Genomic DNA, 57,671 nt, shown 5'->3' with positions numbered 1-57,671 from the left:
CCCTCCAGGCCGGATTGGCCTTTTCCAATGCCAGTCTCGGTGCTGTCCATGCCATGTCCCATTCCATGGGCGGCCTTCTGGATTTACCGCATGGCGAATGTAATAGCATTCTGCTTGAACACATTATCCGCATTAATTTTGAAACCGTACCTGACCGCTATCGGGATATCGCCAGACAATTGGGTCTGCTGGTCGATAATGTCAGCGATCATTTACTACTTGAAATGATCACAACCCGGATCGCTTCGATGCGGGAAAACCTAAATATTCCTGCCAGTATTATGGTGCCCAATCTCAAAGAAAGCACCCTCGACTATCTGGTGGAAAACGCTCTCAATGATCCCTGTATGGTGACCAATCCCAGAGTCTTGACAAAAGAAGAGGTGAGAATGATTTATGGACGAGTATTGGAATCACAAAAATAAAAAAGCGATCACCCGGGAAACGATAATCGGCCTGGGTGAAAACTCATTTAAAAAGAATTACTACTCTGAACTACAAACTAAACTGCTGGATCTGGAACGAATCAACAGCCGAACCCGGGCTTTAATCGCCACCATCCCCGATATCCTACTGATCAGCAATGACGAAGGACAGATTACACCCCTTAATCCTTCATTAAAAACCGGATCATATGCCCTTCTGGAAATCATGCGCAATCCGATTCTGATGGCTGATTTAAAACAGGTGATTGACCTGGTTATGCGAACCCGGGTTTTATCGGATTATTATTTTTCGATAACCTTTAAAGATTCTCTTCATTATTTTGAAGTCCGGGTTCAGATTTCCAGCTTTGACGAAGTTTTAATTATGATCCGGGATATGACCGAACGGGTCATCATGGAAAAGAAACTCCGGGATCTGGTGGATAAAGATACCCTGACTCATATCGCCAACCGCCGTTTTTTTGAAGCTGAATTGGAACAGCTCAACAACCGGGACATCAAAAATTTAACCATTTTATTACTGGATATTGATGGCCTTAAATTTGTCAATGATACGCTGGGCCATTTGCTGGGAGACCAGGTGATTGTCTCGGCCAGTCAGGTCATTGGCCGATGTTTTCAACCATTGGGAATTGTATCCCGAATTGGTGGTGATGAATTCGGGGTAATTGTCAAAAATCAACCGTCGGATACCATCGAATCCGCCCTGGAAAAAATGAATGGCCATTTAAAATGCTTAAACGAACTACCTGATGCAACCTTTAAAATATCTCTTTCCTACGGTTATTCCTATCACCCATGCGGCCTGGTTAATACCAACTTTCTGTTTCAGGAAGCCGACAATAATATGTATCAGAACAAACTTCTAAAAGAATCCAGTACCCGCAACAATCTGGTTAAAACGTTAATGAAGGCCCTGGAAGCCAAAGATTATGTCACCGAAGGCCACACCAGTCGCATGGATACCCTGGCCACTCTTATTGGACAAGCGCTGCGTTTACCCCAGAATGTCATGGATCGGATTCAGTTGCTGACCAAATTCCATGATATCGGCAAAGTCGGTATTCCCGACAGCATCTTAAAAAAGCCTGGTGCTTTAACCCCAGATGAATGGAAGGTAATGAAAACCCATTGCGCCATCGGCGAACGAATTGCCAATGAATCCTCGGAACTAAAAGAAATATCCCATCTAATTTTAAAACATCAGGAGAAATGGGATGGTAGCGGTTACCCCCTGGGTCTCGCCGGTGAAGACATTCCGATTGAATGTCGGGTTTTATCAATTGTCGATTCCTACGACGCCATGACCAATGACCGCCCCTACCGGGGTGCCCTTTCCCCTGAAACAGCCATCCATGAAATTATCTCCTGTGCCGGGTCCCAATTTGATCCCGGCATGGTAAAAATTTTCTGTAAAGTTATCGAGCAATATTTAAAGCCTCAGCACTAATTCATTGCTGAGGCCTCTTTATACCCTTAGCGGGTTATTTTCGTTGTATAGGTATGCTCGTCACGTATCACTTTTTCCAGTGCGGCAACAACATCCGGATCATAGTGGGTACCGACATTCCGCTTCATTTCTTCCAGTGCATCATCAATGCTGATCGCTGGTCGATAATCCGTTTCCGCTGTCATGTCATCAAATCGTTCTCCGACTGCGATAATCCGGGCCAGTTTGGGTATTTCTTTACCGATGAGCCCCTGAGGATAGCCGCTTCCATCCCAACGTTCATGATGTCCCAAAACAATGTTGGCCAAATCGACGGTATGATCAAAGGCATTGAGAATCCGAAAGCCAACCACCGGATGCATTTTCATCTCTTTATAGGTGTCATCAATCACATACTCATTTTTTTTGGCGACCTCTTTATCCAACGCCACTTTTCCAATATCATGAAGATAAGCGGCCTTTGATACCTTGTTAACCTCAGCTTCAGACAAATTCATTTTGCGGGCAATTTTTTTGCATATCTCACTGGTTCTCCGGGCATGTTCAGCTTCGGCTGGTAATTCACCATACAGCTTATCAAGAATATTATTAAAGGTATCTTCCTTCTTTTTTCCCCGATTTATGGTTTTTTTCATATACATGTTGTCTTCAGCACTGGCAATAATGACTTCAATATTTTCTTCCGGCTCATATTTTGTCGCGACGCCCAGAGACACATTTCCCTGGATCGACTTAATTTTTTCTTTGCTGAAATTATCTTTAATTCGATCCGAAAGCCTTTGGGCATCTTTTTTTTCGGTTTGCGGCAGCAGAATGGCAAATTCGTCTCCGCCCCAGCGGGCGATAATATCATCGGCCCGACAGACCTTTTTAAATATTTCTGAAACCCTCTTGATCAATTCGTCGCCAGCTTCATGGCCAAAAATATCATTCGTCAGTTTTAACCCGTCGACATCGCCAATAATAACTGATAGAGGCAAATTTCTTTCGGTATTAAGACGAACCAGTTCTTCTTCAAAAAAGCGTCGATTATATAAACCCGTGAGGGCATCATGAAAACTATTATACTCAATGGCCGCTCTTTTTTCTTTCTTTTCGGTAATATCTCTGAAGATAACAATGGCACCATCAATATGCCCCTCTTCATCACTGATGGGGGCAACGCTGTCTTCAAGATGATATTTTCTTCCATCTCGGGAAACCAGCAGCACATGCGTGTCGAATTCTTTCATGGTGTTGTCTCGAAACGCTTCCGCAATATGATCCGGCACGAGATCTGTCTGATTTTCGTCTTCCAGGACGAAAACCAGAGAATAGTGTTTCCCCAGTGCTTCTCTGGCCAACCATCCGGTCATTTCCTCCGCTGTGTTATTAAGCATTTCAATTTTGCCCATGGGATCAACAATCATCACACCATCACTGATTGACATCAATGTTTTTAGATATTTTTCCCGATTCTTCTCCGATGCCGAGCGGATATAGGCACCAACACCAAATTTGCCGTTAAGCAGATCCACTGGAAATTTGGTGGTTTTGAAAATCTTACCCCGCCATAACATCTCATCGGTCACAAAGGTTTTGGTCGCCAACACCTTTTTATCGGTTTCTCGCTCCTTGATCGCCATCTTCTCTTCCATGATCTCGAAATCGCCCTGGCCAATAATGTCTTCTGAGTCGATCCCATAAAACTCTTCCATCGCCAGATTGATAAAAATATAGTTTAATTGATCATCTTTAAGGGACACCGGAATTTCCTCAGACTCGATGAAGGTCTGAACCAGCTCATTAAACCGACGTATCTCCCGTTCTTTTTTTCGTTTCCTGCCTTTTTTAAGAATAGAATACAGCCCCAGACCAAATAAAAAAAGAATAATCAGGATGACTGCAATATTTAATACTGTTAAATTCATATTTTTCCTTCTTCAATCATCAGGTCAACGTTTATCCCTGGTGATCTCTTCCTGTTATCTCTAATTTTATGCATACGTTGCCATACTGATCTTCTCTGTTTCCGTTATGTTTCATACAAATCGGTCTGTCCCGGATTTTTACGGTTATTTTACTTGCGCAGTAAGGTTTATCTGTTTTACATTATGATTGGTTTAAAGCACTTGTATTCTTAATTACTTTTTGACAGTTACGTTTCAATTTTTGATTGAATCCAGTCAAATCTAGTATGCCATTTTTAGGTAATGATCGTCAATAGAATTAATAAAAATCAAGAAACATTACACTGATTTATCGATTTTTAACAACAAAAACTGCCAAATAAAAACTGAAACCTCAATCAATTGGCAGTCAATACTGATATTCTTAAATTCTTTACACGTCCAATTCTTCCACCATCCGATAACCGACGCCAACCTGGGTGACAATGTACTGGGGCTCGGCTGGATTTTCTTCGATTTTTCGGCGAATGTTGGCCATATTCACCCGCAGCGCCTGAATCTCATTGGTATAGGGACCCCAAACTTCTTTGATGATATAGTCATGGGTCAACACTTTACCGATATTTTTTGACAATAGTACAATTATTTTATATTCAATCGGTGTCAAATGAACTGACTTCTCCCCCACCGTCACCAAGCGCTTATCATAATCAATAGCCAGCTCGCCAATACGCAGACTGGTGCTTTCTAACGCATTTTCACTTCGATTTTTAGGACTGTGCCGAATGCCAGTGCGGATTCTTGCCAGTAACTCGGCAGTGCCGAAGGGTTTGGTGATATAGTCATCGGCTCCCAAATCCAGGGCTTCGACTTTTTCCCGTTCATGTCCCCGGGCCGATACCACCACAACAGGAATCGTTGACCATTCCCGAATGGTTTTTAGCACCTCCATACCATCGATGTCCGGCAAACCCAAATCCAGTAAAATAAGATCCGGCGAATAAGATGCTGTCATGGAAATCGCTTCTTTCCCTGTGACCGCCTTGATCATTTTATAATCATTTGCTTTTAATATAGCCGCAATGAAGTTGGAAATCCCCGCTTCATCCTCAACAATCAAGATGACTGACTTATTTTCCATTTTCTCACATCTCCTGTAATGGTAACGTGAAGCGGAAAACTGCACCACCCTGTGCTTTGTTTTCCGCATCTATTTTGCCCTGATGGGCCTTGATGATGGAACGGCAAATGGATAAACCTATCCCCATTCCCCGTGATGAATCCGCGTTTCGTTTGCCATCCGGTACATAGGTCTCAAAGAGATAAGGGAAATCCTGCTCAGTGATACCGTTTCCCTGGTCGCTTACTTCAAAGACCGCCTCATTGCCGGTTTTTTTGACTTCAACCGCAATGACCGAATCTTCTGGCGAGTACTTGATCGCATTTTCCAACAGGTTAATGATCACCTGTTCAATCAGGGTACCATCCATTGGAACGATTAACAACACCTCCGGTACCTTGACCGTAATTTTGCGGCTGGCAAATCGTTTGCGAATTCGACTGATCGCTTCAGCTACAATTTCTTCGGCCGCCTCCGGTGTTTTGGTCACATTCATCGGACCCTCATTGATTCGGGTAACCGACAGCAAATTCTCAACCATCCGAATCAGCCACTGGGAATCCTCTTTAATATTATTGATTAAGGTTTCCTGGGTCTCCTGATCCATGATGCTACCGCTTTCCAAAATCGCTGAGCTTGCTCCTAAAATTCCGGTCAGCGGGGTTCTCAGATCATGGGATATACCCCGAAGCAAATTGCTTCGCATTTTTTCCTTTTCAGATTCAACCAGTATCCGCCTTTGCTCATTGGAAAGATAGTGACGTTCCAGAGCCATCTCAACCTGCGAAGCAATCATCCTCAAAAACAGACGATTGTTCTGGTTAAGAACACCGTTTGCGCAAGACAAGCCGATAACCCCCAACACCTTACTCCGAGCAATAATCGGCATATAAAAAGCCCCGGCTCCCATCAGGGTATCGGTTCCGGCTCCAGCACATTTCTTATTCATAAAGACCCAATGAGCTACTGCCCGCTCGCTTTCTGACTTAAGAAAAGCAGCATCGTCCTCAAGTTCAGATTGTAAAAAAGTATCGGAATCATGATCCTCTGGATCCTGACTGTAGAAAATCGCCGACCGACCAAAAATCTTGACCATATAGGCATTGATCAACCCAATTGTTTCTTCAAAATCCCGGGATGCCAGCAATTTTTTATTGATCTCATAGAGCACCTCGGTGCGGTGTTCCCGCTCCACTGCCAGACGAGCCTGGGTTTTGATCCGAACCGTCAGGGTACTGGTAATCAGCGCGACCAACAGCATAATCACAAAGGTAATTGGATACCCTTCCTGAATAGCGTGCAGAGTATAATAGGGGACCGTAAAAAAATAATTAAATACCAGTACCGTCAGGCAAGAGGCCAAAACCCCATAGAGATAGCCGACCGTGACCCGCGAAATGATCAGAACCGACAAAATATAAACCATTATAATATTCTGATCACTAATATTCAGCGCTTGAAGCATTAACGAAATTAAGGTCGCTGCCACAATGATCAGCAGGGTTTTTACGCTATCCTGCCAGGATAAGAACAGGTTCCGGCTAATCCGCAATCGCCGACGCTGATATAAGGCGTTTTTTTTGATCCCCGGGTTGCCAGGAATGATATGAATTTCAATACTTGGCAGCATAGCAATCAGTTTTTCTTCAAGGCTGGCTTTAAAATAACTGATCAGCGATTTTTTGTTTCGGCTTTTGCCAATAACAATATTGGTAATTCCAGACAGCTTGGCGTATTCGGCAATTACTGTGGCTATATCATGTCCATTGAGGGTGACAATCTCAGCCCCCAGCCGTTCGGCCAGAGCCAGATGATCACGAACCCTATTTTTTTCGCCATCGGTCATCGCATCACTATCCATATCTTCCACATAAACCGCTGTCCAGGGTGCCTGAAAGGCTTCGGCCGTGCGATCAGTCCAGCGAATACAACGGGCTGATGAGGGTGACGCACTGATACAGACCATCAGCCTGATATTGGCCATTTTTTTTGATAGTCGGGGCTCATTCTGATTATCAGAACTGATCCGATTGGCGACTTTTCGCATCGCAATTTCCCGGAGCAGCCGGAGATTTTCCCGGGTGAAAAAATTATCCAGTGCTTTCTGGGTTCGTTCCGGCCGGTAGATTTTGCCACTTTCAAAGCGCCTTAACAATTCATCCGGTTCAATATCAATCAGCCTGATCTTATCAGCCTGATTAAAAACATAATCAGGAATGGTTTCTTTGACGCCGACGTGGGTGATTTTTTGAACCACATCGTTGAGGCTCTCCAAATGTTGTACATTGACCGTTGTAAAAACATCAATTCCAGCATTGAGGAGCTCTTCAATATCCTGGTATCTTTTTTTATTGCGCATTCCTGGTGCATTAGTATGAGCTAGTTCATCGACCAGAATCAATTCCGGTTTTCGTTCCAGGGCAGCATCCAGATCAAACTCTTTTAGTTGAAGCTTGCGGTATTCCACCATTTTGGGTGCCAAGATCGGCAGCCCATTCATGATTTGAATGGTTTCCGGGCGGGTGTGTTCTTCCACATAACCGACCAGAACATCGACGCCACAACGCAGCTGCTCTTGGGCATCATCGATCATTGCATAGGTTTTTCCAACCCCGGCTGCGTAACCGAAAAATATTTCCAAGCGCCCTTTCTTATTTTGTTCTTTGATAAACAAATCTTCTAAAATATCATCCGGATTGGGACGGGTATCACTGAAATCCACCATCTGTTCTCCCACCTTCATCGCATTATTTTACTGGATGCGCCCATCCAGGGCCAGATTTACTTTCAAGACATTGACTGCATCTTCTCCCCAGAGGTCCAGCAGTTTCCCGGTTGTATAGCGGTCAATAATTTCACGGACGGCTACTGCCGGCATATTGCGCGCCTGAGCAATCCGTTCAACCTGATACTCTGCCGCTTCCGGGGAGATATTGGGATCGACCCCACTGCCCGACGCCGTTACCAGATCACTGGGAATCTTAGCAGTATTTTCAGGATCAAGGGCCTGCCACCAGGCCACCCGTTCCTGTATCAACGCCTTTTGGTCTTCACTGACCGGTGATAATTGCGAAGTTCCCTGTGGTCTGCCGATCAGATATTGGGGCTTAGTAAAGGTCTGACCGATCAGGGCTGAGCCCACATCAATCGTCGTTCCATTTTCCTGGGTTATAGTAATGATACTACCATTTGCCTGATTTGGAAATGCCATTTGTGCAATACTTGTTACAATAACCGGGTAAACCACCCCACAAATCAGAACGAGTACCAGAAAACTGACCAATACTGGCCGTAATTTTGACACCATCGATGCACTTTTGATTTTTTCCATTTTCTTTCACCTCAACTAAGACCCAGGACGGTTAACACCATATCCAGTAATTTGATCGCCACAAATGGAGCCATTAAACCGCCTAAACCGTAAATCAGCAGATTTCGCTGCAGTAGCTTTCCCGCTGCCATTTCCCGATACTTGACCCCCTTTAAAGCCAAGGGAATCAAAGCGACAATAATCAGGGCGTTATAGATGATCGCCGAAAAAATCGCACTTCTGGCGCTGGTCAGTCCCATTATGTTGAGCCCCATCAATTGCGGATAAATACTGAAAAACAAAACCGGAATGATGGCAAAATATTTGGCTACATCATTGGCCACACTAAAGGTTGTCAGCGCCCCTCTGGTCATCAGCAATTGTTTGCCGATACGGACAATGTCGATTAGTTTGGTGGGGCTGGAATCCAGATCGACCATATTGCCAGCCTCTTTGGCCGCCTGGGTTCCGGTGTTCATAGCCACCGCCACATCGGCCTGGGCCAGCGCCGGAGCATCATTGGTGCCGTCGCCAGTCATCGCAACCAGATGTCCCTTGGCCTGATAGTCCCGGATCAGAGTCAGTTTCGCCTCCGGAGTTGCTTCAGCCAGAAAGTCGTCCACCCCCGCCTCAGCGGCAATGGCCGCCGCCGTCATCGGATTATCGCCAGTAATCATAATCGTTTTAATTCCCATTTTGCGCAAATCTTCAAAGCGTTCCTTAACCCCATTTTTGACAATATCCTTAAGATAGATCACGCCGAGAATCTGATTATTTCTGGCCACCACCAGCGGAGTTCCTCCGTCATTGGCGACCTTTTTGACCAACACATCGCATTCTTCGGGATAGTTGCCACCATTAGCCAAAACAAATACTTTAACCGCTGAGGCCGCCCCTTTGCGAATCTGCTGACCCTGAAAGTCAATCCCACTCATTCTGGTTTTTGCGGTGAATGGCACAAAGCTGGCTCCTAGGGCTTTGATGTCCCGGCCCCGCAAATCAAACCGTTCCTTGGCCAGCACCACAATACTCCGCCCTTCCGCCGTTTCATCAGCCAGCGAAGACAATTGCGCTGCATCAGCCAGTTCCTTTTCGGAAACCCCGGTAATTGGGATAAAGACACTGGCCTGACGATTTCCCAGCGTAATGGTGCCGGTTTTATCCAGCAATAGCACATCCACATCGCCAGCTGCCTCAATGGCTCTGCCGCTCATGGCCAGCACATTGGCCTGATTAAGCCGACTCATACCGGCAATCCCGATGGATGAAAGCAGCGCTCCAATCGTTGTGGGTGCCAGACAGACCAGCAGCGCAATGACATTGGTAACCGAAATCCCGTTGCCAATACCAGCCTGTTTACTGGCAAAATAGGAAAAGGGCAGCAAGGTGGCGCTCACCACCAGAAAGATAATCGTCAATGCGACCAGCAGAATCTGCAGCGCAACTTCATTAGGGGTTTTTTTTCGCGATGCCCCTTCAACCATGGCGATCATTTTATCCAGAAAGCTTTCACCTGCCGCTGCCGTCACCCGAATCACCAACCAGTCTGATAACAACGTGGTGCCCCCGGTGACGGCACTGCGATCTCCTCCGGATTCGCGGATCACCGGTGCCGATTCGCCGGTAATGGCACTTTCATCCACTGATGCCGCCCCTTCAATCACATCACCATCCATGGGAATCTGCTCGCCTGACTTGACATAAACAATATCGCCCTTGACCAAGCGACTTGCTGGAACCTCGCTGTATACCGCCAAATCATTTGGGGATTTCAACTTGTGCGCAGTCACATCTTTGCGGGCCCGGCGCAGACTGTCAGCCTGGGCCCGGCCATGACCTTCAGCAATGGCTTCAGCAAAATTCGCAAATAAAACCGTAAACCAGAGAATTAAGGCAATGGCCAGGGTATAACCGGCCCCTTCATCAATAATCTGGGCAAAGCTCAAAAAATAAAGAGCGGTGGTCATGATCGCCCCAACAAAAACCACAAACATCACCGGATTTTTTAACTGCACCCGGGGTGACAATTTAACAAATGATTGTCGGATGGCATCAATCAAAATATTTTTTTTCAAACCATTGTTTTCCACATCATTCAACTCCCGTCAGCCTTATGTTATCGCTGTAAAATAATCAGCAATCGGTCCCAGAGCCAGTGCCGGTAAAAAACTCAGCGCCCCAATTAACAGTACAATCGCAATCAGTAAACCGATAAACAGGGTATTACTGGTCGACAGGGTGCCCTCGGTTTTGGCAACCAGCTTCTTATTCGCCAGATTTCCAGCCAGGAAAATCACTGCCACCAATGGCACGAAGCGCACAATCAACATGATCAATCCACCAAGCACATTGGTAAACACAGTGTTGGCCGTAAACCCGCCAAAAGCACTGCCATTGTTATTGCCCATTGAGCTGAAGGCATACAGTATTTCTGAAAACCCATGGGGGCCCGTGTTAGTCAACCAGTCACTGGCCGGGGGCATTACCACCGCCGCTGCGGTTCCCAGCAGTGTGAAAACCGGCGGTACCAGGACAATTAAACAGACCATCTTCATATCAAAAGGTTCAACCTTTTTGCCCAGATATTCCGGCGTCCTACCAACCATCAGTCCGGCAATAAAAACGGTCAGGATCACAAAACCAAGCATTCCATACAAACCACTGCCCACGCCGCCGAAAACAACCTCGCCGCTTTGCATTAAAAACATCAGAATCAAACCGGCCAGTGGAGTAAAGCTGTCGTGCATGGCATTCACCGAGCCATTGGACGCCGCCGTGGTGGCAGTTCCCCACAACGCCGAGGTTCCAACCCCGTGAATGATTTCTTTGCCTTCCATATTACCAGAATCCAGCATGCCTGAAATCAGTGGTGCCCCAGTGGCTTCGCTGACAGTCACAGCCGCCAGTGCGCCGGCAAACAGAATCGTCATAACCAGATAGATGGCCCAGCCCTGTTTATTGTCGCCCACTGCTTTTCCAAAGGCCACGCAAAGCGATGCCGGAATTAACAAAATGGCTAACAGTTCTAAAAAGTTGGTGAGTGCGGTGGGGTTCTCCAGTGGAAAAGCGGAATTCATCCCAAAAAAACCACCGCCATTGGTACCCAACTGTTTGATCGCAATCTGACTGGCTGCCGGTCCCAACGGGATGCTTTGGGTGATACCCGTTTCCAGTGCCACAATTTCATGATAGGGACCGATTGTCTGAACAACTCCCTGAGATACCAGCACCAGTGAAAACACCAACGACAAGGGAATTAGCACATAAAAACTGATTCGAATTAAATCGACCCAAAAACTACCAATCGTCGTTTCTTTAGTCCTGACAAACCCTCTGATCAGAGCAAACAGGACTGCGATTCCAGTTGCCGCCGACAGAAAATTCCATACCCCCAAAGCCAATGCCTGAGTCAGATAGGACATGCTTGACTCCCCGGAATAAGCCTGCCAATTGGTGTTTGATACAAAGCTGGCGGCGGTATTAAAGGCCAGATCCCAAGACGGGGCAGTCAAATTTTCCGGATTAAAGGGTAGCCCTCCTTGGAGCATTTGCAATGCAAACACAAAGATCAGTCCCAAACTACTAAGAAGGATCACCGCCAGGGCATAATGTTTGGGGCTCATCTCATCTTCCTCCCGGATACCCATGAAGCGGTAGACCATATTTTCAACGGGTCGCATTACTACAGACAGAAATACCCGCTGTCCGGTCATCACTTTATCAATATAAATACCAAGAGGAATCGAAAGTACCACCAGAGTCACCAGATAGAGGCTGTCTGCGATGATTATCTGATTCATCGTTCTTCCCCCTTAAATAATATCACTGCCAGATAAATCAGTAACATCAATGCAATGAGTCCTGAAATTACCAACACCACATTCATCTTGATCACTTCCTGTCTTTTTTTCGCAGATGCCCAACATGATTCCGGTCGTATTCAATAATATATAAGTCTTCCCCGTCCTGTTCCGACGTATCTCCAAAATCAACATGTGCTTTTCTTCCCCGCTCGGAAAAGGTGGATATTCTTTCCAGGTTCCGCATTGCTGGTGCATAGGCGGGATCGAGCGCGATGGCTGCCCGATAGTGTTTATGGGCCAAGTTATCTTCTTTTAATAGTTCTTCCAGAATCCCATACAGGTTATGTACCCCTGGAGAATGGGGATTCTCATTCATGGCTTGCTTTATTTTTGCTTCTGCCAAAATATAGTTACCTTCTTTTAACGCTTTTTTTGCTAAAACACTATATTCTTCAAAGGTATTCACTTTATCCATCTTCTTTTCCTCCTGAATTCAAATATTCTTTGTAGTTTAATTATATTTATTTTGCAATTAATTTAGTATATTGAATCGCCGTCAGAAGATAAAGATTCCATTAAGAAATTACCACTCCAATCCGAATGACCACCGGGATTTCTTACCAACGGTTATCGATAATCAGAACTCCCTCGTCTGATCGTGCCACAACTGTCTTTACCTGAATTACCAGCTTTCCGGTTAATGTCGCTTGCTGCAAAAAAACAGGCGTTGTCTCTTAAACAACGCCTGTCTTGTGTTAAAACCATTGATTTATTTAGTTATTCGTGATAAAATCTAAGATATGCATACAATTATCGCATTATATTTGACTACAATTAATCTTATCATATTTCGCCACTTTTGTCAATAGTTAATCTATTTTTTGTATGCCAGGGAGGTACCTCTATGTCGTTTGAACTGAAGCTGTTTGATAGTTATCTGATTGAAAAACAGGCCGTTTCGGAAGTGTTGTTATGTAATAACATTACGGCTGATTATGCGCTGGTGTTGTCCGAAGAGCAGGCGCTGGAACTGGTCGAAACTCGATCCCATTCACTGAAAAATGTTGGCCGGGTCGAATTTGGCGGCGGAATTATTGAAAAAGTCATTCTGACCTTTGCCGACAGCCCCTATATCTCCCAATATCGCTATGCAGAAATCATAAACGAGCTGGTTGAAGTCTTTTATTATTTCAAGAATGAAACCCTGGATTTAATGAGCGATGATGATCTGATTGGCTATATGAAAAAGTACTTTGACGGAGTCTGTCAGGGTTCTCTGGATCAACTTAAATATCGGGAACTGGAACGAATGGCTAAAAACGTCCGGCTAGGACTTGATCCTGATTATAACGATCTTTATGATAGTGAAAAATTGATGAACGATGAGGATGAAGATGAATAATAAGATCAAAAAACAGTCTATAATCGATGGCGAAAAGCTCAGTGGCGAATTTTATTTTCAGTCGCTGCTTCAGGAGGCCTATGTCAAGGGTGTCCTAAGTCCTAAAGAATCCGAACGTATTCAACTGGAGTGTCTGAAGCTGCTGGCCGACAGTACTGAGCGGTTTACCCGGGGCCAAAGCAGCTCGATCCGGGTTGAAATCGCCCAGGGAATTATGGCTTCCAACCTCTTTACCATCGGGATCTACCTTAAATCACTGCCCGATCTAGATACCGCCATCTTTCATATCCAAAATGAACCACTTGAAAAACTCTATGAATATGGTTTAGCGGTACTGAAGCGAAAAATAAATGTGGCCCATTATTTTTATAACCGGGTTTGCAAAAGCAAGCTAAAAACCGCCAATCAAGCCTACAATATCACCATTGACCAGGGTTTTAAGCCCTTTTTTGAAAGCTATGAAATCAATTTTCATGCCCATGAAATCCCCAGTGACATCGACTATCAACTGATCCATCCGGTCACAGATCTGGCCGGGGTTGAGTTCGTCATCAAGTATCTGGAAAACCTGTATTATGAAAATTTGTTTTGTTCCTATTTTGATGCCGATACTATCCATGAAGTGATGAGTGGTTATGATCCGTCCTACAAATATCTCCTCGATAACATCTGTGCCCAGGTTTTGCAAAATGCGCTGGGTTGTCAGTTATTGAGCGCACCCCCAGACCGGCTGGATTTCAGCCCGGCCGATCTCAATGCGCTGGATAAAAAATTAAAAAATCACAGTCAGGCTGAGCTCCAAACGCAGTTGGAAACAGCGGTCCGGGAGCTTGTTACCGATTTGAAATTAACCAATCGGTCTCTGAAAAAGTACCTGCTAACCAGCCTCACGAAAATCACCCCCACCGTTTTTCAGGGACTGACCATCCACTCTCTTAACAAGGTTTTTGTGCCCCGGTATAATCCTAACATCAAACCGATTATCCATTATAATATGGGCATTAAAATGGATGACAACGCTTATCGGGACATGATTACGGAATTTTTGTCCTGCCGTTTTTTCGAGGATAAGCTGGCAATCATTAAAGAACAGATAAAAACCCTGGCCGATATGGAAGACCTGCTGATCGCTGGCGAATTGGAGTCTACCGAAGCAACCATGATTTTTGGGCTGCTGGAGGACATTGAGTTGGCGGTGCTGACCAAACGTCATCCCCTTCATCCGGCCATTGATGCCATTGATTTTTCCGCTTCCGAAATCCGGATGCAGCAAAATCTGGATGCCTATCTAAGGACGCTGCCCCGTGCGCGGTTGGCTGAAATTCTCAGTATGGCCACCACCATTGAGGTCGTCTGATATTAGAAGGGCTTCGTCCCGCTTAACCAGCCCTGAGCTTCCCAATGATTACGATCGGTGAGATTCCAGTCATTCTTTTTCATCATATTCTTCATCATCACAAACATGATTTTTCGAAACAAAGGCGCTGCGCTGTGTTCGATATTAGCCACCGCTGTGGTGGCTTTTTTTGCCAACTGGGCCATATCTTTTTCAATTTGACTGCGCTTTTTGTCGGATATCTCACTCCATTTCATGGCGGCCACTGCCTGCTTACTGGCAAATCGTTTTTTTACCCCCCAGAATTTCAGACTGTTCTGCATCGTTTTGGTGGTGTGGGATAATCCTGCTCCGGCCGTGGTGGCAAAACTGATCCCCACCGTATTAAACATTTTTGGATTGGGGCGGTGGCTAAGCCACATATAGCACAGATGATCCAGCAGTGCTTTTAACTGACCGCTTACATCCAACCCGTAAACCGAAGAGGTCAGAATCAACAGATCGGCATCTTCCAAGGCGGTGACAATGGGCTGGATCTGATCGGCGTGGGGGCAGGTGTCTTCCCCCTTCAAGAAGCAGGAAAAACAACCGCTGCAAAACTTGGACATATCGTTGGGCAGATAAAACTCCGTTATCTCAGTATTTATCTTTTTTGAAATATTCTGAACTAGCAACTCTTTACAATGCCAGGTGCTGCCATGACGCATGGAGCCATTGATTACTGTTATCTTCATTTTTCCATCCCTCTCTCAAAATAACTCCTAGTTTACCTCATTATAACGAAGGGCTGTAAATCTTTCAACGCTTAACCATTAATATTAAATTTATATAAGCCCTTCACATCTTTATACAAACTTTATAGGATCTATGATAATTTTTCAGTAGGGTAAAAAAACTATTTCATTTATCCATCATCTTGGCTTCATATTAGGAGAAAACTATGTATATCATTATTATTGGCTGCGGCAAGCTCGGCAGTACCTTGGCCAAAGAGTTATCCATCACTGGACACGACGTTTCGGTCATCGACCACGACAGCGAAAAATTGAATGTTTTAGGGAGTGGTTTTAATGGTTCCAAATTAAGAGGCGTTGAATATGACAACGATCGCTTGCAAGAAGCTGGCATCAAACAGGCCGATTTCGTTATAGCGGTAACCGCCGATGACAACATTAACATTACCGTCGCTTTGATCGCTAAAAAAATCTATAATGTGCCCCGAATCATCGCCCGGGTCGGGGATCCCAGCCGAAAACATATTTATGACATGCTGGGTATTGAAACCATTTGTCCCACCCAGTTGGGGGTGGAGATCCTTAAACAGAAGATCTCTGAAAAAAATGTACAAGTGCTGGCGGTTATTCAACCGGACACTGAAATTATTGAACTGATTGTAAAAAAACATAAGCCTTGTACGGTAAAAAGCATCGAAGAAAAATATAACTGTATCGTGTCTGGCTTAATGGTAGCTAGTCGCTTTATTTTTCCTGAAAAAGATGAGCTGGTTCCCTATGGTGCAAAAATTATCTGCACCATCCTCAAAAAAGATAAAGAAAAAATTATTACCTCACTGGCTAAGGAGATATCACGATGAAATCAATCATTATCGGGGGCGGAAAGGTCGGCTATTATCTGGTCCAGACCCTAAAAAAAAGAGACTATCACGTCGTCTTAATTGAAAGAAACAGTACGATTTGCCAAAAAATCGCTGAAGATATCGACATTGAGATCATTTGCGGCGACGGTACCGATCTGGAAGTTTTAAAAGACGCTGGCATCCAGGAGGCCGAGATCATTGCCGCTGTCACTGGAACCGATGAAGAAAATCTGGTGATCTGCGAAATTGCCAAGGTCAGTTTTAACATCAGTAAAACCATCGCCCGGATCAATAATCCCAAGAACATTGCCATGTTCAAGGCCCTGGGGGTGGATAAGACAGTTTGCAGCACCGAGGTGATTGCCAATCTTATCGAATATGAATTCGACAGGGATAATTTTAAACTGATCCACACCTTTGAGCGCGGTGCTATGATTCTCGTCGAAATCATCATCCATGCCGATGACCGCTGGTCTAATCAATTTATTCAGGACATGGATTTACCGACGGAATGCGTCATCACTTCGATCCTCAGGGATGAACAGGTCATTTATCCCCGCGGCGATACGCATTTTCTTGAAAATGACAGAGTGTTGGTGATTACCAATAAGGTGGCTTTAGCAAAATTAAAAAAACTGCGATAACGGGGAGGAAATCAAATGGAATCACGAAAAAATGAACTACTGGGGCTGATGATGGAACTGCTGTCGGTATCGGCCTATGTGCTGCTGTTTTTTATTCTGACCCTTGTGTTGATCTGAACTGAACTGCCATGAATACTTTTAATGGACGTTTTTACAGTATCTTTATCATCAGTTACTATACCGGTTTCGTTGTTCTGGGCATCGCCCTGTTGATGGTTCTCCCCATTTTGACAGCAGTGGGTCTTCAGGAATGGAATCCCTTTTGGGATTTTATCATCACTATGGCGATTTCGGTTATTCTGGGCCTGCTCCTGATTATAATCGGAAAACAGACCCGCCACAACAAAAGCTTTGTCCAGTGGAAACACGGTTTTGTGGTGGCATCACTTTCCTGGATTATTTTGATGTTTTTGTGTGCTATTCCCTATTTGCTCAGTGGGCATGTCAATTCAATTCTGGATGCCTGTTTTGATGTCATGAGCGGTTTTACTACCACGGGCATGGTTTTGACCCAGGATCTGGATCATATCTCGCTCAGTTTAAATCTATGGCGTCATATGCTCACCTTTATTGGCGGTCAGGGGATGATTGTCCTGGCGTTGACCTTTTTATTAAAAGAAACCAGCGGTGCCTACATCTTTTATGTCGGGGAAGCCAAAGATATCGACCTGGTTCCCAATGTCAAGGGAACGGCTCGGATCATCTGGAAAATCAGCATGGTTTATCTGTTGATCGGAACGGCGGCCTTGTGGATTGACGGCATGACTATCGGACTGAACCCCCTGTCGGCATTTTTTAATGGACTGTTTATTTTTGCATCCTCCTGGAGCACCGGCGGTTTTGCCCCCTATACCCAGAACATGATGTATTACCATAGCTTTTCTTATGAAAATCTGACGATCATCTTTTTTATCCTGGGCTCATTGAATTTCGGCCTGCACCACGCCATTCTTTCTGGCAATAAAAAAGAATTGCTCAAAAACATCGAAACCCAGAGCTTTTTTATCAGCTCGTTTTTGGCCAGCATCCTGGCCGTCATGTGGCTGGCACGAACCGGCATTTATAATGATGCCATCACGATGTTTCGGCGGGTCGTTTATAATGTCTTGTCCGCTCATACCACCACCGGATTTGGTTCGGTTTATGCCCGCCAATTTGCCCTGGAATGGGGTGACTTCGGGATCCTGATACTCGTTATTGTGATGCTGATTGGCGGGTCGGCCTGTTCTACCGCCGGCGGTTTTAAAGGGCTGCGGGTCGGCATCATCTTTAACAGCATCCTTGCTGATGTGAAACGCCTGTTGGCTTCAGAACGCAATGTCAAAGTCTTTCGTTTTCACCACATCAAGGATCAGATTCTTTCGGATGGCCTGGTCAAGGCATCGGCCCTGATCATCATTTGTTATCTGATCACCTTTGCCATCGGAACGCTGATCGGCACCTATTATGGTTACCCACTGGCCAGCGCCGCCTTTGAAGCGGCCTCAATTACCGGCAATGTGGGGCTATCCATCGGCATAACCACCCCGGGTATGCCAACAGTAATGAAAATCTACTATATTATTGCCATGTATCTGGGTCGACTGGAATTTCTTTCCGTTTTCGCCCTCATCGGTTTTATCATCGGAGGTATAAAAAAATGTTGGACAAAATAATAAAAACGTTTATGCTTACGGTGAGTCTACTTTTCTGCCTGAATGGAAGCGTATTGGCCGCTGATGTGATCGAACTGAATCAGCTGGTGGAAAATGCCGAAGCTATGGACGGTCAAAGCGTCACCGTCAGCGGGGAAGCCATTGGTGAAGCGCTGGAACGGGGCGACCACGCTTGGGTCAATATCAATGACGGTACCAATGCCATGGGTATCTGGATGCCTCTTGACGTTACCCAACATATTAAGGTATTTGGTGATTATAAGCATCACGGTGACCAGCTTCAGATCACCGGGGTATTTAACCGGGCCTGTGCCCAACATGGCGGTGACGTAGATATTCACAGTGACTCGATCACCGTGCTGATGGCTGGTTATGCCACCGACGAATCGGTTCCAGCTCTGAAAATCATCATTGGTCTCATGCTTATGTGTTTGGCTTCAGTGCTTGGTATGATCTATTTTAAAGCTATCAAAAAAAGTGCCGGCTAAAACCATCACTCTCATATTTTCTATTGAATAATGCATCATATGAACTATATCTGCCCGTGTGCGTTATTTAAAATAATGGTTCTTTTGTATACTGGGATTTGAGACTAAGATGGTTCATCTTTCATGTAAATATGTATGCTATTTTAATGATTCATAACCTTAACTAAACTTTATTAATTGACATCTCGTGAACATCGTGCAGGGCTTCCATGATCGCTTCTGACAGCGTTGGGTGTGGGTGGATCACATCACCCAGTTCTTCTGCCGTCAACTCAAAGTGAACCGCCATCGTTAACTCTGCCAAAAGGTCGGTCGCCTCCGGCCCGACAATCGAAGCGCCAATAATTACGTCTTTTTCATCGACAATAATTTTAACCTGGCCCTGGATTTTTCCGATAATTTGCGCTTTCCCCAATGATCTGAAGTCAAAACTGCCGGTTTTATAAATAATGCCCCTTTGCTGGGCTTCTTTTTCATTTAACCCCACCGCTGCTACCTGGGGATCGGTATATACACATCGGGGGATCGCTTTATGAACAGCGGTTTTATTTTTACCCAACATGTTTTCAGCAGCAATAATGCCTTCTTTCGAGGCGACATGAGCCAAATACGGCGTATTGATAAGATCTCCTACAGCATAAATCCCTTTGACATTGGTTTCCAGCAACTCATCAACTTCAATCTGTCCCTTTGAATCCATGTTAATCCCTAATGCATCCAGGTTAAGTTCTTTTGAAAAGCTCGCTCGTCCGATTGAAAGCAAAATCATTTCTGCTTCCAATGTTTTGCCACTTGACAGGGTTACTGCAATTCCGTTATCCTGAACGTTCACATCGGTGACACTGGTGGCAGTCAAAACTTTTATTTTTTCCCGTTTAAATTGTCGTAACAGTTGCTTTGCAACGCTCTCATCCTCATAACTCAAAATTTGCTCAGCCATTTCCAATATCGTTATCTGACTTCCCATTCGGCTAAAAAATTGCCCCAGTTCGCACCCGATAACGCCACCCCCGATGACAATCATTGATTTTGGTGGCGTTTTTAACGCGAGCGCCTCAGTACTGGTAATTACTTTCTTGCCGTCATAATGAAACATTTCCGGACAGACGGGAACTGAGCCGGTCGCCAATAAGATTTTATCACTTACCAGTGTTTCAGATCCACCATCGTCACGCTTTACTTCTACCGTTTTCGAGTCGATCAGTTTGCCAACACCCTGAATCAAATTTACACCGTTTGACTCAAAAAGAAATTCAATTCCCTTGACTAAACCGGATACCAACTTATCTTTTCGTTCGATGATTTGCGCTGGATCAACGACTGTCTTATCGTTAAAAACCCCAAACTTCTCGGCTTCCAATGAAGTTGTCAAAACTTCTGCCGATGCCAGTAATGCTTTGGTCGGAATACACCCCACATTCAGACAGGTTCCGCCAACCTTATTTTTTTCAACAACGGTCACCTCTGCCCCTAATTTAGCTGCCATAATGGCAGCTTCATAGCCGCCTGGACCACCGCCGATAATGGTAATTTTCATTTTAACCATCCCTTTCGTTTCACTTAGATCACAAAATTTTGTGCTTTGAATGCTTTTATTAATTTTTCTTAAATTTTGAAAGCCGTCTCACCAAAAAACATCTTCCAAAACTTCAGAAGATCACTAGTCATCTTAATTCCTACTGAAGAAATAAAAACCACTTCAGTTTCGTCAATTGGCTGATTCCAAGGATTCATCACCGCAAAGTCATTGACACAGCTGACCTCAAATACACCTTGGGTTGTTCGGACAAATCCTTTGATCCGGTGGGTTGAATACTTAATTTCCTGAAGAAAACCATTGAATTTTTCAAAATCCAGGATCGCTTCAGTTTTTAATATTTTCGTTTTTGGCCGGGATTCCCAGGTATTTGTCGATGGCTGGGCTACAATTTGTTTTTCATTCATCCCTAAAACCATTTCCCGAATCGGTACATTGCAAAATGAGGTTTGATAAATGCTGACATCCACATTAATTTTTCTAATTTTTTCTTCGATCTCCATCAACACTGCCGGTGTTTGCAGATCTGCCTTATTGATAATCACAGAACTGGCGTATGCAATCTGCTTTTCTAAGGCCGGAATAACATCAAACTGCTTCAAAAAATAAAGGCCATCGACAATACAAAGTGATCCAGCATAATCGTAGGAAGCCCCTGAAATCTTAGTTACGGTTTCTAAAACCACACCCATATTAGACGGATCAGCAACGCCTGATGATTCGACGAAGACAATTTCCAGATCCCGCGTTAAAAATTCTGCCATTCCTTTAATGAAGTTCTCCTTCAGACAAGCGCAAAAAATAGAACCATTCGTTAGCTCAATCAGATCAAACTCCTCAGTTTGGATCAATTGTCCATCAATACTGGTTTCTCCGAATTCATTCATCAGGACACCAATTTTTGTATCTTCAAATTCTTTTAACAATCTTTTGAGCAGAGTGGTTTTTCCGGAACCTAAAAACCCCGTCAAAAGAATAAGCTTCATATTCTTCTGCGGATTACGACCTGGTAAATCATTCGTTGGGAACATTCCTTCACCTCTTAGTTGATTCTTTTTCGAAAACTGCATGTTTTTTGCTGACACTGTCGGCAATCGTGATCATTTATGCTGCATTCCAGAGTCTGATCCGCACCATAAACATATCCCAGCGTTTTCGAAGGTTTATACATATATTTCTTGGTAATTTCAATCTTCTGTTTCATGATCTCATCTAAATTGTCCAAAATTTTTTTCTGATAGGATAGACAAATCCCTTCATCGCCCGGAGAGTAACGACGAGTCAGCCCATAGCCTCTTTTCTGATGAACATCATCCCGAATACGCCCATAAAAGCGCTCACTAGAGTCAAATAAAAGTTGATTGGCCATGGCATCAAGTAACAGTCCTTTAAATGAATCATTTTCGCAAAACAGTTCCGTGCTTCTTTTACTAACCGCATCTCCCAGAGTGATCAGGCAAAAAACCACATGGGTCGGCGAATCGAAATCCTGATGAAAATCTTTTCCCAGGATATTGGTCTTCAGTTGGTAATACCCCTCAGGCCTTACCAGCATTTTAAATTCCGGCAGCAATTCCTCATAGCTATTTAAATAATAATCATATTGGGCTGCGCCTTCATAAAGATCCAATCGATTAAATATTTTCTGCCGATCAATTTCTATTTCAAAATCCAAATAATCGTTCATCGATCTATATCTTTACGAAGTTCACAGGGTTGCCACACTGATCCAAAAACTTTTTTAAGCCGGCAGTAGTAAAATTGATGGTGGCTGTATTATCATTGGGATGGCAGTTGATCATGGCGTGCTTCATCATGGCTTCGTCAATAAAGACTTCCACATCGTGAGCTTCATTATTGATTACCCCAAAAACCGAAACCGCTCCGGTCGAAACCCCCAGATGTTTTTGAAGTCGCTCCTCAGATGCAAAGCTCAGATTACTGACATCAATGCTCTTACCAAAACTCTTTATATCCACTTGTTTGGATTCTTCCAAGATCACCAGAAAATGACGATTTCCCTTTTTATTTCTTAGCAGTAAATTTTTGCAATGGGCACCTTCCAGTCCCCCGATATATTGCTCAAGCTCCTCACAGGTGTAAACCGGTGGATGATTGATAACCTGATAGTCTATTTCCAGTTGGTTCAGCACATTAAAAACTTTTTGGGCGTTCTCACTCATTGATTTTTCCTTTCTTTAATAAACACCTTTTGGGGTCATTATAAAACAACCTTGGGAATAGTTCACCTAGAATCCTGCCAGCTAAAACCGCATGGCCATTAAATATTCATCCTGAAAGTCAGGATTCATTGACAGTTCAATATGGGTGGCTGAACTAGCCAGTAGTTCGGCCTCCTTCCGGGACTGCATCGATAACAGGGCCATACTGGCCCCGGAACCGGCGGCATTACCAACGCTGTAAATTTTATCAATTCCGATATCTGGAAGCAATCCAATTCTTAGCGCACTCTGCTTGTCAATGTAGTTGCCAAAGGCACCCGCAATCAGAATTCGATCAACGTCATCCATTGAAAAGCCATTGTGTTTAACCAGGGTACACATCCCCGCCAGCATTGCCGCCTTTGCCAATTGAACCTCACGAATATCACTCTGATTGATCAGAATGGTTCGACCATTGCTCTGATAAAGAACGAAAGCCATCCCCAGATCCGATTTGATCAGTCGATCACAGAGTTCTTTTTCAATTCCCGCTTCTATGGCCTCTTCCGTAGTAATAATCCGGCCATTTTTTGTGATTATATTGACATTTAACAATTCTGCAACCGCGTCAATCAGTCCTGATCCACAAATTCCGACTGGCTTATCCCCATCGATGATTTTAAGAATAATCTTACCATCTTTTATTTTCACACGTTCAATGGCACCTTCTGCCGCCCGGATCCCGTGATGAATGCTGGCTCCTTCAAAGGCCGGGCCAGCGGCCGTTGAACAAACCAGTATTTTGCCGTCATGTATAAAAGATACCTCGCCGTTAGTCCCAATGTCAATGGCTAGGGTGATGCCTTTTAGCTTTTTGATATCCGTCGCCAACATCCCTGCAACAATATCCGATCCCACATGTCCGGCAATGTTTGGCAGAACGTAAACATTAGCAAGAGGATTAATACCCAAACCATAATCTTTTGCCAATCCGTTAACACCTTGACAATAAACTGGCGCAAATGGTGTCCGAGCCAGTGATTCAGGATCAACGCCCTGGAAAAGATGGCTCATGGTTGTATTCCCTACTACAGTCACATCATAAATAGTTTCCGCTGTGATCTCATTTTTAATGCTGAAGGCCTGAATCATCTCATTAAAGCACTGGATGATCTTTTTCTGCATAAACAGCAGATTCCCTTCCCCTTCTTTTGTAAACTGAATCCGTGTTATTACATCTGCCCCAAAATTGCTCTGCGGATTCGTCCTGGCCTCAACATCAAGCAGTTCTCCGGTGTTGAGATTCCAGAGTAAGGCAACAACCGTAGTGGTGCCAATATCAAAAGCCAGGCCATAATGATGCTCCTCGGTATTACCAGCCTCCAGAGCAATCAGCAGGTCGTTTCTCAGTACTGCTGTTACTTCGCCCTTTTTTTCCTGTAACATTGGATGAAGTTGCGGTAAGAGCCGGGAATCAATCGTCAGCTTTTCAACGTCAAGGGATTCTTCGAGCCGTTTCAGATCATTCTTCTGATACTTCATCGTCGCTTTTCTGACTTTGACATGGCGTTTCAACAACCGAATATCCGATTTGAAGCCGACCGGCAATTGGGTTAAATCTTTTTTTCTGCCGGTTCCGCCATGGATTAACGGCACATCGACAACCATATCAGTTTTTACCAGTGTCTTACAAGCCAGTCGGAATCCAACCTCAACTTCTTCAACGGTCAAAATTTTCTTCTCAGCGGTATCCAAACCTTCGGTTTTTCCTTGAACAACCCGCACCTTGCATTTTCCACAGGTTCCCGATCCATTGCAGCTGCCATCAATAAGCACGCCAGCAGCGGCAGCGGCTTCCAGTAAAGTGATATTGGGGGGGACATCGATTGATTTTTCCCCCGGATGGAACAGTATTCTCATTGTCGCATCTCCTGTATTTGAACAAGAGAACCACTTTTTGTCAATTAATCCAAAAGGAGGTTCTCAGGTATTTTGTCGCATTTAAAATAAATATCGCAGTTTTGGGTTTCTGGCAGCATTCAATTCATCCAGACGTCGAACCGCAGTTTTGATGGGTGCCTGATGTAATGCCTCAGCATTTTCATGAGATTGAGTGAGTAAACGTTTCAGGATACTGATGGCATGATCCAAAACTTCCTTGGACTCTGTTTCAGTGGGTTCAACCATCAAGGCCTCTTCAACAATCAACGGAAAATACATGGTGGGCGGATGAATATCATTATCCAATAATCCTTTTGCAATATCCATGGCTGAAATGCCGGTCTCTTTTTTTAACTGTGACAGACTCATTACAAACTCATGCATGCAGTGATCCTCATAGGCCATATCGTAGCAATCAGCTAATTTTGCCATCATGTAGTTGGCATTTAACACTGCATGTCGGCTGGCCTCTGGAATCCCTGACTTGCCCAGGGTTAACATATAGGTCAATGCCTTGACCACAACCAAAAAATTTCCGTAAAAATTTTTCATATTACCAATGGTTTTTTCCGGCTTAAAAAATGCAAAGGATTCTTCCCCGGTAACCATCAATCCCGGTAAATATGCTGCCAATCGGCTTTTACAACCCACCGGTCCGGATCCCGGTCCACCGCCACCATGAGGCGTTGAAAAGGTTTTATGCAAGTTGACATGGATCACGTCGAAGCCCATATCTCCGGGTCGGACGATTCCCATAATCGCATTAAGATTTGCCCCATCGTAATAGTTCAGTCCTCCAGCCTGATGGACAATCTTTGTAATTTCCAGAATATTTTTATCAAACAACCCCACCGTATTCGGATTTGTGAGCATCAGTCCGGCAGTATCCTCACCTACCACTGCTTTTAGTTTTTCCAGATCAACACAGCCATCAGCTAACGAAGTGATACTGATCACTTCAAATCCAGCCATGGTGGCACTGGCCGGATTGGTACCATGGGCTGAATCCGGGACAATTATTTTTGTTCGTTTTAAATCACCCCGGTTTTCGTGATACGCCTTAATTAACATTAATCCAGCAAATTCGCCATGCGCACCGGCCGCTGGCTGCATCGAAACAGCATCCATTCCGGTAATTTCACACAAACAGTTTTCTGCCGTTTTCAATACTTCCAGACACCCTTGAACCGTGGCTTCCGGCTGCAACGGATGAATGTTGGTAAAACCGGATAACCCGGCAATTTCTTCATTGATTCGGGGATTATATTTCATGGTGCATGACCCCAGGGGATAGAAACCATCATTAACACCGTGGGTTTTTTTCTCCAGTTCAGTATAGTGCCGACTGATATCATTTTCAGAAAGCTCTGGCAGATGCAAGTCTATTTTTCGACTTTGCGCTACTGGCAATTCTATGATCGGCACATCACATGCCTCAAAAATGGTTAAGCCCCGTCCCTGGATGCTTTTTTCAAAAATCAAACTCAACTTTATACCTCCTTGAGAATTTGGATCAGTGCATCGATCTCATCTTTACTATTCACCTCCGTGCAGCACCAGAGAATTTGACCGGTGTGTTCTCCGGTTAAGGGTAAACCGCCAAGAATACCATTCTCGGTCAATACTCCCATGATTTCTTCTGCTTTGCCCTTGTCCTCCGTGACAAATTCATTAAAGAAAGGTTTGTCATAAACCGTATCATAGCCGATTTCTGCCAGCCGTGTTTTTAGATAGACTGCTTTTGACATGCTCTGTTTTGCCACTTCCTTAAGACCCTTGGGCCCTACTGCGCTCAGATAAACTGCAGCTGTCATCGCACACAAGGCCTGGTTGGAACAGATATTACTGGACGCCTTTTCCCGGCGGATATGCTGTTCCCGAGCCTGCAACGTTAGTACAAAAGCCTGTTTTCCTTCCAGATCGGTGGTTTCTCCAACTATTCTGCCTGGTAATTTTCTCGTCATATCGGCTTTACAGGTCATAAACCCCAGAAAGGGTCCGCCAAAACCCAAGGGCATCCCCAATGGTTGACCTTCACCGACGGCAATGTCGGCCTGACATTCAGCTGGTGTTTTCAGAACTGCCATGGCAATGGGATTAACCCCCATAATCAATTTTCCATTTGCTGCATGAACCCGTTGTCCAATCTCCTCAGCTGCTTCGATGATTCCAAAATAGTTGGGCTGTTGAAGATATAGACAGGCAACCCCATCATCCAATTGTTTTTCCATCCATTCGATATCGGTTTCCCCATTTTTTTCCGGAATCACCACTACTTCCATGCCATTTCCATGACAATAGGTTTTGATGGTATCAATAACCCCCGGATTTACTGTCGCCGATACCAATGCCTTATTTTTTTTTCGCATTTTACACATCGCAATTGCTTCTGCGGCTGCCGTTGCGCCATCATAAACCGATGCATTGGAATCGTCCAAACCGGTTAATTCGCACATCATCGTCTGGTATTCAAAGATGGTCTGAAGAATGCCCTGACTGACCTCTGCCTGATAAGGGGTGTATGCGGTCAAAAAAGCTTCTTTACCGGTAATTGACTTCACAATCGATGGAATATAGTGTTGATAAGCGCCGGCTCCCCGAAAAAGGGATTTAAAAACCTGATTTTTCTCAGCCATAGCTGTCATTTTTTTATGGATCTGCGTCTCAGACATTCCTTCCGGCAAGTTAAGACCATCTTTAATGATCATTTCCTCCGGTATTTGACCAAAAAGGGTATCGATTGAATCAATCCCAATCGCTCGCAACATTTCCTTTTTTTCGTTCTCAGTAACTGGTATATAGTTCCCCATTAATTTTCCTCCTCAGATCAGTTGCTTAGTGCTCTTCCGTTTCGATGACTTGTTCATAAATTGCAGCTTCCAGCAATTCCCCTTTTTCGGTAATAGCTTCCAGTTTAACTAACCACATCCCATAGGGATCTTTATTGATCAATTCTGGTGAGTCCAGCAGCTCTTCATTAATTTCCCGAACTACGCCGCCAACTGGAGCATAGATATCTGCGACGGATTTGACCGATTCCACCTCTGCAAAGCCTTTTCCAATTTCCAGCAAATCGCCAATTTCCGGGAGTTCCACAAAAACAATGCCGCCCATTGCATGCTGGGCAAAATCAGAAATACCAATGGCTGCAGTACCGTCATCTTCAAATTTAATCCATTCATGGGATTTTGCATAAAGCCGATCATTTAATATATTCATTTTTTCTCCTCCTAAACGGTTAATGCCTGGCCCTTTTTATAAAAAGGCAGGGCTACAATTTCTGCGACCACTTTTTTATTGCGTACTTCCACTTCAACTTTTGTTCCGATCTGAGTACAGGAACTATCTAACAAGGCCATTGCAATGGGATAGCCTAAATAGGGACAATGGGTACCGGAGGTAGTATGCCCCACTTCGACTCCATCGAGCAAAACACGTTGCTGCTCCCGGACAATCCCTCGGCCAACTACCTTCAACCCTACCCGCTTAATTGCCGGATCACCCTTTTCCATAATGGCTTTTTTACCAATAAAATCTTCCTTTGTCATTTTTACAGCAAAACTCAGACTAGCCTCCAGCGGATCGACTGTATCATCCATTTCATGACCATAAAGCGGCATGGCGGCTTCCAGCCGTAGGGTATCTCTAGCCGCCAAACCACAGGGGATTAAGCCTTCTGGCTGCCCAGCTTCCAGTAAAGCATCCCACATTTTAGGACCATCCTCTGCAGCTGTGAAAATTTCATAGCCATTTTCTCCGGTATAGCCAGTCCATGAAACGATACAGGGAATCCCAGACACCAGACAATCAAAGACCGCATGATAATATTTTTGCGGAATGTATTGAGCGTCTGTTAGTTTAGCAAGGATAGCTGGCGCCAAAGGGCCCTGAATGGCCAGCTGGGCCACTGATTGGGAAATATCTTTAAATTCAACCGCACCAAATTGATGGGCGACCATCCAATTAAAATCCTTATCTTTATTCGCCGCATTGACAACAATGTAATAGTCATCTTCACTGCGCTTGTAAACAATCAAATCATCCACCATGCCACCATTTTCATGACACATTGGGGTATAGCGGGCCTGTCCGACAACCATATCGGTAAAATCATTGGTCATGATCTGATTCAGATTTTTAAGGGCATCTTTTCCTTGACAGGTCACTTCGCCCATGTGGGATACATCAAACAGCCCGGCCTTCGTTCGAACGGCCATATGTTCTTCAATAACGCCTTGTTCATATTGTTCAGGTAAAAGGTATCCAGCAAAAGGAACCATATTTCCATGATGCTGTTTGTGCTTGTCGTATAAAGGGGTTTTTCGTTCCATTTTTGTTCCTCCATTATTTTATGAATTGACCGCAATCAATTTTGCCTCTGTCCTTTTACCTGAAAGATTCCCACTGCTTATGGTTGCTTCTTCGGTACACCGTTGTTCTCCAGAGTTTCGTCCAAATCTGATCCTTTTGCCTGAGAGTTTTCGCATTTCACCTTCGGCGCTGTTTCCAGTCTCTCTCAAATTCTTCAACCGAACTAGTTTAGATTTGTGTATCCATTCATTTTATTTGTTCTACTACATTAATTCCTTGATTGCAGCAATCAATTCTTCACGAGGCGGAATGATTGAAGACCACCGCACTTCACCATTGATATAAATGGAAGGAAGATGCTGAACACCCATTTTTTGAGTACGGGCAATATCTTCTTTAATGTTGTATTTATATTCTGCCATATCAAAATCATTGCCCATAATTTCTTTAACATCTTTTACGGCATTTACCATATACGTACAGGCTGCGCAGGTATCGGCATCCAGGGTAAACAGTTCTACAAAAGGTTTCGTCAGCGCCTGATAATCTGGTAATTCAATATCCATCAGCGAACCGGCCGTTTCATGATTTTTAACCATTTCTCTGGATTCATCAGTATGTTTAATTGCCTGAACACAGGCGATGGTGTTATCCACCGGGATTTTAAATGGCATATCGCAACCCGGGCTGATAACCAGGTTATGATGATCAATACCATCCAGCATATCCACCACATATTTCATGTTATCCAACTGATTACCAAAAAGCATCACTGTGGTTAAAGGAATATTCCCGCAAATCGTCACATTATATTGATCCGTGATTTTCTTGGCTTCGACAATATTGACATTTTCATCGATGGAAATCCCATCAGCCCGTGATCGTGCCATGACATCCATCTGGTTCGTTGCATCGCCACAAACAAATAGACAGCTCAATACGCCCATGTTGCGAATTTCGTCGAAAATCGCCTGGAAAGAAGACAGAAAATGCGCTTCAATGGCAGATGGTGAAATCTGACTGATAATCGGATCGACCACGGCAATGACATCCATGCCCGCTTCAACATAATATTTTGCCAAGGCTATATTAACTTCGGCACAGAATGCAACCAGTTCTTCGGTATAGGTTGGATCCGAAATAATATCCATAAAGAAATCCGTTCCTCGCAGATGAGAAGCCAGCGTGACCGGGCCACAAAGCAATCCATAAAGGGCGGTATCATCGCCAACTGCTTTTTTTACCCGTTCACAAACTTCCATGATCATCGGAATCCGACCATCCGTTTTCTTGGGAATCTGGCATTTACACGGAATTTCTTTTGTTTTTCGCAGCGGATGCTTTACAACCGATGGCGGGTTCTCATCCGACCACATCAGCTTGCAACCCAGTATTTCCGCTTCAATCTGAAGATCAAACACAATAGGCATCCCGTCAGGGGTATAAAGCTTGTGCACGTTCATTAGTGCATCAAAAAGTTTATCGCCATCAGTAAGAATTTCTGTTGCGGTATAACCTTTCATAAAAGCGGCGTGAACCCCTGTAAACGGCACCCATGCCACCTCATCTGTTTTTTCGTGTCTTAATGTTTTTAGAATTGTTTCTTTTCCCATTTTTTCCTCCATTTAGCTATTCGCTGATTTAAAAATTATTATCGCAGTTTTAGATTACCACTTGCTGTAGCACTTACTTTATAGCCCATATACAGGGACCCGAATTCAGTTTCTGCCACCATTTCTTCATCTTTACTATGCAGTGTCAGATTTTCGTCTGCACCGCGGTTCAATGCTTCTTCCCTGGCCTTTTCTTCAGCCAGCGCCCTGGCAAAAGCTTTTCCCTGTTCCAGGTCTTTAAAGAATTGTCGTTCCCCTCCGCCATATACCACATAATCATCGGTCTCCTGATTATATGACAAGTCAATATTGACCATTGCACTGACCTTACCAATGATCGCCCCCAGGGCATTGGCTACCTTTGAATGTTCCGAAGCATATGCCTTGGTTCCCAACATTTCGGCCACGTCTTCCAGGAAAATATGGGTGGGTGCGCCGACACCAATAAGGGCTGACGGGGTGGATATGCGGCAACCAAAGAATTCCGTATGACCGCCGCCTTCTTTTGCCCGGGTGTAGTTATTATGAATAATGCTTTCAAGCTGCGTTCCCAAACCCGTTTCTCTGATCTCAGGGAACGCATCTTCAATCATGATTCGTACGATATTAAAATATAGTTTTTGCTTAACTGCATCATAGATCGCTTCACACAAGTCATCTGGCGTGAAACCCAGTGTCCGAGCCATGATATTGACGCCATACTGGGCTGCATCGCGATTATATTTTTCAAAATCGCCCCGGATATGCATCACATCAGTAGGGGTCACCCCACATCGTATTAAAACCCCTTCTCTGACCATCCGCTCGATTTGAGAAAGAAGAATGATCGTCTCCATTTTCTTGCCTAAAGCTGCCAGACTCATGGGATTGTGGTACAGATTTGCTGCAATTTCTTTTTCCTGATGTGAGTATCCAGAACGTTCGCTGATGTCTTTTAGCCCCAGATAAATATCTTTTTGCTGATTCCGATGAAGGGCTCGGCTTTGGTTTTCCTTATCCAAATAATTGACCAACTCCGGATACTTTTTGGCTGCGATGCATAGCGGCATCACTTTTTCGTTTTCCAGCATCAGTTTACCATCATTGATAATGACACCACTGTCACCGCCCAAACCAAAGGTATCGACAAAGAGACCTTTGACAAAGGTATCCCATTTACCAATTCGCACCCCCGTTTTAACGCGCTGGGGTGTCCCTTCTTTGACAAAAGCAATATCCGTTGTGGTTCCCCCCATATCGATGATCATCGCATTTTCTTCCCGGGAAAGCTGGACAGCTCCCATTACACTGGCAACCGGTCCACATAGAAGGGTTTCAACCGGCCGAGTCGCTGTGAATTTTTCAGTCATCAGACTGCCATCGCTGCGAACAATCACAAACGGCGCTTCAATTTTTCGCTCTGCCAGCGCTTTTTCCACAGAGCTTAGAAATTCTTCAATCACTGGAATAAGGCGCGCGTTTAACATCGCACTTGCGCCCCGCTTGACAATATTGTTTTCGGAGAATAGTTCATAACCGCAGACTGAAGGAATATTCAAGCTGTCCTTTATCATCTTGTGTGCTTTTTTTTCAAACTGGGCACCTGTTTTTTTGGCATACATTTCCACAATGCCCACTGCATCGCAGGATTCGAAATTTTCATTCAGTTTTTCTTCAAACGCATCCCAATCCGGTGCTTCGACAATCTTTCCGGTTGGTTTGGTTTTACTTCCTATGAAGTAAAGACTATCATCCATCGTCAAGCCATAATTCTCACCGACCTTTGATACCGTCTCTTTTTCAATACCAAATAATACCAGTTTCGCTCGTCCACCCTTATTTTCGACACAGGCATTGGTGGCCAGGGTTGTTGATAAAGCAATGACTTCCGCCTGTTCAACACACTCCCGCGGTAATTTATCCAGTGCTTTTCCGATTCCGATTGACAAGTCTTCTTTGGTCGTTAAGGTTTTTCCATAGGCGATAATCGATTCGTTCTCAAAATTATAAGCAACAACATCGGTACAGGTGCCGCCAGTATCAATTCCAATTCCAATTTTCATTTCTCTGTCCTTTTCTTAAATCTGCGCAAAAAAAACCGGTACGATGATGAGGCACGCCGTTGTACCGGTTTTTTGGTGTGGTTTTTTATATTATTTTTTTGTTTTTTGTTCTGCTGCTGCATCGACTTCCGCTAAAATGGCATCAATCGCTGCATCTTGTTCTGGTGTTAACGCTTTTGGAACATAATTTTCAATAATATCGATCGTACGTGCTTTTACGCGTTGTTCATATGTAGTTGCGCCAGCATTTTTCCAACCTTCGAAATCAGCACGATCAGTCAGATCCGGTTTCCACATTTCTTTATTGTATTTCAGGGTGTGTGGTTCACTTAAATAATGTCCTTTTGGCCCAACTGCTTTAATGATATCCATTGCCATATGATCTTTATCCATCTGTACCCCATCGAAAATTCGACGCATCTGGCTGATGGTTTCGTTACAGGATACCAGTAATTCAAACGAGAAGGTTAATCCATAGTTTAAGTACCCAACATCATGATTTAAGTTAACCCCGGCATAACCAATTGAGAAAATAAATTCAGATGCTTCCATTGTCGCCTGCGCATCAAACACTTTACTTCCTGAACAACCCGTGAAGCCCCATGTTGGCAATTCATATAAATCGCGGGCAATCTGAGCTAAGGTAATGTTGTTAACAATTGCTTCTGGGGAACAATAGGTAGGCTGCATACATTTTAAATCCATGTTATACATGCCCCCACCAAATACGATCGGAGAACCGGGGTGAGCTAACTGATGGATAACCAGTCCAGCCAGACATTCGGCATTTCCCTGAATCAACGCACCGGCATTGGTAATTGGTCCGGTTGCACCTGGCATCATACAAGGCGAATAGTTGGTCGGAATCTGATTTTCTGAGCAATAGATCAGTTTATCCACCGCTTCAAAGGTGTGAATCAATGGTGAGTTCGGTTCATTATACATTAAAAACAATGGTTTTCTGGCTAGTTCTTCCATGCTACCACGAATTGCCACAGCCATTTTTGTGATATTGCTGATCGATTCACGATCTGCAGCCGTAACAACTTGTGGTTTTGTCGAATTACGAACCATGATTGAATATTCATGTTCATAAGAAGTCACCGGGTAATCGTACATCAGCCCGCAACACATTAAAAAGTCCATTTGTGGCAGGGCATCAATAATTTTTGCACCATCTTCCATGTCTTTGGTGGTGAAGTTTCGATGTTCTCCGGTGTAAACATCCAGTAATGTCGGACAGTCTGAGCCGGTGCCAAAGTACGCTTTTCTGCCGCCGAGATCCATGGCTACATCGCCATCCCGGTCATAAACATGAATATGTGAGGGTGCCTGTTTTATCGCCCATTCAACCAGGCCATGAGGAAAATAAACAGTTTTTCCTTTTACCGTACAACCGGCTTTTTTAAGCATCTCCCGGGCACCTTCATGCTGGATGACGCTACCCACTTCCTGCAAAATTTCAAGTGTGGAAGTATGAATTTCTTTCATTTCATCTTCATTTAAAAAACGAAGAGGTGAGCCGCATTTTAATACATTATTGTAATTTGAACGATCCATATTAGTCCTTTCTTCTCTATCTCTAAATTCTTACGCAACCACGAGTTTTTTACACAACTCAACGGCTGATGGTGCATTGGTGGTATACCCGTCTGCCCCAATCTGGTCAGCAAAGATCTGATTAACTGGCGCACCGCCGATTAAAACCTTGACCCGGTCCCGAAGTCCGGCTTCTTCCAGTGCTTCAATCGTTTCTTTCATGGCATACATGGTTGTTGTCAACATCGCCGACATTCCCAGGATCTGAACATCATCATTTTCCTGAATCGCTTCGACAATATCATCTGGTTCCACATCCATACCCAAATCAATGACTTCAAAACCGGCACTTTCAAGCAGCAGCACGACCAGGTTTTTGCCGATATCATGCATATCACCTTCCACGGTGCAGAAGACGGCTTTTCCCAATACTTTTACATCTCCAGCTGCCAGCAGCGGTTTAATCCGATCAACACCCATTTTCATCGCCTTTGATGAAATCAACAGCTCGGGTACATAAACCTCGCCCAGTCGGAATTTTTCACCCAGTACATTAATGGGATCAATCAATCCGGCATTTAAAATGTCCATTGGCGCATTTCCTTCTTCCAATGCAGCCTCTACGGCTGCGACGACATCGTCAATTCTTCCTTCTTCGACTACTACAGCTAACTCTGTGATTTTTGACATGTTTTTCTCCTTTTACTTGTGTGAGTTTTTTAATTTTAAGCATGTGATCAATAAAAAAGAAGTCGACCCAACAAATCGTTGAATTCAGACTTCTTTGTCTTTTCCAAATAGCTTGGAATAACTTATTAAGTTGGTATTATTTTACATATTTACAGACATTGGGTCAAATCGGTTTAGTTTCGTTATAGGAAATATTCACTGGCTCTTGTTTCTTTAGAGTGTTCGTTTTTTGTATGCAATCCTATAATTTTTTGATCAAAAAGGTTGTATTTCGAAATTTTTATGCGTAATTATATTTAAACGAAACTTTTTTTGTTAATATCACTGAATTTTAAAACGCCACAAAAGCCCAGGAATCCTGGACTTTTGCAAATCGAAATAATGCGCTATTTTGTATTCTATTCTTCTGTGATTACGATTGATTGATTCAGTTTCGCTAATTCACTCTCCAATTCGGGTAGACCCGGATCTTTCAAATCTGTAACACTTCCATTCTCAGTAGCTTCCTCATAACTGGAATCTGTTCGCACCAGCTTAACCAGCGCAAAAATCGCCCCGATCATAACAAACGCAAATGGGAAGGCCCCAACAATCGAAATGCTCTGCAACATCGATAAGCCGTTTTCGGTTCCAACCAATAACACCAATGCCAGCGCTGACTCGAGCAATCCCCAAACTACCTTAATCCTATTGGAAGGATCCAGATTTCCATCGGAGCTGAATACACCCAATACAAAGGTTGCGGAGTCTGCCGAGGTAATAAAGAAGGTACAAACCAATACAAGGGTGATCAACGAAAGTAGGATTCCCAGTGGATAGTGGCTAAATACGACAAAGCATGCAGTTGACGTTGTACTGATCGCTTCTGCGGCAATTTCTGGCCCCAGGTTGATCCCCATGCTCCCAAAGACAGAAAACCAAACGAAGGTTAATAGGGATGGCACCAGTAAAACACCAGCCACAAACTCGCGAATTGTTCGACCTTTGGAAATTCTGGCAATAAACGAACCGACAAATGGTGCCCAGGCAATCCACCATGCCCAGTAGAAAACGGTCCATCCACCATACCATTCCGATTCACCAAAGGCTCCTATGGCAAAGGTCTGTCCAATAATATTCTGGAAATAATTACCAATTCCCTCAGTAAAAAAACCTAATGCCATAACCTTTGGTCCAACCAAAAATGCAATGACAACAATCACTCCGGCCAAAACCATATTTGTGTTTGAAAGAATTTTAATGCCACGACCAATCCCGGAAACGGCAGAGAGGATAAACAAACAGGTTACAATTACAATAATCGCGATCTGAACCGTTTTTGACTCCGGCACCCCAAACAGGTAATTAAGGCCACTATTAATCTGCATGGTGCCCAACCCCAGTGAAGTGGCAACCCCAGCAACGGTGGCAAAAATAGCCAATACATCAATGGTTTTACCAAACCAGCCATTAACCTTCTCTTCACCAACAAGCGGTATGAAAATACTGCTGATTTGGCCTTTTTTATTTTTTCGAAACTGCATAAATGCCAAGGCTAATGCCATTACCGCAAAACAGGCCCAGGGATGCAGTGCCCAGTGTAAAAATGATTTTTCAATGGCAAACTCGGCTGCTGCTCCAGTTCCGGGTTCAACATACAATGGGCTCAAATAGTGATTGAGTGGCTCGGCCACGCCCCAGAAAATCAGTCCGATGCCCATCCCCGCCGAAAACAGCATCGCAAACCAGGAAGTGGTACTGTATTCCGGTTTCGAATCATCAGACCCCAATCGAATAGTGCCATATTTGGAAAACCCGATCCAGAGACTGAATAGCAAAAATGCTGCGACAGATGCCGTATAAAACCAGCCAAACTGTCCCGTTAAAATCCCAAAAGCCAGATTTCCAACGGTTTCAAAATTCTCTGGTGCAAAAACTCCCCAGGCTACAATCGCCAGCGTGATTAAAAGTGAAACAATAAAAACAAGATTTGTTTTCTTTTTTTCTGTTCCTTGCGAATTCATAATACTCTCCTTAATAAGTTATTTAAGATAATGTGCGTTATCTGTTTTGAGCATTATTTCGATTTTGTTTTTTATTTTTTCTTACCTTTGCTGATGCGTTCTAATGATGACTGATAGATCTTTTCAATTTTTTCAATGGTCTCCGGTTCCAACGGCTGAGGCTTATGAGTCGCTAGAATACTGGCAACCCGATCTTTCATCCGTTGATACATTCGGGTCGGTTTAATTGCTGGATCATAGATTGTGTGATCAAACAAGGTTGATTCCCATACTTTTCTGAAATTTTTCAGGGTGTGCATCTCTGTAATAAAGGTCCCCCCAGCACCGACGCTACGGATTAAGTCCAGAGCCAGTGTTTCTTCATTAATCACCATGCCTTCTCTGACCCGTCGGGCATAGCTGATAATCTCATTGTTCATGACAATCTGTTCCAGTGCTGCCGACATCGCCCCTTCAATAAAGCCTGCATCATGAATCAGATGAGCACCATTGAGACAGGAGGTCAGACTGGTCATCGAGCCTTCGATTGCCGCCTGTTCATCCACAAATTTAGAATCAGTAATATTAGCCGTTCCCCAGATGGGAAGATTCAGGTAATGAAGGACATCATAGCAGGCACCATTACCCAGACAAAACTCCGGGCTGCCATAACAAACATTAACGGGCTTCATGTCCACACTGAGGTTAATCACTCCCCCCACATAAATACAGCCTTCATTGACCAACTGACTGATTACCAGTCCGGTAAGCACTTCCGCCAGCCCGACAACAACCGATCCGGCAAGGGTAACCGGGGTTAATGTTCCCAATTGGGAATCTGAAAGATAAATTGCGGGAATATTATTTTCGCAACAATACAACAGCTTTTCCAACGAATCTTTGGGATGCGTTAACGGGGTCACTGGATCTCCAACGTAAATTCCCACAAACGGCTTTTCCTTAAATGCTTCCACACTTCCGGCAACTGCACCGCACATTTCAATGATCTCTGCGATTCCTTCAGGCGAATTTCCCCAGCCAATAATCGGTTTGGTTGTATTCTGGAGCATCATCTTCATTTCCATAACTTCGGCATTATTTGCCGGCCCGTCATTTGAACCGGACAATGACATAACAAAATCGATATTCGGCAAAGCATCTGCCACGATCATGCATTTTTTTGTATCATCGGAGACGGATGTCCGTCGTTCTTCTGACTCAAAATCACAGAAATAGGGATTTGTCGGGCCCAGACCAAAATAACTGTTGGTTCCGCCAATCTCCATCGCCGGCTCCCCATTTCGGTTATACAGGGTAAACGAGCTGGGAGCTGTTTCAATTGCTTTAAGAACCAGCGCCCGGGGAATGGTTACCTTTTTTCCATTTACTGGGCAACCAGCTTTTTCCAAAATTTCCAGCGTTCTTTTTTCCCCAATTATCTGTTCTGCGGTCTCCATAATTTCTAAAGTTGCTTCGATAATTACTTCGCACTCTTCTTCAGTGATTGTTGTATATTTTGCCTTATTAGCAGAATAATAGGATTTGATTCCTTCGATGGCCATTTAATTTCCTTCCTTTTCTGTATAACCGAAAATCATCACGCCATTGTAATGATTTCCGGTTTATCATTCTGTCGATTATAGTTCCAGCTCTCGTTCTCTTGCATCCGCGGCTTCCAGAATCGCCACGACTTTGTCATCCAACTCTTTTGGTAACATGTTCAGTTCGCCGTTTTCAATGATATTTCTAACCATCTCATTGGCCCGCTGACCCATTGTTTTTGAACCCAGATCCCGCCAACGATCATATTCGTTTCGGTCTTCTATTTCAGATTCCCACATTTCGCTGTTATATTTTCGCGTCGAAGTTTGACCGAGATAATGACCTTTGGGACCCACCTCTTTTAAGTCATTCATACACAGATATTCTGATGTCATATTGATGCCGTCAAACAGGCGTCTTACCCGGCCGATAACATCATTCATCATGACCACCAGATCCAACGAGAATGCCAGACCAAACGCCGTATAACCGACATCATGAATAACATTGGCGCCTGATAAACCGGCCAGTGTAATATATTGAGTTCCTTCTAAAACAGCCTGTTCATCCGGTAGTTTAGAGCTGGTACAGCCCGCTGTTCCCCATGTTGGCAGTTGATAGAAATCGCAACCCATTTCAGACATCGCTAAAGATTCCATCATCGTTTCTGGGGATGCATAGGTCGGCTGGAGACTCTTCATATCCATGTTGGTAATAATCGCCCCATACAGGAATGGGGCTCCTGGTCTGGTAACCTGGGCAATAACCAGGCCGGCCAGACATTCCGCATTCGCCTGGATCAACGAACCGGCACAGGTCATTGGTCCCGTCGCACCATTCATCGGAATTGGTGCATATAAAACCGGCAGATTACTTTCAGCCATGTACATTACCTTTTCAACCGATTCTTTAGTGCAGACAAGTGGGGAAGTTGGTTCACAATAAAGAATAAACATTGGTTTTTTAACCAGCTCGTCCATTCCACCTCTGACAACCGAAGCCATTTCAACCACATTCTTAGTCGATTCCAGATCAGCCGTAATTACCACCTGGGGCTTGGAGCTATAACGGATCATCGCCGCATACTCATGCTCATAGGAGCTTTTCTGATGCCCATAAACCTGAGCCATTGACATCATATAATCAATATACGGCATCGCATCCGCTACTTTGACACAATTTTTATTATCTTCCTCATTACAGAGTCTGATTTCACCGGTAAAGCTGTCAACGATGTTCGGACAAGCGGATCCGACTCCATAATACGAGTTTTTGCCACTGACATCCATCGCAAATTCACCACCACGGTCATAGAGTAAAATCCGTGACGGAGCCTGTTTTATCGCCCATTCGACTAAACCAGGTGGCATCGATACCCGCTTTTTATTAACGACGCATCCGGCTTTTTTTAATAATTCGATCGCACCTTTGTGTTGTACTTCAACGCCAACTTCTTGCAGCAGCTCTAATGTGCAGCTATGAATTTTTTCCATTTCTTCCCGTGTCAGAAAAGATACGCCTCGTGCGCCCATAAATCGTGTGTTAAATTCTTTCATAATTTACCCTTCCTATTTTCCAGTTTCGATAACTAAGCAACAACCAATTTTTTACACAACTCAACGGCTGATGGTGCATTGGTGGTATATCCGTCTGCCCCTATCTGGTCGGCAAAAATCTGATTGACCGGCGCTCCGCCGATTAAAACCTTGACCCGATCCCGAAGTCCGGCTTCTTCCAGTGCTTCAATTGTCTCTTTCATGGCATACATGGTTGTTGTCAACATCGCCGACATTCCCAGGATCTGAACATCATCATTTTCCTGAATCGCTTCGACAATATCATCTGGTTCCACATCCATACCCAAATCAATGACTTCAAAACCGGCACTTTCAAGCAGCAGCACGACCAGGTTTTTGCCGATATCATGCATATCACCTTCCACGGTGCAGAAGACGGCTTTTCCCAATACTTTTACATCTCCAGCTGCCAGCAGCGGTTTAATCCGATCAACACCCATTTTCATCGCCTTTGATGAAATCAACAGCTCGGGTACATAAACCTCGCCCAGTCGGAATTTTTCACCCAGTACATTAATGGGATCAATCAATCCGGCATTTAAAATGTCCATTGGCGCATTTCCTTCTTCCAATGCAGCCTCTACGGCTGCGACGACATCGTCAATTCTTCCTTCTTCGACTACTACAGCTAACTCTGTGATTTTTGACATGTTTTTCTCCTTTACTTGTGTGCGTTTTTTTATTGATCATGCTTGTGGCTAAAATTAAACGACTGAAACAATAAGTTTTTCACAATCCTTTGGGATTCCTTCCTGAATTTCTCTTAAACAAAAAAAGATCCATCATTTAATTTTGAATTAAATTGATAGACCTCTTTGTCTTGATCATACCTTATTCTTTTTCAAGGACGTTCAGAGAAGTGTTTGTTTCATCTTAATGACTAAGATAATTTTAATTAGGGGGCTAATCCACTTCTCTGATTACCTAAAACAATGTTTCTTCTCTGATGATCTCAGAAATATCTGAATCCTGACTATTCACAAATGCAAAACACTTAAACAAAAAAAGTCACCTAATTCGTTAAATTAGAGTGACCTCCTTGTCATTTCGTATAAAATTATCTGCGTTTAATTCATTTGTTTTTTAAATATTAACTCAATCGTTAGCATATGTCAAACAAAGATAGTTTCGTATTAAGAATCTTATTGGAAATATAGTTTCGTAATATGATTTTTTATATTCTAATTTTTAATCTTTTGCTGATTTGATTCTTAATTTTTACTAATATCAATCTATAATTATATTTAAACGAAAACTTTTTCAGTTTTTCATCCTTAAAGTCAATTACCGTATTTATAAATTGTAAAGGAAGTGCAATCATTAATGCGTTGACAGGATTTAGTATTCTGTATACAATACCACATAATGAAATTCTAATAATTAACAAAATTGTGCACTTCAATTTTTTCTGGCCATCATTTTTAGGAAGAACTCTTCTCAGGAAAGGAAAGGTACTATGGAATCTATTTCAGTTTATGTCGGTAAAAAAATTAAGTTTTACCGAAAACAAATGAATTTATCAATAACACAATTTTCAGACTTGATCAGCAAGAGCAAATCCACCATATCCAAATATGAAAATGGACAGATCTCGATTGATCTGCAGACCCTTTATGAAATTGCCCAAGCCTTGAACATTGGCATTCATCAGTTAATCGACTATCAAACTGATACCCTCCCTCTACCTAGCAATTCAAACAGCCCTTTCGGAGGACAGCGACATATGCACCTCTATTTTTACGATGGACGAAAACGACGGATTGTAAAATCATTTCTAACAATTAATCCCAGTTCAAATGCAAATGATTTCTGTTGTAGTTTTTACATGGACATTCCTTCTTTTGAAAACTATGAAAAATGTTCCTTTTATTATTTAGGTTCCGTAGAATCATATGATCTGGTCACCTATGTCAACCTTGTTAATCAGGCAAATCCGATCGAAAAAATGAGTTTTTGTATTTTAAACTCTTTGTACTATCAATCAATAACCTGGGGCTTGATGTTTGGTATCTCATATCGTCCCATTGCACCGTTTACATTAAAGTTTTTGATGTCATCTTCCCCTTTAAAAAACGAGGAAATCACTATGGATCGCTTAACCCTAACTCCTGATGAAATAAAAACCATTAAATCCCTAAATATGTTTATTCTCGATTCCATTTAGAAGGGAGCTCTTTTAAAATGCTTACCAAAAAACACATCTTTACGATTCCTAAAGAAGAATTAACCCAGGTTTATACTTATTTTAAAAAGCATACGAACATTGATTGCCCCAACGTTCCGAAAAAATATGTCACGGCTGTGACATATGCCTATGATTTTTTAGCTGAAGACCTTGAGATCGATATTGTAATCCAGAGCTTTGATCTCTCAACAATCCAGGAAGATCGGGTAATTCTACAAAATGGAGAACATTTTTCAGGAAAAATGCCTGGCAGAATTCTCGAAAATTCCGAGAAAGTCATCTGCTTTGTCTCGAGCATCAAAAATTTTGATGCCAAATCTCAACTACTAAACGATTCATTGGAGTCGTATTTTTTCGATATCTGGGGAACCTCTTTTATTGAGAATGCACAGTCCTGGTTAAAGGATTATATTTCAAATGGATTAAGCGAATTAAAATTAAAAAGAACACATGTCTGGAATCCAGGTCAACATCAATTCGAACTGAATAATCAACGCTCCATTTTTAAACTATTGAATCCGGAAGATATCGGCGTCCAACTTTCACCAAGCATGAAAATGATGCCCATCAAGTCAATCTCAGGGATCATGGGAGTCATCAAGGACGATGAAACAAATGATTTAAATCCCTGTGACTTTTGCTCACTTCATAAAACCTGTCAAGTCTCAAAATCCACCTGTTCATAACCCACTTTTTCATCACCATCTTCAGCGCTTCAATAAAAAACAAACCCACTGTCGATGGACCTAAATTTGCATCAACGGTGGGGCTTTGATTATTAATGGCTAATTTTTAATGAAACCGGTGGCATTGAACTTGGCCACCAAAACATCATGGTCTTCATCATAAATATCCACAGTATAGTTGCAAAGACTTCGGCTCGCCGAGGTTTCGCTAGCTTTAGCCAGCAACGTTTTCCCTTTGGCCGGTTTGGAATAGGTGATATTGGCATTGATGCCGACTGTTACTGTTCTTCCGGCGTTGGCTGCCGCCGCAAAAGCAAAATCAGCCAGAGTAAAGATGGCACCCCCCTGAACAATCCCAACCCCATTGAGGTGTTTTTCCTTGATTTCCATTCTGACTTCGGCATATCCCTGCTCAACCTTGACCAGTTCCAGCCCAACCAGTTTGGCGAACTGGTCATTTTCGATAATCGCAATCTTCTCTTTTTCCATCACATTTCCTTTCAGCTACATGATAAATTGGTTATTTACAAAACTAAAAAATCAAACAAATTTTATTCGTGCGAAACCAAGCTTAAAACTCACAGGACTTTCGCAATTACCTCGCATTAGTGATGCTTCACCATAACCAGTCCATAGAAATTATTGGTGAACGATTGGGTTTCCTGGTAATCAAAACCAATTTCCTCCAGCATCGCAACGACATCCTCTTTTGCAATCCGGTGATCAATCGGTGGTCCCATTTCGGTCTGCGCTTTTTCCCAATCAACAATCGCCAGTTTGCCTCCGGGTTTTAAAATCCTGCTAATTTCTTCCAGAAACTGATTCTTATCAACAATTTCGTGGATCACATTGACCAATAGTGCAAAAGAAACCGCTTCATCAGGAATCAACAGATCCAGTTCTTCGGTTTTTACAGTCTTGATATTTTTCAAACCCGCAGCCTCGCTACGCTGTACAACCTCTGCCAGCATTTCCGGGGAGGTATCCAGGGCATAGGCACTGTTATCACCAATCATCTTGGCAGCCGGAATCGTAAAATAGCCAATCCCACAGCCAATATCTGCAAAAACATCAGCAGGCCGCAAGCCCAGTTTTTCGAGGGTTTCAACCGGCGGCAAATTTTCTCGTCGCCATTCATTATCCAGTTTGTTTTTATTGATCGGATTGAATTTATGTGCCATGATTTTCTCCTGTGTTTTTAATTTTGAGACAACTATTGTAATTCGAGCCATTATATCATAAATTCCAGTTAAGATCACTGAAAATAAGCCCGTTAATTTCGTAAAAACCGATCATCCTTCAGGATAATCGGTTTTTAAAATCTTCATAGCCAAATTGTTTGACCATCTGAATGGTTTTTTCTCGGGTAAAGATAGCTATTGCCGGGAGATTCATGCCATTAAAGGTGTTGTTTTTAACCATCGAATAAATGGCCATATCGCAGAACACCAGGCGATCACCAATTTCAAGCGGCCTCTCAAAACTGTAATCACCGATAATGTCCCCAGCCAGACAGGTCGGCCCACCCAACCGATAGGTAAAGGGTTTTTGATCTGGTAGGTCGGCCCCAATAATGTTGGGCCGATAGGGCATTTCCAGCACATCCGGCATATGACAGGCAGCGGAGGTGTCGAGGATGGCATTGTGTATGTCGTTGTCGACGAGATCCAGTACCGTCGCCACCAGAAACCCGGTGTTCAGGGCGACAGCTTCGCCAGGTTCAAGGTAGACCTTTAGTCCATACCTTTCCTGAATCCGCTTGATACAGGCAATCAGTTTTTCGACATCATAATCCTCCCGGGTGATGTGATGACCGCCACCAAAGTTGAGCCATTTAAGCTGCGGCAGAAATTCACCGAAGCGCTCTTCCACCGCTTTCAGCGTCTCCTCCAGCGCATCGGCATTCTGCTCGCAGAGGGTATGAAAATGAAGACCACTGATGCCTTCCAGCAATTCCGGCTTAAACTGAGCCCGGGTGACCCCCATCCGTGACCCAGGTGAACAGGGATCATAGATGGCGTGATCCTGGGTGGAGCACTCCGGATTGATCCGTATGCCGCACTCCCGGTCCGCCTTTAAGGCCTGAGCCTTGTATTTCTGCCACTGATTAAACGAATTAAACACGATGTGATCACTGTATTTAATAATTTCGGCAAACTCATCATCGCGGTAGGCGGTGGCAAAGACATGGGTCTCGCCGCCCATTTCCTCGTGACCCAGCCGGGCTTCAAAGAGCCCGCTGGCGGTGGTACCGGCCAGATAGCGACCAATTAGAGGGTAGAGCGAAAACATCGAAAAAGCCTTTTGGGCCAGTAAAATCCGACAGCCGGTGGCTTTTTGGACTCGCTCCAGAATTTTTAAGTTTTTAATCAGCAGGCTTTCATCGACCAGATAACAGGGGGTTGGCAGTTCTTTAAAGGCTTCTGTCAATTCCATTTGTGCCATGCTTAATCAACCAGCTCCGGCTCAAAATTTTCCTGCCAGGGCAGACCCCATTTGTTCAGAGCGTCCATAAAAGGATCGGGATCGAACTCTTCGATATTGTAAACCCCGGGTTTTTGCCACTGGCCGGTCATCACCAGCATCGCCCCGATCATCGCCGGTACCCCAGTGGTATAGGAAATCGCCTGGGAGCCGACTTCTTTGTAACATTCTTCGTGATCACAGACGTTATAGAGGTAGTAGGTTTTATCCTGGCCGTCTTTTTTGCCCTGGAAGATACAACCGATATTGGTTTTTCCTTTGGTGCGGGGGCCGAGGGTTGACGGATCTGGTAAGACGGCAGCTAAAAACTGTAGCGGAACGATCATCTTACCCTCATATTCAATCGGCTCAATCGAGGTCATACCGACGTTTTCCAGACATTTCAGGTGGGTCAGATAGCTTTGTCCAAAGGTCATAAAGAAGCGAATCCGTTTGATGCCCTTAATATTTTGACCCAACGATTCCAGCTCTTCGTGATGGAGCAGATACATATCTTTGGGGCCAATTTCCGGGAAATTGTAAACCCGCTTGATTTCCATCGGCTCTGTTTCAATCCATTGACCGTCTTCCCAGTAGCTACCGTTGGCGGTAACTTCACGAATATTGATTTCGGGATTGAAGTTGGTCGCAAAGGGATAACCATGATCACCAGCGTTGGCATCGAGAATATCGATATAATTGATCTCATCAAACTGGTGCTTCATGGCATAGGCTGAAAAAACACCCGTCACACCGGGGTCAAAACCGCTGCCCAGCAGGGCCGTAATGCCAGCTTTTTCAAACCGTTCCCGGTATTCCCACTGCCATTTATATTCAAATTTAGCGGTATCTTCCGGCTCATAATTGGCCGTATCGACGTAATGGGTTTTGGTCGCCAGGCAGGCATCCATAATCGTCAGATCCTGATACGGCAGGGCCAGGTTTAAGACCACATCGGGTTTTTCCTTTTCAATCAGGGCAATCAGTTCATCGACATTATCAGCGTCGACCTGGGCGGTGGTGATTTTGGTGGCCCCGCCATCCAGTTTCTCTTTTAAGGCATCGCATTTGCTTTTGGTTCGGCTGGCAATACAGATTTCGGTAAACACGTCGCTGTTTTGACAGCATTTATGAATAGCCACACTGGCAACGCCGCCGCAACCGATAATTAGTGCTTTTCCCATAATTTCTTCCTCCTTAATCTTTTCTCTAATACTTTAGATTATCTCTCAACTACCGTACCGACCAACGACCAAGGGGTCACAACATGATGTAACAATTGTCGGTACTGCGCTTTTTTCATTTTAGAATTTCTTATTCTATTCGGCCATCGCCAATAAGAGTTCCCGCAGCACCTTACAGGCCACAGCGGTGGATGCGCCGCTCTGGTCATAGACCGGCGAAAGTTCATTGATGTCACAGCCAACCAGATTCAACTGGCTGACTTTCCGGATCGCTTCCAGAAGCTCCATAAAACTGACACCGCCAGGTTCCGGAGTACCGGTTCCGGGGAAGACAGACGGGTCGAGGACATCCAAATCAAGGGTAAAATAGACCGGTTTGCCCTGTAGTTCTTCGATCACTTCAGCCAGGCCCTCAAAGTTAAATTTCTGAGTGCGGACATGCTCTTGACCCCACTTAAACTCACTGCGTTCACCGGAGCGGATACCAAACTGATAGATCCGGTTATCGCCAATGATATCCCAAACCCGATGCAGTACCGTGGCATGGGATAGGTTAATGCCCAGATAGTCATCCCGTAAATCGGCATGGGCATCAAAATGTACCACATGAAGCTCTGGATATTTCCGGGCCACCGCCCGAACGGTGCCCAGGGTCACCAGATGCTCACCGCCGATCATCACCGGCCGTTTATTATCTCTTAATACCCGGGTGGTATAGCTTTCAATCGCTGCCAACGCTTTTTCAGTGTCACCAAAGCAGAGTTCCAGGTCACCGCCGTCAAAAATGGCCAGATCCTCCAGATCTTTATCCTGGTAGGGGCTGTAGGTTTCCAGTCCGTAGGATTCGCCCCGCATGGTACGACTGGCAAAGCGGGTACCGGGACGAAAAGAGGTGGTGGAGTCAAAGGGCGCCCCGAAAACGACAATTCCGGATTCTCCATATTCGTTGTCACAACCTAAAAAGGTCTCAATATTTTTATTCAACATCTTTTAACAGTTCCTCCACATAGTTTGGCAGCGCAAAGGCGCCAACATGCAATTGGGTATTATAGTAGCGGGTTTTAAAACCCATGGCATTCCACTTCACGGCCTTTAAATCCTTAAGTGGATGGTATTTCTTTGAGGCAAAGCCAAACAGCCAGTGTCCCGAGGGATAGGTGGGGATGTGGGCCTGATAGACCCGACTGATTGGGAAGGACTCAACAATGCGCTTATGGGCCCGCTGCATTGCCACGGCGTCATCCAGATAAAAAGCACTTTCGTGCTGATTGACCATGATTCCGTCTTCTTTTAAGGCCTTATAGCAATTGCCGTAAAACTCTTTGGTGAACAAGCCTTCGCCGGGGCCAAAGGGATCGGTGGAATCAACAATGATCAGATCGTATTCATTTTCGCAGCGGCGAATAAATTTCAGGCCATCCTGATAATGGACGGTTACCCGTTCATCGGTAAAACAGCAGGCGGTTTGGGGTAAATATTTTTTGCAGACTTCTACGACCAACTCGTCAATTTCGACCAGATCAATCTGCTCTACCAGCGGATAACGCACCAGCTCACGGATGGCGCCACCATCGCCACCGCCGATAATCAATACTTTTTTGGCGGCTGGATGTACAGCCATGGGAATGTGTACCATCATCTCATGGTAGATAAACTCATCTTTTTCAGTCAGCATCATGTAACCATCCAGGGTTAAAAAGCGGCCAAATTCTTTGGAATCAAAAATATCGATCCGTTGAAATTCACTTTGCCCGCAGTACAGTTGGCGATCCACCTGAATGGAAAATTTGACGTTGGGGGTATGTTTTTCGGAAAACCATAATTCCATTTAATCAATCCTCCTTCAGCACGTTTAGCTTTTTGATTTCCATGTCTTCCGGGCCAGTTAAAAAACAGCCCTTGTCCTTGACGTATTCAATCGAATCAAGAATTTCGGCGGTAATCATTTCACCGGGAGCCAGAATCGGAATCCCCGGTGGATAGCACATCACAAACTCGCTGCAGATCCGACCACTGCTTTTCTCCAGCGGCAGGGCTTCTTTATCAGCATAAAAGGCTTTTTGCGGAGCCACCGCCACCTCGGGGTTAATGTATTCATATTGCAACATCCCGGCTTTATCTTTTTTATAGATTCGACGGATTTCGGCCAGGGCGGAAACCAACCGCTCCAGATTGCGCTGGCTGTCGCCCACCGAAATGTAGGCCAGAATATTGCCCACGTCCCCAAATTCCACCTGAATGTCGTATTCATCCCGGAGAATATTGTAAACTTCAATCCCTGCCAATCCCACGTTCAGGGTATTGATCGACAGCTTGGTGGCATCAAAATCGTAAATGGTATCGCCATTGATCAGCTCCTTGGAATACGCATAGTAGTCACCAATCTGGTTGATTTCATCCCGGGCGTATTGAGCCATTTCGGTCACTTTTTTAAAGATTTCCTTGCCGTTGACTGCCAGATTTTTGCGGGAAATATCGAGACTGGAAAGCAGCAGATAAGACCCACTGGTGGTTTGGGTTAGATTGATAATCTGGCGGACATAACCCGGGTTCATCCCCGCTCCCACCAGCAAAAAAGAGCTTTGCGTCAACGAGCCGCCTGATTTATGCATACTCACTGAGGCCATGTCGGCACCGGCAGCCATCCCGCTGATGGGCATATTTTCGCCAAAATAAAAATGGGTCCCATGAGCCTCATCGGCCAGCACCAGCATCCCCGCTGCGTGTGCCATTTCGACGATTGCTTTGAGATTAGAACAAACCCCATAATAGGTGGGATTGTTGACTAAAATCGCTTTGGCCTCGGGGTTTTCCCTAATCGCTTTGGCAACGGCAGACAGTGTCATCCCCAAGGAAATACCAATCTCATGGTTGGTTTCAGGATTGACATAAACTGGAATCGCCCCACCCAGGATCATTGCATTGATGACACTGCGGTGGACATTGCGGGGTAAAATAATCTTCTCCCCTTTTTTACAGGCTGATAATACCATTGTCTGAACCGCTGAAGTCGTGCCGTTGACCATAAAAAACGCCTGTTTGGCACCAAAGGCATCGGCAGCCAATTCCTCGGCTTCTTTGATCACCGAAACCGGATGACAGAGATTATCCAGCGGCTTCATCGAGTTGACATCCAGCGTCATGCAGCGATCCCCCAGAAATTCTGTCAACTCCGGATTTCCCTTTCCCCGTTTATGGCCGGGGACATCAAAGGGCACCAACCGATTTCGTTTAAATTCATTGAGTGCCTCCATAATCGGCATCCGTTGTTGATTTAGTTTTGGCACGTTTGTTTCCTTCCTAAATATGAATAGCGCATTAACACAGCAATCAATGGACGTAGCTGTTTAATAACTCGTTGGGACGGTCATCAACCGCCTACAATCGCGATAATCGTCTCCGTAAAAACAGACAACGATCGTAGTTCCTTATTTATCAGTACACATTGCTGCCGCTGAAAATTTCGATCATTTCGCGGCGCAGGTTTTCTGTGATCTGCAGCCGGGTGCGCGGCGGCAGCTCATAAGCATCGGTGTTAAACAGATAATTCTGAAGTGTAATTTCTTTTAACAACATCTTGGTGTGAAAAAGATTGGATTGATAAACATTGATATCAATGGCATCATATTCCTTGAGGGTTTTGTCATCGATATAATCCTGAATCGAGGTGATTTTATGATCCATAAACAATTTTTTTCCACTGACATCCCGGGTAAAACCCCGAACCCGATAATCCATGGTAATAATGTCCGAGTCAAAGCTGCCAATCAGAAAATCCAGGGTGCTAAGCGGTGTAATTTCACCGCAGGTAGCCACATCAATGTCCACCCGAAAGGTGGCAATGGAGGTGTCCGGATGATATTCCGGATAGGTATGCACCGTTACATGGCTTTTATCCAGATGAGCCACCACTGTATCCCCCTGAAAATTATTCTTTTCAATGTTTTCTTCCCGGTATTCCCTCAAAAACGTTTCTTCAGCAATTAAAAAGGTGACACTGGCCCCTTGAGGATCGTAATCCTGCTTGGACACATTAAGTACCCGGGCGCCGATCATTTCCGTGACATGATATAAGATATTGGTTAAGCGATCCGAGTTATACTGCTCATCAATATAGGCAATATAGTCCCGCTGCTCCCGTTCGCTCTTGGCATAGCATACATCATAAATGTTAAAACTTAACGATTTTGTCAAATTGTTAAAGCCGTTCAACTTTAATTTATTATCCATAATCCACCCCATTTCCAATTTTTATCGCAATTGTACTTCTTATCTAAAAACAAAAAACTCAAGTGATCCTTCAGCATCTGCTGTTCATCCACTTGAGTTTATTCCTACTGATTCGTTATTGATCCGGGCGCAAACTGCACCGTCTATCCATGATCCCAAACGTAGAAATTAGAGTCTATATAGCAAGAACTTACTTTTACTACTCTTATTGATTGTTTCACAAGTGTGATGTGCAAAAACGCACACGGTTTTAAGTAACCAACTTATAAAATTTGAGCGACTGCTCAATCAATAAGGCAACGAAAGTTGCCAATCGGCATTTGACCTAGCTGTCCGTATGGCATTCAATTTCTTTTCCCGGGCAAAACCGATCAAGAAATGGTCAAAAGAATTCTTTGCTGTATCTATAAAATCTGCTTATAAATACGCTAAATAGACGTTATATCTATTTCTATCATTCGTTTCGAATTGTACTATAAAAGATTGTCAAAATCAAGATTTTTTTGTAAATTCAGCCAGATTCCAACCTAATCACCACACCCTTTAAGAACTTTAACAGAAAGCATTAGTGTGGTCGGCAACATCTTAAAGAATCGGGGTTTTCAATCCCAAACGCACATTCAAAAAAGCCAGGATTAGAATCCCAATACCGCAAAGCACAAATGCTATCATCAATTTCTTACCTTCCAGTCCGGCTACCTCTTTTAAAAACACCACATAAAGAATCGTTTTCCAGATTAAAATCCCCACAAACAAAATGTTAAGTATAAATCCCCAAATGGAATTATTCCAGAAAAGTGTGAAATATACTTCTACCAGAACCACTGTGACTCCACAAATTATCGTTGGAAGATAAGTCAATCCCCACGTTTTGACATAAACACTAATCCTGGTTTGACTGCCCAGTAACTTGCAGACGCCCCAGAGCATTCCGCAAATGCCCAGATAGGTCACCACCCCCAAACCCGCCAACAATAAGAGCTTAAGTAAATTGATCTCCACCGGGTAATCGCTACCGTTTACCAGATCGTTCATCATCACATCAAATACAGTTACAATTAAAATGGTAATACCCACCAAGCTCCAGGCTAGCTTTTCATTTCTGCGCTTGAAAGCTTCTACTGGTCGATTAAGCATTTCTAAAAAAATCTCCATTTTTACCTCCCCAGTAATTGTAAAACAAAATTCGTATAGTTTGCGCCAAACATCAGTGTAAACAATACCGCCTGAATGGCCGATACACCAAACCCGAATCGCCAGGGATAGTTTGTTACCAGGTTTCGGTATCGCCCCAATCCTGCGGTTTCCTCGATTTGTGCCTGGATCAATAACCTATCCAGCATCTCCTGTTTTTGTTTTTGACTTGGTTTTGAACCTTCATCAAGGGATTTGAAGGCTTTTTTGATAAAATCATCACGATCGTTTTTCATCGTATCTCCTCTGCTTTCAGGGTTTGATAGACTTTGATAAATCCGGCTCTCGCCCGCAACAATATGTTTTCAACGGCCTTAGGCGATTTATTGGTAATCGTTGCAATCTCCTTAACACTTCTGTCATCGATGTATTTTAGCAATAGAACCAGCTTATAATGTTCTGGGAGTTGATTCAGGCAATCGATAATGTCTGCGCTGGAAAATGTTTTTTCAACTAAGGTATCCATATCCTGTTTCGGATCACTAATTTCCACAGTTAAGTCATCCTCAAGGGGGATCGGTTCCAGATGTCGATACTGTTTTCGATAAAAATCATTAACCTTGTTTTTAGTGATTTTATACACCCAGGTTCGTTCTGAACATAAACCCTTGAATCGACTCAAACCTTTAAATACATCCAAAAATATTTCCTGGGTAAGATCTTCGGCAATTCCTACATTTATCCCGGTTCGCAAAAAAACATATTGATAGATTTCATCAACGTATTGGGCATATATTCTTTTGAATTTCTTTTCACAATTTTCCTTGCTCATTTTGCTACCTCAATATCCCCAACCGATTTTTTAGTCAAAATTATTTAATCTGCACTTCTTTTTCTGCCAAAACCGCATCTTTGTAGAGGATCTGCAGCTTTAACATCCCAACTGTCGTTTTGTCTGCCTCCAATGGAAATATGAGCACACCTCTTTGGTCCGTTTCCATAGCTTTTTCATCAACCATAACTTCTTTGTCATCCAACAACCATTTGGCTTGGTATTTCATTCCCTTTGGTGATTCAATCAAACTGATGCTGCCATAGATCGTGTCGCCTACGCTTAGATCTGCCGGCTGTTCGGCTTTCTCAATTTCCGCCGCATTATTATAGGGTTTATTGGAAATAACCATCCCTTCAATGGGAGTTGACTCACCACAAGCTGTCAGCATAAAAATGGTGGCGATGCATAAAGTCAAACCCAGCCAGACCTGTATTACTTTTTTTGCTTTTTTATTGATCTTTTTCTTCATCTTGTTCTCCTCTGTTATTATTCATCATGTTGATGGTATTTCTGAAAAGATAATCCCTGTTAACCGGTTTTCAAGCATCATCTATTCTTATTCTAACAAAAGAATTCTATGATTACCATCATGCTGATTTAATAAGGTAGTCGCAAAAAAATGAAAAATCCCTCACTGAAGATTTTTTCTGCGAGGGTATTCCCTTGATTTAAAGCGCCACCACGACGGGTTGCCTAAACTTTTCCTTGTTTTGTCAAGATCGTCCTTAACGTTTCCAGGGCTTCCAGATAATCAAATTCATTAATTTGTTGTTCCAGTCCATAGACAGCATTTCCCAATGCGCGGATCAGTTGATCTTTGTGTTCTTCGAATAAGTCATAGGCATCCGTATCATTATTTTCAAGCAATACAATCAACTGGCTCATAATCGCATCGACAGTACTCTTGTTTACATCAGCATATTCAATACTTTCAGGCGTGTTTTCTTCTTTTGGCAGAGCCTCGACAAAGCCGCTTAACACATTAACAAAGTGATTGATCTGTTTTTCCAGCTGCTCTTTTCCTGATCCGATTCGAACTGCCTGCTCAAGATCAGCCGCCAGCTCCTGAATTTTTATAGCCCCCAGATTTCCTGCCACTCCCTTGATTGAATGAACCGTCTGTAAAACGCTCGGGTAATTCTCAGCGGCATTCTGTCTTATAATATGATTGGCATCGGCCTGACATTTCTGCGCAAACTGTTGGACCAGTCGCAAATAAACAGCGGCATCACCGCCAAGAATTCTCAATCCGATTTCCACATTCAATCCATCTATCTGCCGCAGAATTTTTAACTGATTTTGACTATCCGGCGACACCATTACTTGCCTGACCAAGTCTTTTTCCACATGACTTCGGGGCTTATCTTTATAATCCGATTGAGCTTTTCGAACTGGCAACCATTTGATCAGACTCTTGTATAAAATCTCCGGTTCCACTGGTTTGACCAGGTGATCATTCATTCCTGCTTCAATACATTTTCTCCGGTCTTCTTCAAAAGCGTTAGCGGTCATCGCCAAAATGGGAACTGCGTCCCAACCCGGCAAATTTCTGATCTTTGTCGTTGCCGCCAAGCCGTCCATAACTGGCATCTGAACATCCATCAGGATTAAATCAAACTTTTTCTGAGTAATCCGATCAAGTGCGTCATGGCCATTTTCAGCCAGTTCGATCTTGAAGTTAAAGGGCTCCAAAAGCTGACTGACAATTTCCCGATTAATCTGATTGTCTTCAACAATCAATATATCTATTGGTTGATATTGTTTTAAACGCGCCTCCAAATCATTAAGAGATGAAGATATCTGGGCATCCAGATTGTCATCCAGCAATTCCATTAAAGCGTCATTGAGCGTTGAGGGTGTCATAGGTTTAACGAGAATCCGGCTGATCCCTGCCCGCCGAGCTTCTTCAGCAGAAATTTGATTACCATACCCGGTGATCAAATAAACTGCTGGACGGGTCTTCAATTCCAGCGCTTGCAATATCAGCGCCGTGTCAATCCCATCCATCTCCGGCATTTTCATATCCATCAATACCAGACGATAGGGATTTATCATCTGATCAGCCTTCTTGACGGCTGCCAGTCCCTCTTTCCCTGTGCTAGCTGCTTCACATTGAATCCCAAAATCAGAAAGCATACTAACCATTAACTCCCGGGCCTCTTGCATATCATCAATCACCAATACCCGCATTGTTTCTGAAGCTGTGATATTGATTCTATTTTTAGGAAGCGACGTTGATTTTTCAAATGGCAACTCAAACCAAAACTGGCTTCCCACCCCCAACTCACTGGTAACCCCAATTTCCCCCCCTAAGAATTTCACCAACCGGGAACTGATTGCCAGTCCCAGACCAGTCCCCCCGTATAGACGGGTCATCGATTCATCGGCCTGGACGAAGTCCTGAAAAAGCTTATTGATCTGATTTTTTGACATCCCGATTCCGGTATCACAAACCTCAAAGCGTAGGCGAATCTGTTTATGATCCTGATTAATGATTCGAGCTATGATCTTGATACTGCCCATTTCGGTAAACTTCACTGCATTGCTCATCAAATTAAGAAGTATTTGGCCAAAACGAATTGAATCACCTTGTAAAACCGTAGGAATATGATCCACATCCACCAGGATGTTCAGATTTTTTTTTGCTGCTTCATCCCCAATAATATTGCAGACCCGGTCGATTTCCCGGGTGGGTTCAAAATCATGGGTATCCAACTGCATCTTTCCGGCTTCTATTTTCGAAAGGTCCAGCACATCATTTATAATATGAAGTAAGTGATTCGCTGCTTCTGTCAGCTTATCAAGTTGTTCCTCCTGACGCATGGTCAGAGGATCCCTTCGGATCAGATGGGAAAGGCCAATAATTGCGTTCATGGGGGTTCGAATTTCATGGCTCATATTGGACAGGAAGGCGCTTTTGGCCTGATTAGCGGTTTCTGCATCAAGCTTTGCCTTCTCCAAGTCAGTGGTTCTGGAAATAACCATATCTTCGAGATGCTTTTGGTAATTCTCCAGTTCTTTTAGGTAGTTCATCTTTTCCGTCACATCCGTAACAGTACCCCAACTGGCAATCGGCTTACCCTGTTGATCATACTCAAATTCTGATCGTTCTTCCACCCAACGAATTTGGTCGTCGGCAACAATCCGATGAAGTACAGAAAACGCTTGACCCGTCCCGGATTTTTCTATCCATATTCCTTTAAGCTTCTGCCGATCATCAGGATAAACAAACCCCATATATGATTCGAACGTTTGTGGCGTTCCGATTTCGACACCGAAAATTCGATAGGTCTCGTCTGACCAGGTTAGACGGTCTGCCTTGATATCGAAATACCAATGGCCTGTTTTTGAAACCTGCTGAGCACGATTTAAAAATGCTTCGCTCTTTCTCAATGCCTGGGTTATCTCCATTCTCTCCCGGTTTAAAAAGGCTGTTCCGATCTGATCGGCGAGATGACAGCCAAATGTGATTTCATTACTTCCCCACTCGTGACTTCGTTTAACATACATAAAACCAATCGAGCCAATCGCTTTGCCATTGCATAAAATACTGCAAACCAACAAGGTCGTTCCCCCCAAGGGTTTCATATACGCCTGCCAATAGTCTTTTTCCTGGGATTCGACCGATTTGTCATCAATAATCATATACCTGTTTTTTATCAGATACTCAAAGGTCAATGGTTGATCAACCCGATTCATAGTCATTTTTTTTAAATGAATTTTGTCTTTTTTCACATAAAGATCCAGACATTCCATCATCGTTATTTCATCATCATATTGCCAGATAGAAACCCGATCTACATCCAACCGATTGCCCAAAAGTTCGGTTATTTCTTCTGAAAAACGTTCAATATCACCATTGATCCCAGACTCCATCTGGCTCATTTCCCTGATCAGCTCCGTATGAAGATACAATTGATTAATAATTTTCTCTCGGTGACCCAATCCAGTGTTGGCTTGATCTGCCATCTATCTCTCCACCCTTCTGATTCTTGCCGCATTCGATTATTTTCTCGGCTGTCCTTGGCTCATAACTTGTATAAAAGATTCAATTTCGGCTTCAAAAGCTTCCACCACATCCGGATCAAACTGCAACCCTTTCTGTTCCAAAATATAATCAATCACCGCCTCCACACGCCAGGCTTTTTTATATGGCCGTACCGTGGTGAGGGCATCAAAAACGTCAGCCAATGCCATAATCCGGGCAGACAACGGAATTTCATCACCATACAATTCGTCCGGATAACCTTTGCCATCCCAGCGTTCATGATGATAATTCATGATTTTTTCAGCCTCTTCCAAAAAAGATAAGGCTGTTACTTCGCCCAGTTTGTTTTCTGCCTGGTTACCTGACAGCGTTTTATTGATTGCCAGCCGAATGGCATTGCCACCGATTTTACAGTGATTCTTCATCACTTGATATTCCTCATTGTTAAGCTTCCCCGGCTTTAATAAAATGGCATCAGGAATGCCGATCTTACCAATATCATGGAGGGGCGCTGCCTTTACAATCCGTTCGATTACTTCTGTACTCAAGTGATTCGCAAACCGTTCATGCTTCTGCAAACGCTCTGCGATAATCCGGACGTAATTCTGGGTTCGCATAACATGATCGGCCGTATCATTGTCCCGGGTTTCAACCAATTCTGCAAAAACATTCAAGGTTGTGTCCTGAATCAGCTGATTTTCAACCATCCGTCGCTTAACCTCGGCCTCCAGCCACTCATTCTGATTTTTAAGCCGGTCTCTGGCATGTTTGAGTTCCAGATGGGCATTGACTCTGGCTAGTACAATCCCCGGACGAAAGGGCTTGGTGATGTAATCAACCGCCCCCAAGTAAAACCCCTTTTCTTCGTCAATCAAACTATCCAGGGCAGT

At 43.8% G+C, this 57,671-nt stretch carries 48 protein-coding genes, 1 pseudogene and 1 riboswitch (2 of these 50 cut by a window edge); of the genes and pseudogenes, 10 read left to right on the top strand and 39 right to left on the bottom strand.

The annotated features are described in order from the left end of the window. Positions 1-425, top strand: partial view of an iron-containing alcohol dehydrogenase gene (locus Q7P33_RS00515; RefSeq protein ID WP_303866255.1) — the end only. Its footprint begins 751 nt before the window's first position; the window shows 425 of its 1,176 coding nt (coding positions 752-1,176); its start codon lies beyond the left edge, outside the window; it ends in the stop codon at positions 423-425. Next, positions 397-1,896, top strand: a complete 1,500-nt coding sequence (locus Q7P33_RS00510) for an HD domain-containing phosphohydrolase (RefSeq protein WP_303866252.1) — start codon at positions 397-399, stop codon at positions 1,894-1,896. The genes Q7P33_RS00515 and Q7P33_RS00510 overlap by 29 nt, the downstream gene beginning before the upstream one ends. Positions 1,897-1,922: 26 nt before the next feature. Here the strand turns inward: Q7P33_RS00510 and Q7P33_RS00505 are convergent, their stop codons facing one another. From Q7P33_RS00505 to Q7P33_RS00475, 7 genes are all read right to left on the bottom strand, one after another. After that, positions 1,923-3,806, bottom strand: a complete 1,884-nt coding sequence (locus tag Q7P33_RS00505; RefSeq protein ID WP_303866249.1) for an HD domain-containing phosphohydrolase — start codon at positions 3,804-3,806, stop codon at positions 1,923-1,925. Between the two features lie 412 nt (positions 3,807-4,218). Further along, positions 4,219-4,926, bottom strand: coding sequence for a response regulator (locus tag Q7P33_RS00500; RefSeq protein ID WP_303866244.1), 708 nt, complete (start codon positions 4,924-4,926; stop codon positions 4,219-4,221). Positions 4,927-4,930: 4 nt separating this feature from the next. Further along, positions 4,931-7,630 (bottom strand): sensor histidine kinase KdpD, encoded by a 2,700-nt coding sequence (locus tag Q7P33_RS00495; RefSeq protein ID WP_303866242.1) that lies wholly within the window; start codon positions 7,628-7,630, stop codon positions 4,931-4,933. A 27-nt stretch (positions 7,631-7,657) separates the two neighbouring features. Further along, on the bottom strand, positions 7,658-8,236 hold the full coding sequence (gene kdpC / locus Q7P33_RS00490; RefSeq protein ID WP_303866240.1) for a potassium-transporting ATPase subunit KdpC: 579 nt from the start codon (positions 8,234-8,236) through the stop codon (positions 7,658-7,660). 11 nt (positions 8,237-8,247) lie between these two features. Beyond that, positions 8,248-10,314: a potassium-transporting ATPase subunit KdpB gene (gene kdpB, locus Q7P33_RS00485; RefSeq protein WP_303866237.1), complete on the bottom strand. Its 2,067-nt coding sequence runs from the start codon at positions 10,312-10,314 to the stop codon at positions 8,248-8,250. Positions 10,315-10,326: 12 nt separating this feature from the next. Continuing rightward, entirely contained in the window at positions 10,327-12,015 is a 1,689-nt protein-coding gene (gene kdpA / locus Q7P33_RS00480) for a potassium-transporting ATPase subunit KdpA (RefSeq protein WP_303866234.1), read from the bottom strand. Between the two features lie 91 nt (positions 12,016-12,106). Beyond that, complete coding sequence (locus Q7P33_RS00475; protein WP_303866231.1) at positions 12,107-12,493, bottom strand: hypothetical protein; 387 nt, start codon at positions 12,491-12,493, stop codon at positions 12,107-12,109. Between the two features lie 429 nt (positions 12,494-12,922). On the opposite strand from Q7P33_RS00475, the gene Q7P33_RS00470 reads away from it, so the two are divergent. Together Q7P33_RS00470 and Q7P33_RS00465 are read left to right on the top strand one after the other, a co-directional pair. Next, on the top strand, positions 12,923-13,420 hold the full coding sequence (locus tag Q7P33_RS00470; RefSeq protein WP_303866228.1) for a DUF6323 family protein: 498 nt from the start codon (positions 12,923-12,925) through the stop codon (positions 13,418-13,420). Continuing rightward, entirely contained in the window at positions 13,413-14,777 is a 1,365-nt protein-coding gene (locus tag Q7P33_RS00465; protein ID WP_303866225.1) for a DUF6179 domain-containing protein, read from the top strand. Before Q7P33_RS00470 ends, Q7P33_RS00465 begins: the two co-directional genes overlap by 8 nt. A 2-nt stretch (positions 14,778-14,779) precedes the next feature. On the opposite strand, the gene Q7P33_RS00460 is transcribed toward Q7P33_RS00465, so the two are convergent. Continuing rightward, positions 14,780-15,490 (bottom strand): flavodoxin family protein, encoded by a 711-nt coding sequence (locus tag Q7P33_RS00460; protein ID WP_303866218.1) that lies wholly within the window; start codon positions 15,488-15,490, stop codon positions 14,780-14,782. Positions 15,491-15,696: 206 nt separating this feature from the next. Between Q7P33_RS00460 and Q7P33_RS00455 the strand changes: the two genes are divergently transcribed. From Q7P33_RS00455 to Q7P33_RS00440, 4 genes are all read left to right on the top strand, one after another. Next, entirely contained in the window at positions 15,697-16,350 is a 654-nt protein-coding gene (locus tag Q7P33_RS00455) for a TrkA family potassium uptake protein (protein ID WP_303866215.1), read from the top strand. Next, positions 16,347-16,997 carry a TrkA family potassium uptake protein gene (locus Q7P33_RS00450; RefSeq protein ID WP_303866213.1) on the top strand — a complete coding sequence of 217 codons (651 nt, stop codon included), beginning with the start codon at positions 16,347-16,349 and terminating at the stop codon, positions 16,995-16,997. The genes Q7P33_RS00455 and Q7P33_RS00450 overlap by 4 nt, the downstream gene beginning before the upstream one ends. A 128-nt stretch (positions 16,998-17,125) precedes the next feature. Beyond that, the gene (locus Q7P33_RS00445) at positions 17,126-18,652 is read left to right on the top strand and encodes a TrkH family potassium uptake protein (protein ID WP_303866211.1); all 1,527 of its coding nucleotides are present in this window, start codon (positions 17,126-17,128) and stop codon (positions 18,650-18,652) included. After that, the gene (locus tag Q7P33_RS00440) at positions 18,637-19,140 is read left to right on the top strand and encodes a hypothetical protein (protein ID WP_303866209.1); all 504 of its coding nucleotides are present in this window, start codon (positions 18,637-18,639) and stop codon (positions 19,138-19,140) included. Before Q7P33_RS00445 ends, Q7P33_RS00440 begins: the two co-directional genes overlap by 16 nt. A 163-nt stretch (positions 19,141-19,303) precedes the next feature. On the opposite strand, the gene lpdA is transcribed toward Q7P33_RS00440, so the two are convergent. The 17 genes and pseudogenes from lpdA to Q7P33_RS00355 all read right to left on the bottom strand — a co-directional run bounded on the left by lpdA (position 19,304) and on the right by Q7P33_RS00355 (position 40,726). After that, on the bottom strand, positions 19,304-20,728 hold the full coding sequence (gene lpdA, locus Q7P33_RS00435) for a dihydrolipoyl dehydrogenase (protein ID WP_303866811.1): 1,425 nt from the start codon (positions 20,726-20,728) through the stop codon (positions 19,304-19,306). Between the two features lie 17 nt (positions 20,729-20,745). Then, a complete protein-coding gene (locus Q7P33_RS00430) occupies positions 20,746-21,708 on the bottom strand; it encodes a GTP-binding protein (protein WP_303866207.1) in 963 nt (320 codons plus the stop codon). An 11-nt stretch (positions 21,709-21,719) separates the two neighbouring features. Further along, a complete protein-coding gene (locus tag Q7P33_RS00425) occupies positions 21,720-22,364 on the bottom strand; it encodes a 5-methyltetrahydrofolate--homocysteine methyltransferase (protein WP_303866204.1) in 645 nt (214 codons plus the stop codon). 4 nt (positions 22,365-22,368) lie between these two features. After that, positions 22,369-22,860 (bottom strand): prolyl-tRNA synthetase associated domain-containing protein, encoded by a 492-nt coding sequence (locus Q7P33_RS00420; protein ID WP_303866202.1) that lies wholly within the window; start codon positions 22,858-22,860, stop codon positions 22,369-22,371. 81 nt (positions 22,861-22,941) lie between these two features. Continuing rightward, positions 22,942-24,759, bottom strand: coding sequence for an ASKHA domain-containing protein (locus Q7P33_RS00415; RefSeq protein ID WP_303866200.1), 1,818 nt, complete (start codon positions 24,757-24,759; stop codon positions 22,942-22,944). Between the two features lie 81 nt (positions 24,760-24,840). Next, on the bottom strand, positions 24,841-26,268 hold the full coding sequence (gcvPB, locus tag Q7P33_RS00410) for an aminomethyl-transferring glycine dehydrogenase subunit GcvPB (RefSeq protein WP_303866199.1): 1,428 nt from the start codon (positions 26,266-26,268) through the stop codon (positions 24,841-24,843). Positions 26,269-26,270: 2 nt separating this feature from the next. Then, positions 26,271-27,590 (bottom strand): aminomethyl-transferring glycine dehydrogenase subunit GcvPA, encoded by a 1,320-nt coding sequence (gcvPA, locus tag Q7P33_RS00405; protein ID WP_303866196.1) that lies wholly within the window; start codon positions 27,588-27,590, stop codon positions 26,271-26,273. Between the two features lie 25 nt (positions 27,591-27,615). Then, a complete protein-coding gene (gene gcvH, locus Q7P33_RS00400; RefSeq protein ID WP_303866193.1) occupies positions 27,616-27,999 on the bottom strand; it encodes a glycine cleavage system protein GcvH in 384 nt (127 codons plus the stop codon). 11 nt (positions 28,000-28,010) lie between these two features. Next, on the bottom strand, positions 28,011-29,111 hold the full coding sequence (gene gcvT / locus Q7P33_RS00395; protein ID WP_303866191.1) for a glycine cleavage system aminomethyltransferase GcvT: 1,101 nt from the start codon (positions 29,109-29,111) through the stop codon (positions 28,011-28,013). A 118-nt stretch (positions 29,112-29,229) separates the two neighbouring features. Further along, a riboswitch (glycine riboswitch) is annotated at positions 29,230-29,309 on the bottom strand. Positions 29,310-29,354: 45 nt separating this feature from the next. After that, positions 29,355-30,704, bottom strand: coding sequence for a uroporphyrinogen decarboxylase family protein (locus Q7P33_RS00390; RefSeq protein WP_303866189.1), 1,350 nt, complete (start codon positions 30,702-30,704; stop codon positions 29,355-29,357). Between the two features lie 38 nt (positions 30,705-30,742). Next, positions 30,743-32,746 (bottom strand): hydantoinase/oxoprolinase family protein, encoded by a 2,004-nt coding sequence (locus Q7P33_RS00385; protein WP_303866187.1) that lies wholly within the window; start codon positions 32,744-32,746, stop codon positions 30,743-30,745. 90 nt (positions 32,747-32,836) lie between these two features. Further along, positions 32,837-34,309: pseudogene (locus tag Q7P33_RS00380) on the bottom strand (trimethylamine methyltransferase family protein); the annotation flags it as partial. Positions 34,310-34,336: 27 nt separating this feature from the next. Next, entirely contained in the window at positions 34,337-34,975 is a 639-nt protein-coding gene (locus Q7P33_RS00375; protein ID WP_070370939.1) for a B12-binding domain-containing protein, read from the bottom strand. A 398-nt stretch (positions 34,976-35,373) separates the two neighbouring features. Next, complete coding sequence (locus Q7P33_RS00370) at positions 35,374-36,978, bottom strand: BCCT family transporter (RefSeq protein WP_303866185.1); 1,605 nt, start codon at positions 36,976-36,978, stop codon at positions 35,374-35,376. A gap of 71 nt (positions 36,979-37,049) precedes the next feature. Next, complete coding sequence (locus tag Q7P33_RS00365; RefSeq protein WP_303866183.1) at positions 37,050-38,519, bottom strand: trimethylamine methyltransferase family protein; 1,470 nt, start codon at positions 38,517-38,519, stop codon at positions 37,050-37,052. 75 nt (positions 38,520-38,594) lie between these two features. After that, a complete protein-coding gene (locus tag Q7P33_RS00360) occupies positions 38,595-40,055 on the bottom strand; it encodes a trimethylamine methyltransferase family protein (RefSeq protein WP_303866180.1) in 1,461 nt (486 codons plus the stop codon). 32 nt (positions 40,056-40,087) lie between these two features. Continuing rightward, complete coding sequence (locus tag Q7P33_RS00355) at positions 40,088-40,726, bottom strand: B12-binding domain-containing protein (protein WP_070370939.1); 639 nt, start codon at positions 40,724-40,726, stop codon at positions 40,088-40,090. Between the two features lie 806 nt (positions 40,727-41,532). Between Q7P33_RS00355 and Q7P33_RS00350 the strand changes: the two genes are divergently transcribed. Together Q7P33_RS00350 and Q7P33_RS00345 are read left to right on the top strand one after the other, a co-directional pair. Next, positions 41,533-42,240: a helix-turn-helix domain-containing protein gene (locus tag Q7P33_RS00350; protein WP_303866173.1), complete on the top strand. Its 708-nt coding sequence runs from the start codon at positions 41,533-41,535 to the stop codon at positions 42,238-42,240. 17 nt (positions 42,241-42,257) lie between these two features. Next, on the top strand, positions 42,258-42,947 hold the full coding sequence (locus Q7P33_RS00345; protein ID WP_303866171.1) for a vitamin B12 dependent-methionine synthase activation domain-containing protein: 690 nt from the start codon (positions 42,258-42,260) through the stop codon (positions 42,945-42,947). A gap of 99 nt (positions 42,948-43,046) precedes the next feature. Here the strand turns inward: Q7P33_RS00345 and Q7P33_RS00340 are convergent, their stop codons facing one another. From Q7P33_RS00340 to Q7P33_RS00275, 14 genes are all read right to left on the bottom strand, one after another. Continuing rightward, complete coding sequence (locus tag Q7P33_RS00340) at positions 43,047-43,436, bottom strand: PaaI family thioesterase (RefSeq protein ID WP_303866168.1); 390 nt, start codon at positions 43,434-43,436, stop codon at positions 43,047-43,049. Between the two features lie 116 nt (positions 43,437-43,552). Further along, positions 43,553-44,128, bottom strand: a complete 576-nt coding sequence (locus Q7P33_RS00335) for a class I SAM-dependent methyltransferase (RefSeq protein WP_303866165.1) — start codon at positions 44,126-44,128, stop codon at positions 43,553-43,555. A gap of 118 nt (positions 44,129-44,246) precedes the next feature. Next, on the bottom strand, positions 44,247-45,383 hold the full coding sequence (gene nspC / locus Q7P33_RS00330) for a carboxynorspermidine decarboxylase (RefSeq protein WP_303866808.1): 1,137 nt from the start codon (positions 45,381-45,383) through the stop codon (positions 44,247-44,249). Positions 45,384-45,394: 11 nt separating this feature from the next. Beyond that, positions 45,395-46,594 (bottom strand): saccharopine dehydrogenase family protein, encoded by a 1,200-nt coding sequence (locus tag Q7P33_RS00325; RefSeq protein ID WP_303866163.1) that lies wholly within the window; start codon positions 46,592-46,594, stop codon positions 45,395-45,397. A gap of 135 nt (positions 46,595-46,729) precedes the next feature. Then, positions 46,730-47,581 (bottom strand): agmatinase, encoded by an 852-nt coding sequence (gene speB, locus Q7P33_RS00320; RefSeq protein ID WP_303866161.1) that lies wholly within the window; start codon positions 47,579-47,581, stop codon positions 46,730-46,732. Next, complete coding sequence (gene speE / locus Q7P33_RS00315) at positions 47,571-48,422, bottom strand: polyamine aminopropyltransferase (RefSeq protein ID WP_303866159.1); 852 nt, start codon at positions 48,420-48,422, stop codon at positions 47,571-47,573. The genes speB and speE overlap by 11 nt, the downstream gene beginning before the upstream one ends. Before the next feature lie 4 nt (positions 48,423-48,426). Further along, positions 48,427-49,857: an aminotransferase class I/II-fold pyridoxal phosphate-dependent enzyme gene (locus tag Q7P33_RS00310; protein WP_303866805.1), complete on the bottom strand. Its 1,431-nt coding sequence runs from the start codon at positions 49,855-49,857 to the stop codon at positions 48,427-48,429. A 172-nt stretch (positions 49,858-50,029) separates the two neighbouring features. Continuing rightward, positions 50,030-50,836 (bottom strand): adenosylmethionine decarboxylase, encoded by an 807-nt coding sequence (speD, locus tag Q7P33_RS00305; RefSeq protein ID WP_303866157.1) that lies wholly within the window; start codon positions 50,834-50,836, stop codon positions 50,030-50,032. Positions 50,837-51,409: 573 nt separating this feature from the next. Then, a complete protein-coding gene (locus Q7P33_RS00300) occupies positions 51,410-51,979 on the bottom strand; it encodes a YIP1 family protein (protein ID WP_303866154.1) in 570 nt (189 codons plus the stop codon). A gap of 2 nt (positions 51,980-51,981) precedes the next feature. Beyond that, positions 51,982-52,254 carry a hypothetical protein gene (locus Q7P33_RS00295; protein ID WP_303866152.1) on the bottom strand — a complete coding sequence of 91 codons (273 nt, stop codon included), beginning with the start codon at positions 52,252-52,254 and terminating at the stop codon, positions 51,982-51,984. Next, complete coding sequence (locus Q7P33_RS00290; protein ID WP_303866149.1) at positions 52,251-52,790, bottom strand: RNA polymerase sigma factor; 540 nt, start codon at positions 52,788-52,790, stop codon at positions 52,251-52,253. The genes Q7P33_RS00295 and Q7P33_RS00290 overlap by 4 nt, the downstream gene beginning before the upstream one ends. Before the next feature lie 40 nt (positions 52,791-52,830). Continuing rightward, a complete protein-coding gene (locus Q7P33_RS00285; protein ID WP_303866147.1) occupies positions 52,831-53,262 on the bottom strand; it encodes a hypothetical protein in 432 nt (143 codons plus the stop codon). A 224-nt stretch (positions 53,263-53,486) separates the two neighbouring features. Next, on the bottom strand, positions 53,487-56,762 hold the full coding sequence (locus Q7P33_RS00280) for a response regulator (RefSeq protein ID WP_303866145.1): 3,276 nt from the start codon (positions 56,760-56,762) through the stop codon (positions 53,487-53,489). 36 nt (positions 56,763-56,798) lie between these two features. Further along, positions 56,799-57,671, bottom strand: the 3' portion of a protein-coding gene (locus Q7P33_RS00275) for an HD-GYP domain-containing protein (protein ID WP_303866143.1). Its footprint extends 249 nt past the window's final position; 873 of the gene's 1,122 nt are visible here — the last part of the coding sequence; its start codon lies off the right edge, out of view; it ends in the stop codon at positions 56,799-56,801.

The sequence above is a fragment of the Acetobacterium wieringae genome, assembly GCF_026646375.1.
GTDB lineage: Bacteria > Bacillota > Clostridia > Eubacteriales > Eubacteriaceae > Acetobacterium > Acetobacterium wieringae_A.
Note: the sequence above shows the minus strand (reverse complement) of the source record. Positions and strands in the feature narration are given on the sequence as shown.

What these genes read in the sequence shown, in the direction of transcription:
- Q7P33_RS00510 (WP_303866252.1), top strand. Translation starts at nt 397, where the DNA reads ATGGACGAGTATTGGAATCACAAAAATAAAAAAGCGATCACCCGGGAA.
- Q7P33_RS00505 (WP_303866249.1), bottom strand. Translation starts at nt 3,806, where the DNA reads ATGAATTTAACAGTATTAAATATTGCAGTCATCCTGATTATTCTTTTT.
- Q7P33_RS00500 (WP_303866244.1), bottom strand. Translation starts at nt 4,926, where the DNA reads ATGGAAAATAAGTCAGTCATCTTGATTGTTGAGGATGAAGCGGGGATT.
- Q7P33_RS00495 (WP_303866242.1), bottom strand. Translation starts at nt 7,630, where the DNA reads ATGGTGGATTTCAGTGATACCCGTCCCAATCCGGATGATATTTTAGAA.
- kdpC (WP_303866240.1), bottom strand. Translation starts at nt 8,236, where the DNA reads ATGGAAAAAATCAAAAGTGCATCGATGGTGTCAAAATTACGGCCAGTA.
- kdpA (WP_303866234.1), bottom strand. Translation starts at nt 12,015, where the DNA reads ATGAATCAGATAATCATCGCAGACAGCCTCTATCTGGTGACTCTGGTG.
- Q7P33_RS00475 (WP_303866231.1), bottom strand. Translation starts at nt 12,493, where the DNA reads ATGGATAAAGTGAATACCTTTGAAGAATATAGTGTTTTAGCAAAAAAA.
- Q7P33_RS00470 (WP_303866228.1), top strand. Translation starts at nt 12,923, where the DNA reads ATGTCGTTTGAACTGAAGCTGTTTGATAGTTATCTGATTGAAAAACAG.
- Q7P33_RS00465 (WP_303866225.1), top strand. Translation starts at nt 13,413, where the DNA reads ATGAATAATAAGATCAAAAAACAGTCTATAATCGATGGCGAAAAGCTC.
- Q7P33_RS00460 (WP_303866218.1), bottom strand. Translation starts at nt 15,490, where the DNA reads ATGAAGATAACAGTAATCAATGGCTCCATGCGTCATGGCAGCACCTGG.
- Q7P33_RS00455 (WP_303866215.1), top strand. Translation starts at nt 15,697, where the DNA reads ATGTATATCATTATTATTGGCTGCGGCAAGCTCGGCAGTACCTTGGCC.
- Q7P33_RS00450 (WP_303866213.1), top strand. Translation starts at nt 16,347, where the DNA reads ATGAAATCAATCATTATCGGGGGCGGAAAGGTCGGCTATTATCTGGTC.
- Q7P33_RS00445 (WP_303866211.1), top strand. Translation starts at nt 17,126, where the DNA reads ATGAATACTTTTAATGGACGTTTTTACAGTATCTTTATCATCAGTTAC.
- Q7P33_RS00440 (WP_303866209.1), top strand. Translation starts at nt 18,637, where the DNA reads ATGTTGGACAAAATAATAAAAACGTTTATGCTTACGGTGAGTCTACTT.
- Q7P33_RS00430 (WP_303866207.1), bottom strand. Translation starts at nt 21,708, where the DNA reads ATGTTCCCAACGAATGATTTACCAGGTCGTAATCCGCAGAAGAATATG.
- Q7P33_RS00425 (WP_303866204.1), bottom strand. Translation starts at nt 22,364, where the DNA reads ATGAACGATTATTTGGATTTTGAAATAGAAATTGATCGGCAGAAAATA.
- Q7P33_RS00420 (WP_303866202.1), bottom strand. Translation starts at nt 22,860, where the DNA reads ATGAGTGAGAACGCCCAAAAAGTTTTTAATGTGCTGAACCAACTGGAA.
- Q7P33_RS00415 (WP_303866200.1), bottom strand. Translation starts at nt 24,759, where the DNA reads ATGAGAATACTGTTCCATCCGGGGGAAAAATCAATCGATGTCCCCCCC.
- gcvPA (WP_303866196.1), bottom strand. Translation starts at nt 27,590, where the DNA reads ATGGGGAACTATATACCAGTTACTGAGAACGAAAAAAAGGAAATGTTG.
- gcvH (WP_303866193.1), bottom strand. Translation starts at nt 27,999, where the DNA reads ATGAATATATTAAATGATCGGCTTTATGCAAAATCCCATGAATGGATT.
- gcvT (WP_303866191.1), bottom strand. Translation starts at nt 29,111, where the DNA reads ATGGAACGAAAAACCCCTTTATACGACAAGCACAAACAGCATCATGGA.
- Q7P33_RS00390 (WP_303866189.1), bottom strand. Translation starts at nt 30,704, where the DNA reads ATGGGAAAAGAAACAATTCTAAAAACATTAAGACACGAAAAAACAGAT.
- Q7P33_RS00385 (WP_303866187.1), bottom strand. Translation starts at nt 32,746, where the DNA reads ATGAAAATTGGAATTGGAATTGATACTGGCGGCACCTGTACCGATGTT.
- Q7P33_RS00375 (WP_070370939.1), bottom strand. Translation starts at nt 34,975, where the DNA reads ATGTCAAAAATCACAGAGTTAGCTGTAGTAGTCGAAGAAGGAAGAATT.
- Q7P33_RS00370 (WP_303866185.1), bottom strand. Translation starts at nt 36,978, where the DNA reads ATGAATTCGCAAGGAACAGAAAAAAAGAAAACAAATCTTGTTTTTATT.
- Q7P33_RS00365 (WP_303866183.1), bottom strand. Translation starts at nt 38,519, where the DNA reads ATGGCCATCGAAGGAATCAAATCCTATTATTCTGCTAATAAGGCAAAA.
- Q7P33_RS00360 (WP_303866180.1), bottom strand. Translation starts at nt 40,055, where the DNA reads ATGAAAGAATTTAACACACGATTTATGGGCGCACGAGGCGTATCTTTT.
- Q7P33_RS00355 (WP_070370939.1), bottom strand. Translation starts at nt 40,726, where the DNA reads ATGTCAAAAATCACAGAGTTAGCTGTAGTAGTCGAAGAAGGAAGAATT.
- Q7P33_RS00350 (WP_303866173.1), top strand. Translation starts at nt 41,533, where the DNA reads ATGGAATCTATTTCAGTTTATGTCGGTAAAAAAATTAAGTTTTACCGA.
- Q7P33_RS00345 (WP_303866171.1), top strand. Translation starts at nt 42,258, where the DNA reads ATGCTTACCAAAAAACACATCTTTACGATTCCTAAAGAAGAATTAACC.
- Q7P33_RS00340 (WP_303866168.1), bottom strand. Translation starts at nt 43,436, where the DNA reads ATGGAAAAAGAGAAGATTGCGATTATCGAAAATGACCAGTTCGCCAAA.
- Q7P33_RS00335 (WP_303866165.1), bottom strand. Translation starts at nt 44,128, where the DNA reads ATGGCACATAAATTCAATCCGATCAATAAAAACAAACTGGATAATGAA.
- nspC (WP_303866808.1), bottom strand. Translation starts at nt 45,383, where the DNA reads ATGGAATTGACAGAAGCCTTTAAAGAACTGCCAACCCCCTGTTATCTG.
- Q7P33_RS00325 (WP_303866163.1), bottom strand. Translation starts at nt 46,594, where the DNA reads ATGGGAAAAGCACTAATTATCGGTTGCGGCGGCGTTGCCAGTGTGGCT.
- speB (WP_303866161.1), bottom strand. Translation starts at nt 47,581, where the DNA reads ATGTTGAATAAAAATATTGAGACCTTTTTAGGTTGTGACAACGAATAT.
- speE (WP_303866159.1), bottom strand. Translation starts at nt 48,422, where the DNA reads ATGGAATTATGGTTTTCCGAAAAACATACCCCCAACGTCAAATTTTCC.
- Q7P33_RS00310 (WP_303866805.1), bottom strand. Translation starts at nt 49,857, where the DNA reads ATGCCGATTATGGAGGCACTCAATGAATTTAAACGAAATCGGTTGGTG.
- speD (WP_303866157.1), bottom strand. Translation starts at nt 50,836, where the DNA reads ATGGGGTGGATTATGGATAATAAATTAAAGTTGAACGGCTTTAACAAT.
- Q7P33_RS00300 (WP_303866154.1), bottom strand. Translation starts at nt 51,979, where the DNA reads ATGGAGATTTTTTTAGAAATGCTTAATCGACCAGTAGAAGCTTTCAAG.
- Q7P33_RS00295 (WP_303866152.1), bottom strand. Translation starts at nt 52,254, where the DNA reads ATGAAAAACGATCGTGATGATTTTATCAAAAAAGCCTTCAAATCCCTT.
- Q7P33_RS00290 (WP_303866149.1), bottom strand. Translation starts at nt 52,790, where the DNA reads ATGAGCAAGGAAAATTGTGAAAAGAAATTCAAAAGAATATATGCCCAA.
- Q7P33_RS00285 (WP_303866147.1), bottom strand. Translation starts at nt 53,262, where the DNA reads ATGAAGAAAAAGATCAATAAAAAAGCAAAAAAAGTAATACAGGTCTGG.
- Q7P33_RS00280 (WP_303866145.1), bottom strand. Translation starts at nt 56,762, where the DNA reads ATGGCAGATCAAGCCAACACTGGATTGGGTCACCGAGAGAAAATTATT.